A 47831-nucleotide genomic window follows, 5' to 3' on the forward strand; every position below is an offset into this window, starting at 1 on the left:
TCGCAGTCTCAGGGCGCAAACAGTCTCTCCCTGCACCGATCCGAGTGCCCCCGGATCACCAGCCCATCGCTGGTGGGTTGAAGATACAAGGGCGCAATAACCCAAGGGCATTGCGCCGGATATCTTCTGCCGAGGTGGATCTTCGTGGCGACGCAACTCGTCCGGCGCATTAGGCCTGCGGCTAATGCGCCCTACGAATCCCGTCCCCTCGGCCACCACTCATTGCCCGATGCGGTCGCGCGCCTCTCGCTCAGTAGGGAGGAGAGCCAAAAAAAAAGCAGGGGTGGCATTTCGCCCCCCTGCCCCCTGTTTGCGGCCTCCGTGCTGGCACGATTGCGCCCTTGCGTCCTGCGGTCCCGCGCGACGCTTCCGTGGCGCCGCGGCCTCCCTGCTCAGACACTCCAGCAACTACCTGTGCGTCGGCATCCGATGCGTTCCTGCGAGGCGCGTCCTTCGCACCCCGGCCTCCCTGCCCGTACTGCCGGCCCGGCGTCCACGCCCGGCCCCCGCTGGCGTCCTGCCCAAGCGTCCCTGCTGCCACGTCCTTGCGCGGCCTCCGTGCCACGCTTGCGTGCCACCACGCGAGGTGTGCCCAGCTGGCGACAGCCTCGCGCCGTTACGGTCGCGCCGCCCGGCTCCAGCCGGACGGCGCATCGTGCCGGATTGCTTAGTTCAATCCGCTCCGGTCGATCCGCTCAGGTCAATCCGTCCCGATCAGAAGCTCACGGTGAACCGGGCATTCATGCCGTGGTCGCGGGTCTCGTCGGCGAACATGCCGCTGTAGCTGACCTCGAGCAGGCTGGACTGGCCGATGCGCGCACCGAAGCCCGCTTCGACCAGCGTCGAGTCCTGCGCCAGGCTCGCGCCCCGCACGGAGAACACCGTGCCACCGGCAAGTGACATTCCGGTGTCAGAAACCAGGTCGCCGCTGGCGTGGCGACGCGCGATGCCGCCGCGCAGGCTCAGGCGATCCTCGGTCTGCGCACTGCCGCGCAGGTTGAGGTTGAAGCGCAGGCCCAGCGTCGACAGGTTGGCACGGCTGTCGGCATCGTCGCCGACCAGCGCAGCGACGCCGCCCTGCTCGGAAAAGCCGTCGCTGTCGACACGCACGTGCGCAACCTGCGCGTACGGCTCGACCTCCCAGGCGCCCTTGCCGAAGCGGTAGCCGCCTTCGACGAAGGCCTGGCTGCTGCTGGCGTCGTACTGGGCGCGGGTGTGGTCAACCACGCCCGGGAACACGATGTCGCGTTCGACATCGATGTCGTGGCGCGCGTAGTTGAGGCCGCCGCGCACACCGAAGCCACCCCACGCCTGACCGGCGTAGATGCCGAGCTGGCGCGTGTTGACGTCACCCTCGGAGCTGCGCGAAGGCAGCTTGAGATCGCTGCGGCCGGTGCCGCCGAGCGCGCCCAGACGCAGGCCGTTCTCGAAGCGGTAGTCGTAGCCCACCAGCGTGGTGTTGCCGCTGTAGTCGACGCGACCGGCGTTTCCGTCGGCCTGCACCGCACCGCCGTTGCGCAGCACTTCGATCCACGCCGCCGAACCGGCCGCCGCCGGCGCGAACGCGCCATTGCCGGCCTGTGCGCGGGCGAGCGCGGCATCGCGGACGTGACGGCTGCCATCGACCAGCACCGCGCGGGTGCTGGCGTGCAGTTCGCCGCTGAGGCTGTCGAACGTCGACTGCGCCTGCTGCGGGAACAACTGGGTCAGCGCGCGCAGCATCACCGCGTTGTCGGCCATTGCATCGACCGAACTACCCACGGCAGTCTGGTTCCAGGTGCCGCCAGCGGACGCCAGCGCCTGGCCGCGCACCACGTCGACCGACACGCCGTTGGTGGCGTACACCAGGTTGAAGTTGAGGAACGGCGAGAACGCGCTGCGGTCGATCGCGGCGAACTGGCCGTCGAGGCTGGTGGCCGACAGCAGGTTGTAGTGCGCACCGACCCAGTTCTGGTTCGCATCGCCACGCAGGAATGTCAGCGTGCCGCCCTGCAGACTGGCGTGGCCATTGACCTGCAGCAGGTCCGAGCGACCACCGGCGGCGAGTTCGGCCTCGAAGGTCGAGCCCGCGCCCTGGACGTAGTCGCCGGCGATGGTCAGCGTGCCCACGCCGTTGCCGGCGGCCATCGTGCCGAACACCTTGGTGTCGGCCAGCGTGCCGGTGCCGCCGATGCGGCCGTTGGCGCCGACGACGGTGGACGCGCCCGAGACGGTACCGTCGATCACGGCCGTACCGTTGTTGACGGCCAGCGCGGTGTTGACCAGCGAGCCGTTGAGGATCAGGTAGCCGCCTTCGACGGCGACGTTGTCGGTGAGCGTGTTGGTGCCGTCGAGTTCGAGCACGCCCGAACGCACGGTCGCGCCGTTGAAGGAGTTGTCGCCGCTCAGGCGCAGCCAGCCCACGCCGGACTTGGTCATGCGGCCCGGGCCGCTGATGTCGTTGGTCCAGTCGTCCCAGGCCAGGCCTTCCCAGACCTTGGCGCCGCCGGCACGGCTGTTCATCACCACGTCGGTGTCGACGCGCAGTTGGCCCGGACCTTCGATCGCCTTGCGCAGGTTGATCAGGCCCCAACCGTAGAGTTCGTCCACGCCGACCGCACCCAGGTCGGTCGCAGTGGTCAGCAGGATGTCGCGGATCTGCGGGTTGTCGAGGTACGGGAAGCGTTCCATCAGCAGCGCCAGCGCGCCGGTGACGTGCGGGGCCGCCATCGAGGTACCGGTGAGGTCGCCGTAACCGAATTCCGGCTGCCCGTCGGTCACGCCGATGCCGACGAAGTTGCCGTCGGCGTCGTACTGCGGCGTGCCTTCGATGTCACCGCCCACGACGGTCGAGGTGATGTCGGTACCCGGCGCGGTGACGCACCAGTTCATGGTCTGGCCGCAGATGCTCGAGCTACCGTCCAGCACGCCGTCACGGTTGACGTTGACGACGCTGAGCCAGTACTTCTCCAGCTCGGGGTTCCAGCGCGGCAAGGTCGCGTAGATGCCGGCGATGTCGCCGTTGCCGTTGCCCGCTGCCCAGACCTGGATGATGCCGTCGCGCAGCGAGGGGTTGATGTAGGTCGAGAAGTAATCGGCCGCGCCGTCCGAAGCGTAGAGCGCGTCCATCTCGGCCACGGTGCGCGGCTCCTGGGACAGGCCCCAGCTGTGGTTGATCGCGCGCACGCCCTGCGCCGACATCTGCTGGTACATGCTGGCAACGGCTTCGCTGCCCGGGCCGATGGCGTACGACTGGCCGCCGATGCCCAGCAAGGTGTCCAGGTCGGAATAGCTGTCGGAGAACAGGCGTGCGCTGGTCAGGTCGGAGCCGAACGCAACACCGTGCGTGCCATTGCCGTCACGGTTGGCCGCCATCGTGCCGGCGACGTGGGTGCCGTGCGTGACGTACTGGTAGCCGGCGATCGTTTCCAGGTACTCGTCCACCCAGTCGTACAGGTAGCCGATCTCGATCAGGTAGGCGACGAACGCGCGGTCCTCGTCGGTGTAATGGAAGTACTCGACGGCAACCGAGTCGCCGGTCGAGCTGAAGCAGGCATCCGGACCGTTGATGGCGGTGGTGTTGGTGCAGCCCGGATCGGCGATGCCGATGCCGTTGTGGTTGCGGCCGGCGAAGTCGCCATGGCCCAGATTCACACCGCTGTCGAACACGCCCAGACGCACGCCCTTGCCGGTCAGGCCACGCGCGTACGCGTACTCGGCACCGATCGCGCTCAGACCCCAATCGGCCTTGAACTCCTCGGTGCGCCAGCTTGCCGCATCGCCGATGCGACCGGCTTCCTGGTACGTCGGCTGTTGCTGGGCGGCGGCCGGCGCGATGGCGCCGAGCAGCAGCGCGCCGACGATGGCGAGCGACAGCGTGGAACGGACGTGGCCCTTGCGTTGGGTCGACTGCGACGAAGCGATGGCGTTGCCTTGCATGTATCTGAAACTCCCGTGGGTGGAGGCCCGCGCGGCGATCCTGCCGTCGCGATACCGAGGCCGGGTGTTGCGCCCGACCGAATGCCTGTTGCCGGCACAAGATTCGAAACGCGATCGACGCGATGCCTCCCTACCCGTGCCCTACCCCGCTATCGCTACCGAAGCGATCGCGTGCAACGCCCTCGGCGCAGCCGTACGGGCCCCAACGTGGGTCATCGCCCCCAACGACGGCCGTGCGCGCGACCGGGCATCCGGGCGTGTGCCAGGGGCGGGCTATGTCGCAGCAGAACGCGCGCAACGAATCGCGACGCCGTTACGCCGCGGTCGGGCGTTCGCATGGATCGTCGGGGGGACTTACGCCAGGGCGCTCGCGCCGAGATATTCGTGCCGACCTCTTGCCCACGTCGGGGCAGCGGCAGAAAGGCGTCGCGCGGCGTTGGCCGCGACGCGACGCGGCGTCAGAAGCGGTAGGCCGCGCTGAACTGGAAGTAGCGCCCGCGCGGATCGTCGTTGGCGATGTCGTAACCGGCGTTGGCGATGACGTAGTTGACCGGACGACGGTCGGTGAGGTCGCGCACATTCATCCCCAACCGCCAGTTGCGCAGGCCGGTGTACGCGACATCGAGATCGACCGTCGTCGAACCCGGGCTGGAGCAATGCCGAACCGCGAAGTTGCGTTCCGGGCAATCCTCCCCTGGCTCGGACACACGCGATGCACCCAGGTTGCGCAGGTTGAGCGTGGTGGTCCAATCGCGCAGGTTCCAACGCACGCCCACCAGCACCGTGCGATCGGGCGCGCCGTGGCCGGCGTGGTTGCGCGTGGGCGCCCCTTCGTACGCCCGGCGCGAGAGGCGGTCGAGGTGGTGGCCGTTGAAGCGCAACGTGAAATCGCCCAGGCGCTGCGTGGCGAACTGGTACTGCGCCTCGATGTCCCAACCGCGCACGTCGCTGCGCCCGACATTGGCGAAGTAGTCGCGGATGCCGAACAGCTGGCCCTTCTCGTCGCGCTCGCCCGACAACGGAAATGCCTCTGCGTCATCGAGCAGGCTGCCGGGAAGGATCTCGTTGCTGCGCTGGATCCGGAAATGATCGACGCTGAGGCTGAAGTTGCTTGTCGGCGCCCACACCAGTCCGATCGTGTGGCTGCGAGACGTCTCCGGATGCAGTTCCGGGTTCTCGATCGCACTGCGCGCAACCAGGCAGTAGGCGGTGTCGCGATCGAACTCGATCCGGTACAGGCAATCGCCCATCTGCGGCGTCTGCCGCACGAACTCCACGCCTTCGTACAGGCTGGGGCGGCGCTGTTCGTACAGCGACGGTGCGCGATAGCCGGTAGCCACCGTGCCACGCGCCGTCAGCGTGTCGGTCGCGCGCCACTTGATTCCAAGCTTGGGCGAGGTCTTGCTGCCGTAACCTTGGCGCCGGTCCAGGCGCAATGCCAGGTCGGCCTGCAGCGAGGGCAACAGCGGCACGCTGAGCTCGGTGTACAAGGCCGCGCCGTAGCGGTGCTCGTCGATCTGGATCTTCTGCGGGCTGAGCGCGAGATCGTGCTCCTGCATCAGCGCATCTGGACGGTGGAGCAAGGCATCGCGCGAGAGCTCCAGGCCCGCGGCGACGATCGCATCGCCCGCCGGCAGATGGAACCAGGGGCCGTGCATGTCCACCGAAACCTGGTCCAGTGACGCCTTGCCATGGGACTCCACCGGTGGCGACAGCGCCGCCAGCAGCTTGGGATCGTTGGGCGTTCCGTCGAAACGGTACGTGCCGGCGATCATCGCGGCAGTGAATGCGGTGTCGCGCACCAGTCCGTCGATGCGGTTGTCGACCGTGTTGGTGTGATGCGCGAGCGTGACGTCCCATTGCCAGTCGCCGCGCCAGCCCTTGAATCCGGTGGACACGTCCAGGCTGCGCGCCTGGTTGCGGTTGCGCACCGGGCCCACGTCGTAGAACGCATGCACCAGGTAGGTCGAGCCGGGTATGACATCGGGATGGCGCTCGGTCAGCTCGACCAGTCCGTAGAACGGCGCGCCGCGCAGCATCTGGTTCGAATCGCTCAGTCGCACGTCGGCGTGCCACTGGGTCGCATCGCCAATGGGCTGGTGCCCGTGGACGTACAGCGACGCGCGTTCGCTGGCCGGTTGCAGCGTGCCTTCGCGCGTCGGGTCGAACAGGCAGCGCAGCGATTGCGCCCTCGCACTGCCGGGGCAATGCGGCTGGATCATCTCGCGGTTCTTGTTGAGGTAGCCGAGCTGGAACCGCCAGTCGCCGAGCCCGTCGATGCGCCGGTCAAAGCCGCGCCAGCCGCGCTGGTCGCCGTACAGCGCCTCGCGGTTGGAATAATCACCACCGATGAACACGCTGCCGCCGCCGGGCGTGGAAACGCCAAAGCCGAACGCGAGAGATTCCTGCTTGGCGTCCGATCGCGAGGACACGCCGCGGCGCGCGACCACCTCGCCACCGTCGCGCTCCTTGCGCAGGATGATGTTGACCACGCCGGCCATGGCGTCTGCGCCGTAGATCGCCGAGGCGCCGCCACGGATGATCTCGATGCGGTCGACGATGCTCAGCGGGATCGCATCCAGGTCGGTGAGGCCGCCCAGGTCGGCCGAGATCAGGCCGTAGTTGGCGACGCGGTGGCCGTCGACGAGGAACAACGTCGCGCGTGGCCCCAGCGAATTGAGACTGGTGGTGCCGGCGCTGGCGAACGGCTGCTGCGACGTGGAATCGCCATCGGCCGCTACAGCGACCGGATGGTGACCGTGCATGCCGGGCTGGAAACGCAGCAGCTCGAACAGGGTCTGGTGACCGCTGGCCTCGATCTCGGCGCGGCTGATCAGCGTCAGTGGCGCAGCGGTGACGTGTTCCAGGCTGGAACGGGGAATGTGGCTGCCGGTGACCTGCACCGAGCCCAGGTCCACCGGGCCCTGCGGACGGGCACGGGTGGGCTGCGGCGGCGCAGGCCGGACCACCACGACGGGTACGCGCTGCAGCAGGAACGTGTTGGCGTTCACCGCCACCGCCTGCAGGCCACTGTCCTTGAGCAGGCTGGCCAGCGCCTGGACCGGCGACAACTCCGCGCGCAGGCCGGCGCTGCGGCGATCCGCGACCAGTCTCGGGGGATACAGGATCTGCACGCGACCCTGGGTGGCCAGGGCCTTGAGGCTGTCGTCGAGACTGCCCTGGGCGATATCGAAACGGGTCGTGGCCGCCCGTGGCGGCTCCACCGCCAACGCGTGCCCGGTCCGGCCCCACAAGAGCAGCGCGGCACAGATGGCGAAGGTGTAGCGGTACGTCCTGGCCATCTTTCCGGTGGGCGGGACCTGCAAGGCAGGCCACTCTACGGAAGCCCCCACGGGGGTGCAACGAGCCCGGGACGGGTGTCACACCAGGGTCACATCGGCGTGGTGTGGCGGGGGCGCGCGTGGTGCCCATACCCATGCCCATACGCGGCGCCGGGGCCAACGTTGGGCCTGGGCTAGGGCCCGAGCTGAGCCGAGCCGAGCTGGGCTGGGCCGGGTGGCGTCTGAGCTGAGCTGGACTGGCATGGGCCCGCCAGTCGTTGGCCGCCGGACGGATCCAGGCGCGGGGGCAGCGCGCCGCTTCGACGCGCCCGGGTTCAGCTTTCGTCGCGGTGCAGGACGATCTCGCCGTTGCTGCGTTCGGCGCGCAGCGACCAGCCGCGCTCGAGCACCGCGACCAGCGCATCCTGGTCACCGATGTGGAACACGCCACTGACGGTCACCTCGCCCAGCGAGGGATCGGCCAGCCGGAGCTGGGTCCGCGAGTAGCGGTTCATCTCGTCGACGAGGAGGTCGAGGCGGCGATCCTTGAACACCAGATCGCCCAACGGCCAGGCCTTCGCGACGGCGACGTCGAGCGGCTGCTTGTCGGCGATCACGCCCGCCTGCGACACGGTGACCTGCTCGCCGGGGGCCAGCATCGCGCTGGACGCGGCCGCACCCTGTCCGGAGGCCACCACGACGGCACCTTCGATCAGGCCCACGTTGACCTCGGAGCGGGAGCGGCTGACCTGGAACGTGGTGCCGATGTCCCGCACGGTGCTGCTGCCGGCGTGCACCACGAACGGCCGCAGCGGGTCTTTGCCGACCACGAACTGCGCCCGGCCCTGGCGAAGCTCCACGTCGCGGCCGTCGCTGTCGAAACGTGCGGTGAGCTTGGAGTCGGTGTCGAGCAGCACCTGGGTGCCATCGGCCAGGGTGAGCGTGCGCTGCTCGCCCACCGCGGTGGCGTACTCGGCCACGGCCACCTCCGGCGCGCGACCAAACCACAGGACGGTACCGACGGCCACTGCCAGCGTGGCGGCGATGGCAGAGCCGATCGGCAACCAGCGCCGGCTCGCCGGACGGACCGGCGGCATGCGGCGGGCGCTGCGGGCCGCCGCTCGCAGCAGCTCGTCGGACGACAGTTCCGCGACCATCGACTGGATGCGCTCGATTTCGAGGTAGGCCTCGATGTTGGCCGGCGCCTGCGCCAGCCAGTCCTCGAACTCGGCGCGCTCGCCGGCGCTGCAGTCGGGCGCATGCAGGCGTGCCAACCAGGCCTCCGCCTGCCCGCCATCGATCGCATCCGGAGAAATGTTTTCGGGGTTCATGGACGCTCCATCGCCGCCATTCCAGCCTGCTTCAACTTGAGGCGCAGCTGTGCAAGCGCCTTCCCAATGTGTTTTTCGACCGCCTTGACCGAAATGCCGCAGTGGCGGGCAATCTCGCTGTAGCTCATGCCCTCGAGGCGATTGAGCAGGTAGACCTGCCTGCACCGTTCGGGCAACTGCAGGATTGCCGCGCGCACCAGCACCAGCTCCTGCTGGTGGGCCACGCGCTGGTCGTGCGACGCCTCTCCCGAGGGGAGGTTGTCGTAGTCCTCGTCCAGGCTCACGTGCGCCCCGGCCTGGCGGGTCTGCTGACGGCGGCCGCGATCGTTGAGCACGTTCAACGCGATCCGGTACATCAGCAGCTTGAGTTGCTCGGGCGGCTGGGCGCGGTACCGCATCAGCCGGACCATGCTCTCCTGCGCGATGTCCTTGGCGTCTTCCTCGCCGGCGCGACGCGCGAGGAAGCCCACCAGCGCGTCGCGGTGCTCTCGCAGGAAGCGCTCAAAACCATCGTCCACGGCGGCCGTGTTCTCGCTCATCGGCAACCCGCGGGAGAGCGCGGACGCACCCGGCCCGGCCTGTCGGCGGGGGTGTGACGGTCGCGTTGTCGTGATTCCGCTGGATTCATGGCGTGCGACGTTCACTCCGACGGTGGCTTTGCGCAACGGGTCCGTTGGCGGCAGGTGCGGACCGTTGCGACCGGGCTCCGTGCCGTCCGGTGGTGGCATGCGCACAGGCAGCCATGACCGCAGAATGCCGTTGTAGCACGCCCTCCGGGGCGTGCCGTGCCGACGCGCACGGATCCGCGACACCGGCCACCGGATCGGTGTCAGGCGTCGCGTCGGCGCGATGGCGGCAGTTTGCAATCCCATGCGTCTGGAAACGCAGCTCGTAGCTGATACCCCACCTCGGCTAGAATTGCGGGGTTTGCCAAACCAGAGATCTGCCATGTCCCAGCTTGCCTATCGCCGCGTCCTCCTGAAGTTGTCCGGCGAGGCATTGATGGGTGAGGAGGACTACGGCATCGACCCGAAAGTGATCCACCGCCTCGCCCGCGAGGTCATCGAGATCCAGAACGCCGGAGCCGAGGTCGCGCTGGTGATCGGCGGCGGCAACATCTTCCGTGGCGCGGGCCTGGCGGCCGGCGGCATGGACCGGGTCACCGGCGACCAGATGGGCATGCTGGCCACGGTCATCAACGCCCTGGCGATGCAGGACGCCCTCGAGAAGCTCGGCGCCAAGGCCCGCGTGATGAGCGCGATCAAGATCAACGACGTGTGCGAGGACTACATCCGCCGCCGCGCCATCCGCCACCTCGAGAAGGGCCGCCTGGTGATTTTCGCCGCCGGCGTGGGCACCCCGTTCTTCACCACCGACTCGGGCGCCGCGCTGCGCGCGATCGAGATCGGCGCCGACCTGCTGCTCAAGGCCACCAAGGTGGACGGCGTGTACGACAAGGACCCGAAGAAGCACGCCGACGCGATCCGCTACGACAAGCTGACCTACGACGAGGTGATCTCGCGCAACCTGCAGGTCATGGACACGGCGGCGTTTGCGCTGGCGCGCGACAGCGATCTGCCGCTGCGCATCTTCGACATGAGCCAGCCCGGCGAGCTGCTGAAGATCCTGCGCGGCGAGAATATCGGCACGCTCGTTCGCGGCCGCGGCTGAGCCCCTGCCCGGGGCGCCGCACACCGTCTGCCGGCGCAATCCGGCCGGTCTTCCGCGTCGGGCGCTGGCGGTACGTCCGCCCGCCGCGCCACGGCTCACCACTGAAATAGTGTCCCGCCGGCCTGCATGACAGGATGGCGGCATGCACTCGCACGCCCATCATTCGCACAGCCATGGCAGCAGCGCGTTCGCCACGGTGACCCTGGTCAACCTGGCCTATACGCTGCTTGAAGCCGGTTACGGCTTCGCCACCAATTCCCTCGCCCTGCTGTCGGACGCCCTGCACAACTTCGGCGACGTGCTTGGGTTGGCGCTGGCCTGGGCTGCGGCGGTCATCGCCAGGCGCGCGCCCACCGAACGACATACCTATGGGTGGCGCCGTGCCACGCTGCTGTCGCCGCTGGCCAACTCGCTGCTGCTGGTAGCGTTTGCCGGCGCACTGGGCTGGGAGGCCGTGCGCCGGTTCAACGCGCCGCCCGAGATTCCGGCGCTGCCGGTCATCGTGGTCGCCGCGATCGGCATCGCGGTCAATCTCGGCGCGGCCTGGCTGGTGCGCGACGGGCACGTCCACGATCTCAACCGCCGCGCGGCGTTCTTGCACCTGATCGCCGATGCCGCGGTGTCGCTGGCCGCGGTGCTGGCGGGCCTGGGCATGTGGTGGATGGGCTGGTCGTGGCTGGACCCGGCCACGGCGGTGCTGGTCGGCCTGGTGGTGGCGATCGGGGCATTCGGCCTGTTGCGCGAAAGTTTCGACGCCGCCATGGACGCGGTGCCGCGCAGCGTGGACCAGTCCCAGGTACGCGATTTCCTGTCCGGGTTGCCGGGCGTGCAGGCCGTACACCACCTGCACATCTGGTCGCTGGGCGCGGGCGAGATCGCCATGACCGCGCACCTGGTGCGGCCACGCGACGCGGGACGCGATGCGGGGGGACCCGACCACGACGCGTTCATCGACCACATCAACCACGAGCTGGATCACCGCTTCGGCATCAACCATCCGACGCTGCAGGTCGAGCACGGCAAGGCCTGCGAACACGATCGCCACGACCGGGCACCGCACGGGCATTGAGGCCGGTGCACGCGGCTCGGTACCGGGGCGGGCCCGGTTCCGCCGCGTCGAAGGCGGGCCGAGGCACGCGCCGTGCCCCCTGCGCCGCCCGGCCGGCGCAACTTGCGCCAAGGCCATCGGCTGACCCACGGGGTCGTCCGGCAGCCCCCACGGGGTCGACGCCCGCCGTTGCCGGCTATAATCCCGCGATTACCGCTACAGGATCGGAGCCGGCGATGCTCAACGACATCAAGAAAGACGCCCAGACCCGCATGGCCAAGAGTGTCGAGGCATTCCGCCACGACCTCATCAAGGTCCGCACCGGACGCGCATCGACCGCACTGGTCGATCACCTGAAGGTCAACTACTACGGCTCCGACATGCCGTTGAGCCAGGTCGCCAGCGTCGCTGTCGCCGATGCACGCTCGCTCACCATCACACCGTGGGAAAAGCAGCTGGTCAGCGCGGTCGAGAAGGCCATCCTCGCCTCCGACCTCGGCCTGACCCCGAACACCGCCGGCACCGTGATCCGCCTCAATCTGCCGGCACTGACCGAGGAGCGCCGCAAGGAGCTGTCCAAGGTCGTGCATTCCGGTGGCGAGGACGCGAAGGTCGCCATCCGCAACATCCGCCGCGACGCCAACCACCAGGTCAAGGAACTGCTGAAAGACAAGCAGGTCACCGAGGACGAGGCCAGCCGCAGCGAAATCGACATCCAGAAGATCACCGACGACGCGATCAAGAACGTCGACGAAGTGGTCAAGGCCAAGGAACAGGAGCTGATGTCGGTCTGACCGACACCCGACCTGCCGCGCCGCGGAACTTCGCGGCGCCGGCACGGTCAGCCCTCTGCCCCACCCGCGCGCCCTGGCGCGACGCCAGGCCGGCCAGGTATCGCACCGACAGCCGCTCCACCACCCATCGCCCCGGGGGCCACCATCATCGGCGCCATGCCTTCCGACTCCGCCCCCGCCCACGTTCCGCGCCACCTGGCCGTGATCATGGACGGCAACGGCCGCTGGGCCGAACGCCGCCGTCGGCCGCGCATCATCGGCCACCGTGCAGGCGCGCGCGCGGTCAATACCTGCATCGATTTCTGCCTGCAGCACGGCATCCGTGCGCTGACCCTGTTCGCGTTCTCGAGCGAGAACTGGGGCCGTCCGGAGGAAGAGGTCGGCGGCCTGATGAAGTTGTTCCTCAACGCACTCGAACGCGAGGTCGACGAACTCGACCGGCGCGGCGTGCGTGTGCGCTTCATCGGCGAACGCGAGCGCTTCAGCGCCCCCATTACCCGCCAGATGGACGCCGCCGAGGCGCGCACCGCCGGCAACACCCGCCTGGATCTGACCATCGCGGCCAGTTACGGCGGACGCTGGGACATCACCCAGGCGGCACGCTCGCTGGCACGCGATGTCGCCGCCGGCAAACTTCGCCCCGAAGACATCGACGAAAGCGCCATGTCGGCACGCATGACGCTTGCCGACCTTCCGCCGCCGGACCTGTTCATCCGCACCGGTGGCGACACCCGCATCAGCAACTTCCTGCTGTGGCAGCTGGCCTATACCGAGCTGTGGTTCACCGAGGCATTGTGGCCCGAGCTGGATGCCGCGACACTGCGGCGCGCCATCGACGACTTCGCCCGGCGCGAGCGGCGTTTCGGCCTCACCGGCGCGCAAGCCGCGGCCATGCCCAAAGAGACCCACGAATGACCCGAACCCGACTCATCGCCGCGCTGGTCATGGCCCCGCTGGCGATCGCGGCGATCCTGCTGCTGCCGACGCCGTGGATGCTGGTGCTGGCGGCGGTGCTGTTGATGGCCGGCTTGTGGGAATGGTTCGACCTGGCGGAGATCGAGGACACCCTCGGACGCACGGTGTTGCTGGTCGCGCACCTGGCGTTGATCGTCGCCATCGTGTGGGCGTCCCGATCGAATGGCGACTACACCTGGGCGCTGTTCCAACTGGCCACCGTGATCGGCGTGATCTGGTGGCTGCTGGCGCTGGCGTGGCTGGGGCGCTACCAGTTCGCCAGCGATCACGACACCTATGCCCGCATGTTCAAGTTGTGCGCGGCCGCGCTCAGCGTCATTCCCGCGTGGTGCGCACTGGGATGGCTGCACGCCAGCGATCCGTCGCCGACCATGCTGCCGGGCATTCCCAAGGGACACATGTGGTTGCTGACCGCGCTGGCGGTGGTGTGGGCCGCCGACAGCGGCGCCTACTTCGTCGGCCGCCGGTTCGGCAAGCACAAGCTTGCGCCGCGCGTGAGCCCGAACAAGACCATCGAAGGCGTCGTCGGCGGCGTGCTGGCCGGCGTGCTGGCCGGCCTGGGTTTCGCCTGGCTCGCCGGAGCGCAACCCGGGCAACTGCCTGCGGTGGCCCTGGTGGCGTTCATCGCGGTGCTGTTCTCGGTGGTGGGCGATCTGTTCGAAAGTCTGCTCAAGCGCCACGCCGGGGTGAAGGATTCCGGGCACCTGATCCCGGGCCACGGCGGCATTCTCGACCGCGTCGACGGCGTCCTCGCCGCGTTGCCGGTGTTCGCGCTCGGCAAGGCCGTGCTGGGCTTCTGAGCATGAACGGCGAGCAGCGTACGGTCGCCGTAGTCGGCGCTACCGGTTCCATTGGCGCTTCCGCGCTGGACGTGATCGCACGCCACCCGGCGCGCCTGCGCGCCAGTGTGCTGGCGGCCGGCAGCAACGTCGCGGCGCTGCTGCAGTTGTGCGCGATCCATCGCCCGCGGCATGCGGTGATTGCCAGCGAAGCCGCCTACGCGGCGCTGCGCGATGGCCTGCGCGACGCCGGCCTGGACACGCAGGCGCATTGCGGCGACGCCGCGCTCGAGGCGCTGGTGTCGGGTGACGAATGCGACACCGTGGTCGCCGCGATCGTCGGCGCCGCCGGCCTGCCTTCGACGCTCGCCGCGGCGCGCGCCGGCAAGCGCATCCTGCTGGCCAACAAGGAATCGCTGGTGCTCGCCGGCGAGTTGCTGATGGCGGCCGCCCACGCGGGCGGCGCCACCATCGTGCCGGTCGACAGCGAACACAACGCCATCTTCCAGTGCCTGCCCGACGCGCATGCGCACGCCGGGCTCAAGCGCATCATCCTCACCGCCTCGGGTGGGCCGTTCCGCGGCCGCACGCGCGCGTCGCTGGCCGATGTCAGCGTCGAGCAGGCCGTCGCCCATCCGAAGTGGTCGATGGGTCCGAAGATCTCGGTCGATTCGGCCACGCTGATGAACAAGGGCCTGGAGGTCATCGAGGCCCACCACCTGTTTGGTGTCGGCCGCGACCGCCTCGACGTGCTCGTGCACCCGCAAAGCCTGGTGCATTCGCTGGTGGAGTTCGTCGATGGGTCCACCCTCGCCCAGCTCGGCCTGCCGGACATGCGCACCGCGCTGGCAGTGGGCCTGGCGTGGCCGGAACGGATCGCCTCGGGCGTGTCCGGCCTGGACCTGATCGCCCAGGGCGGCCGCCTGGATTTCGAGCCACCCGACCTCGATGCCTTCCCTTGCCTGCGCCTGGCATACGCCGCGCTGGACGCGGGCGGCACGGCGACGGCGGTGCTCAACGCGGCCAACGAAGTCGCGGTTTCAGCGTTTCTTCAGCGCCGGATAGGTTTCCTGGCCATCCCGGCACTGGTCGAGCACACCCTCGCCGCCCTGCCTGCCACCCCGGCCACGTCGCTGGCGGCCCTGTACGAAGCCGACCGCGAGGCACGGCGCATCGCCACGGTGGCGATCGCCGACAAGGCCATCCACGCATGAATACCGTCACGGGCGCCTGCGATGAGTGAGTTGCTCGGTTCGATCTGGTGGTTGCTGGTCAGCATCGGCGTACTGGTCACGATCCACGAATACGGCCACTACTGGGTCGCCCGTCGCTGCGGGGTCAAGGTGCTGCGCTTCTCGATCGGCTTCGGTCCGGCGCTGTGGATGCGCCGCGGTCAGGACGGAACCGAGTACGCGATCGCCGCGATCCCGCTGGGCGGCTACGTGCGCATGCTCGACGAGCGCGAGGGCGATGTCGCCGCCAGCGAGCTGGCGTTCGCGTTCAACCGCCAGTCCGTGTGGAAGCGCATCGCCATCGTGCTGGCCGGCCCGGTGGCCAATCTGCTGCTGTGCGTGGCGTTGTTCTGGGGCATGTTCGTGATCGGCCGGCCCGACTTCGTTCCCGTGGTCGGCCAGGCGAAAGGCCTGGCGGCGGCGGGTGGGCTGCAACCGGGCGACCAGATCCTCGCAGTCGGCGCGCGCGAGACGCCGACCTGGAGCGAGGCCAACATGGCCCTGATCACGGCCGCGCTGGACCGCACCGACGTCCCGCTGCGCATCCGCAGCGCCGGCGGTGTCGAAGGCCAACGCCAACTGCCGCTGTCGCGCCTGCCCGCCACGTTCGACGAGCGCAACGCGATCGCCGTGATCGGCCTCACCCCGCGCCACCGGCTGGTGCCGGCGGTGATCGGCGCGGTGGTTCCCGGCAAGCCGGCCTGGGGCGTGCTTGCCGAAGGCGATCGGGTCACCGCGATCGACGGCACGCCGATTGCCGCCTGGGACGACATTACACCGCTCGTGCAGCGCCTGGGCAATGCCGGCGGCACGGCCATGGTCGAGGTGCAACGCAAGGGCGAGCGGCTGGCGCTCGAGCTGCAGCCCGTCCGCGCCAGAAACGAGGCCGGCACGCCGTATTGGCAGCTGGGCATCGACTACGCGCGGCCGTCCGAGCCCGTCGAGGACACCGTCCGGCGCTACGGCCCGTTGCAGGCGGTGCCCGCCGCGTTGGGCGAATCGGTGCACCAGACGCGCGAGCTGTTCGCGATGATCGGCCGCGCATTTGCCGGCAGGGTCTCGGTTCGCAATACCGTGGCCGGGCCGATCACGATCGGCCGCGCGGCCAACAGCGTCGCCTCGCACGGGCCCGCCTGGTACCTGCAATTGCTGGCGATGCTGTCGCTGAGCCTGGGGATCCTGAACCTGCTTCCGATCCCGATCTTGGACGGCGGTCACCTGCTGTATTACCTTATCGAGCTTGCCAAGGGCAGCCCGGTGAGCGAGCGCGTCATGGCCGCCGGGCAATACGTCGGCCTCGCGCTGATCGCCAGCCTCATGGGGTTGGCGTTCTTCAACGACATCGTGAACAACCTGGTCAACTGACAACCCGGTCCACTGATGCCGTATCCGACTTGCACCACCTGCCCCGCAACAAGCTGCAACCACGCGACGCCGATCCGGCGACGCCGAGCCCTCAACCGGACGTGATGATGACGCGAACTCCTTCCCGCCGCATGCTTGCCCTCGCCCTCGCCGCGGCAATGGCACCGGCGCTTCCTGCAATGGCGCAGGCCGTCACCGATCCGTTCTCCCTGGGAGTCGCGTCGCCAGCTCCCGCACCGGCACCGCTGCCGGGAGCGTTCACCGTCAGCGATATCCGCATCGATGGCCTGCAGCGTATCTCCGCGGGCACCGTATTCACCTACCTGCCGGTCCAGCGCGGCGACGTGCTCGACAGCAACCGCGCAGGCGAAGCGATCCGCGCGCTGTACAAGACCGGCTTCTTCGATGACGTGCGCATCGGCCGCCAGGACAACATCGTCGTCATCACGGTCGTCGAGCGTCCCGCGATCAACAAGCTCACCCTGACCGGCAACAAGGACATCCAGTCCGAGCAGCTGCTCAAGGGCCTGGCAGACATCGGGCTGACCGAAGGCGGCACCTACGACCGCCTTGCCCTGGACCGTGTCACCCAGGAACTCAGCCGCCAGTACAACAACCGCGGCAAGTACAACGTCGAGATCAACCCGACCATCGCCAAGCTCGACCGCAACCGCGTCGACGTGACGATCACCATCAAGGAAGGCAAGGCGGCCAAGATCCGCCACGTCAATCTGGTGGGCAACGACAAGTTCGAACAGAAGGACATCCTGGAAGGCTGGGAATCGCGCGAGAGCAACTGGCTCAGCTGGTACCGCCGCGACGACCAGTACTCGCGCGAGAAGCTTTCGGGTGACCTCGAGAAGCTCAACGCGTACTACCTCGACCGTGGCTACGTCGACTTCAGCATCGACTCGACCCAGGTGTCGATGAGCCCCGACCGCCAGGACATGTACATCTCCGCCGACGTCACCGAAGGCGAGCAGTACAAGGTGTCCAGCGTGCAGGTCAGCGGCGACACCGTGCTGCCGAAGGAAGACATCGAGAAGATGCTGCTGGTCCGGAAGGACCAGATCTTCTCGCGCCGCCTGCTCGAGCTCAGCTCCGATGCCATCACCGCCCGGCTCGGCAACGTCGGCTACGCGTTCGCCCAGGTGAACCCGATTCCCGACGTCGATCGCGCCAACAAGACCGTCGGCATCAACATGCAGGTCGTCCCCGGCCCGCGCGTCAACGTGCGCCGCGTCGTGTTCAAGGGCAACAGCCGCACCGCCGACGAGGTGCTGCGCCGCGAGATGCGCCAGTTCGAAGGCGCGTGGTACTCGCAGGCCGCGATCGACCGTTCCAAGATCCGACTGCAGGGCCTGGGCTTCTTCGAAACGGTCGATGTCGAGACCAAGCCGGTCCCGGGCACCGCCGACCAGGTCGATGTCGAGTACGCCCTCAAGGAGACCACCTCCGGCCAGCTGGTGCTCGGCCTCAGCTTCGCGCAGGTGTCGGGCCTGGGCCTCCAGTTCCAGACGTCGCAAGCCAACTTCCTGGGCACCGGCAACCGCGTGTCGGTCTCGGCGCAGCGCTACGACTACCTGCAGCGCTACGACTTCTCGTTCACCAATCCGTACTTCACCGACAACGGCGTGTCGCTGGGCTACAACCTGTGGTGGCGCGAGTACGACAGCGCAGACCAGAACACCGCCCAGTACTCGACCACCAGCGGCGCCGCGCAGATGGTGCTCGGCGTGCCGATCAGCGAGACCGACGGCTTCTCGGCACTGCTGGGCATCGACAGCAACCAGGTGCAGGTGTTCGGGTCGACCCCGCAGGTCATCCGCGACTACATCGACGCCCTTGGCCACAAGACCTTCCATGCCTGGCGCACCGAGCTGGGCTGGCAGCGCAATACGCTCAATCATGCGCTGACCCCAACCGCCGGCACCTCGCAGCGCCTCAGCGTTGAAGCCACGCTGCCGGGCTCGACGGTCGAGTACTTCAAGCTCAACTACAGCATCTCCAAATACTGGCCGATTTCCCGTCACCTCGTGCTCAACACGCGGGCCGAACTGGGTTACGGCGACAGCTACGGCGATTCGGTCACCCGCGACATCTGCTTCCAGAACCTGCCGGCACCGATCGACGACGACAACAACCCCGCCACGCCCAAAGTCCAGCCGCCGCGCCCGGCGCCGAGCGATCCGTGCATTCCCGGAACCTCGCCGGACTTCCGCAAGACCGTCACCGCCGATGGCCTGCCGTTCTTCGAGAACTTCTACGCCGGCGGCGTGCGCTCGGTGCGTGGTTTCACCGACAACACCCTCGGTCCGCGCAGCAACAACCAGGCCGTCGGTGGTTCGCTTAAGACGGTCGGCACGCTGGAGCTGATCTTCCCGACCTTGCTGGACACTCCCGCAGCGCGCATCTCGGCGTTCGCGGACGTCGGCAACGTGTACGACGGCGTGGACAACTTCGACGCCGGCGAGCTGCGCGCATCCACGGGCGTGTCGCTGATGTGGCGCTCGCCAATGGGCCCGATCTCGATCAGCTACGCGCTGCCGATCCGCAAGGAAGACGACGATCGCCTCGAGCGTCTGCAGTTCACCTTCCAGGGCGGCTACTGACAAACCCGGCGCCAGACCACCGGCGCCCACCGTTTGCACCAAAAGCCTCCGCGGCCTCCTGGCCCCGGAGGCTTTTCTTTTGCGCGCAGTTTCCTTGCGAGCCTGCATTTGCATGCGGCCATGGCCCCGTGCCGCCGCCAATCCAGCGCCGGATATTCCGGTAGCCGACGCACTCCGGGGCTCGCATCCGTCATGCCCGCAACCCAATGCGATTGCGAGTGGCCATGACGCGCCCGAAAGTGCCGGAACGCCTGCGGAAACCATTACCGCCTTCAAATCGCGAAGTCAGTACCAGGCAGTATGTTCTCCTGCTCCGGCATTCAACCTGCGCCTGGTTTGAAAATCCATCAACTGGAATAGACACCGCCACTGGCGCGTGGTTAGAATCGAACCCACCTGAACGAAAAGAAGCATCCCGTTCAGGTGCAAGAGACGCCAGACTTTACAAACGGACGTAAACCTAGGAGATAGCAAATGGACCTGACGTACGATATGCACGCCCTTGAGTCGATGATGGGCACCAACGCCACGATCGCCAACGAGCTGGACTCGCAGCTGCAGGCCGAGTCCCCGATCCGGACCGTGGCCATGTCGAGTGATTGTTGCAGCAGCAACAACTACTGACCGCCCAACTGATCGCACCGGGCTTCAGATAAGCAGGCGTTTCTGCCCCTCCCCCTCCGCGGGGGAGGGGTGTTGTTTCCCAAAGGCGCGCCCATCCGGTTCACGGCAAGCGACCGCCGATATTCCCCAAGGATAATCAGGTGCCTGGCGAGCCGTGGCTCGTCTGCGGTGCAGGTGAGATTTCCGCGGGCGGGCCTGCCTTGCCCGGAATCCGACCCCTCCGACCCGAGACGCATTTACGACATGGGCCTCTCCCAGAAAGCGACGGACAAACCGTTGCCCTGCTCCATTTGCACCGCGATGGAATTGGAACTGGCGCGTTCGGATATTCGCCAGGTGTATGTCATCCCGACCACCCAGATGACGCTGGACGCCATTCCGAAATGGATGGAATCGACAGCCCGACTGGCCGTCGTCGCCCCGTCCGTTGCCGGTGGGCTGACGCCCGAAAAGCTGCTGGAACAACTGAAATCCCCGGACACGGTGCAAACGCCCATTGCCGTCGTGTTTTCCGACCAGTTGGTATCCCCCGTGCATGCCCCGTTGCTGGTCGAGCACCTGGGCACGACGCAGTACCTGCCAGCGCTGGAGGTAGTGGCGCACCTGAATTACGGCCTCGACCTTCGCGTCTGGGTTGGCGATGGTTTTGACATGCCGCCGCCCGAATGTGCACCGGCGGATGTCCTGCGCCTCCTGCTCCGGTACCAAGCCGGTTGCCAGGCGCTTGGCGACCGATGGCTCATGCGGGAGTCCCAGGAAACCCGCTCTCCTGCCAATCGTGTCAACCAGGCGCGCCGTCGCCTGCGGCTGCTGCATTCGCTGGTGATGCACGAATTCCAGGACTCGCCACTTCCGGCCGACTATCGATCGATCGTCAGCAGAATCGGGAGAATGCACAAGCACCTGGTCGATTCGGCGAGGGCGGCCTGACATGCTGCTGCGCTCGATGTTCATCAAGGCGGCCGCGCCAATACGCCGGCTGCGCAGTCAGACCCCGCTGATCGAACGGTACCTCGAACTCCGCCTGGACGAACGGGAAGCCCGATCGATACAGACCGCATCCGACCGCGCGGGGGTTCCGTTCGGAGCGTATTACTACTGGCAATTGCAGAAGACCCTGGTCAACAACCACATCCGGCGATTGAAGAAGCAATCCATCCTGAGAATGGTCGCGGCCCTGGACACTACCGACTACTCCCCCCTCGACCGGCTGCGCGACGACCCCAGGGGGCTGCTTGTTGCCCTGCCCCACCACGGCCATTTCATACTGTCGATCGTCGCCGTGGTGGAGCGCCTGCGCGATGCGCGCGAGGTGTTCATTTTCTTCGGCTCGCCCAAGACGCATGCCGGAAACGAGATTTTCGACGACCTGCACGCCCACTTGTTTGGCCATCTTCCTGGCGTGCATGTCATCCACGACAACCGGTCCGGCCTGGCCCGGGCCCTGAGGGCGTTACCGCAAGGGGCCGCCGTCATCATCATGCCCGACGTCTACCGCAACGAGAACGACACCTTCCTGGTCCCATTCTGCGGCAGGCAGCTCAACGTGCCGCTGGGCACCGCGTCGATCGCCCGGAAGACGCACTCGGTGATTCTGCCGCTGGTTTCCCTACCGACGGAGCGGGCACCGGGATTCCGGAATGTTTTCGGGGACCCCATCGCTCCTTCCGAGGAACACCGGGACAGCGCCGCCGGGAATCTGGACGATGACGACACCGTCCACCTCGATTACGGCGTGACGCTGCGGATGTTCCGGCACTTTGAACAGGTGATGGACCGTTCGATACTGCATTGGCAGTACGTGCGCGGCCATTATCTGCGGGAAGCCCCGTTTCCCGCGCTGACCGCCGAGGCACTGAAGAATCTCGTCGATCCCTTCTTTGCCGATCCACGCACCAACGTGAATCTTGGAAATCCGCTCCGATTGGATTGACCCGCTACTGGTCGCGGTCCGGACATGGAAACCCTGCACGCGATTCCATGCGCTCCCGGATGGTGCCAGGAGAATCCGAAGCCTGTCATCGGTCAATGCGACAGCACGTCGCTGGCCTTTACAATGCGCAGCTCCGGAACACGAGGCGATCCATGCCCAGCCCCCCTGATTTCTCTGCCGCGGAACTGGCAGAACGCTTCGGCCTGCAGTTGCACGGCAATGGCGCCGAGCGCGTCGTTGGCGTCGGCACCCTGGCCGGCGCCGAGCCCGGCCAACTGGCCTTCCTGGCCAATCCCAGGTACCGCTCGCAGTTGGGCCAGACCCGTGCCAGCGTGGTGGTCATGCGCGCCGACGACGCAGTGGACCATTCCGGCACCGCGCTGTTGGCCAGCGATCCGTACACGGCGTTCGCGAAGCTGGCCGCGTTGTTCGCGCAGCTCCCGCAGCGTGAGCCGGGCATCCACCCCTCGGCTGACATCCACCCCAGCACCACGATCGCCGCCGACGCCCACGTCGGCGCGTTCTGCAGCATAGGCGCGCGCAGCCGCATCGAGGCCGGCGCGGTGATCGGCCCGGGCTGCGTGATCGGCGAGGACTGTGTGGTCGGCGCCGGGAGCGAACTGATCGCGCGCGTCACGCTGGTCACCCGCGTGCGCCTGGGCGCACGTTGTCTGCTGCACCCTGGCGCCGTGCTCGGTGCCGACGGGTTCGGCCTGGCGATGGACGGCGGCCACTGGATCAAGGTGCCGCAACTGGGTGGCGTGGTGCTGGGCAACGATTGCGAGATCGGCGCCAACACCACGATCGATCGGGGCGCCATCGAGGACACCGTGCTGGGCGACGACGTGCGCCTGGACAACCAGATCCAGGTTGGCCACAACGCCCGCATCGGCTCGCACACAGCGATGGCCGGGTGTTCGGCGGTCGCCGGCAGCGCGCGGATCGGCAACTACTGCCTGATCGGCGGCGGCGTCGGCGTCCTGGGCCACCTCGAAATCTGCGATCGCGTGGTGATCACGGCGATGAGTCTGGTCACCAGCTCGATCCGCGAACCGGGCGAATACTCCTCCGGAACGCCGTTGATGGACAATCGCAGCTGGCGTCGGAACGCCGCCCGTTTCAAGCAGCTCGACCGCATTGCCAGGCGCTTGCCTGCGATCCGCGACGAGTGACCCGCCCGGCGGGCCGGACAGGGCCCGCGTTCGCTGGAGCCAGGTTGCCATGGCCCCGGCCGACCACCTTCCCGGGCCCCGCGCACAGGCTGTGCACCGACGGGGCCCACTGCATCGGCAAGCAGGCGCATGGACGGCGTTGCCGGTGCGCCGGACGCAATTACCAAGGAATCAATCGATGAGTTTTGAAGTGAAACTGCCGCTGGACGTGACCGCCATCCAGGACCTGCTGCCGCACCGTTACCCGTTCCTGCTGGTCGATCGCGTGATCGAACTGGAACCGCACAAGCGCGTGCTGGCCTGGAAGAACGTCACCGCCAACGAACCGTTCTTCAACGGGCATTTCCCCGGACATCCGGTGATGCCGGGCGTGCTGGTGGTCGAGGCACTGGCGCAGGCCGGCGGCCTGCTCACGCAGCTGTCGCACCGGATCGCCGCCGCCGAAAAGGGCGATCTGCACGAACCGGCTGCCAAGAAGCTCTACTACCTGGTGAAGGTCGATGGTGCGAGGTTCTCGCGCATGGTGGTGCCCGGTGATCGGCTCGAACTCGACGTCACGCTCAAGCGCACGATCCGCAACATGGCGCTGTACAGCGGCATCGCCCGCGTCGACGGCGAGCAGGCCGCCTGCGCCGACATCCTTTGCGCCGAGGTGAAGGCCTGACCATGGACGCTGCGATCATCCATCCCAGTGCCGTGGTCGAGCCCGGCGCCAAGCTCGGTGCCGGGGTCCGGATCGGCGCGCTGTGCTACATCGGTTCCGACGTCGAGATCGGCGACGGCACGGTGTTCGGCCCGCATTGCAGCGTGCACGGCCCCACCACGATCGGCCGCGACAATCACTTCCACGGCCATTGCGCGATCGGTGGCGATCCGCAGGACAAGAAGTACACCGGCGAGCGCGTCGAGTTGGTGATCGGCGACCGCAACACGTTCCGCGAGTTCGTCACGATCAACCGCGGCACCGGGAGCGGTGGCGGCATCACCCGCATCGGCAACGACAACTGGCTGCTGGCCTACACCCATGTCGCCCACGATTGCGTGGTTGGCGATCACTGCGTGTTCTCCAACAACGCCACGCTTGCCGGCCACGTCAGCGTGGGCGACCACGTCATCCTGTCGGGCTTCGCCGGCATCCACCAGTTCTGCCGTATCGGCGCGCACGCGTTCGTCGGAATGGGGGCGTTCGTCAACGGCGACGTTCCGCCGTTCGTGATGGTGGCCCAGGACGGCTACGGCCGGCCGCGTGGCATCAACAGCGAAGGCCTCAAGCGTCGCGGCTTCGACGCCGAACGCATTGCCGCCATCAAGCGCGCGTACCGCGCCCTGTACCTGGGCAGTGCATCGCTGGAGGAAGCACGCGGCAAGCTCGTCGAACTCGCCGACGGCAGCGCCGACGTGCGCGCACTGCTCGAGTTCATCGACGCCGGCGAGCGCCCGCTGCTGCGCTGAGCCGGCCACGACGACGTTACGGGGGTGCGCCAGCACCCCCTGACCTCTGGCGCCCGCATTGCGAGCGCAGCGCATCTCGCCCTTCGCGGACCGCGCCGCATCGCCTGTCCGTCGGCACGCCCCGCATGCCGCACTCGCGGCATCGCTTGCCGGCCCACCTTCCTGCCCGCGCGGATGGCACAGTAGCCGACGCACCGATAAGCTCCCGCGACGTGTCCATGCCCGACTCTCCCCATTCCGCCTCCGCTCCGCTCCGCATCGCCGTATGCGCGGGCGAGGCGTCGGGCGACCTGCTCGGTGCCGGCCTGATCGCCGCGCTGCGCCGTCGCTACCCCACCGCCGAGTTCGCCGGTATTGGTGGCGAGCAGATGCGCGCCGCCGGTTGCGATACGTGGTTCGACGCGCACGAACTGGCAGTGATGGGCCTGGCCGAAGTGCTGCGCCACCTGCCTCGCCTGCTTCGCCTGCGACGCGCGTTCCGCGAGCGATTGCTGGATTGGCAGCCGCAGGTGTACGTCGGCATCGATGCACCCGACTTCAACCTCGGCGTCGAGCGCTGGCTCAAGCAGCGCGGCTTCGCCACCGTCCACTACGTCAGCCCGTCGGTCTGGGCGTGGCGCGAAAAGCGCGCAGAGAAGATCGGACGCAGCGCAGACCGCGTGCTGTGCCTGTTTCCGATGGAACCGCCGATCTACGCGCGACACGCGGTCGATGCGCGCTTCGTTGGCCATCCGTTGGCAGACGACATGCCGTTGCAACCCGATCCCCCCGCCGCGCGTACGGCGCTCGGGCTGGAGCAAGACCGCCCGTTGCTGGCGTTGTTGCCCGGCTCGCGCGTCGGCGAGATCACACGGCTTGGCGCCGATTTCCTTGGCGCGGCCGCGCGCGTGCTGGCCGCCGAGCCGACGCTGCAGGTGGTGGCACCGATGGCGAGCGCCAGGGCACGCGATGCGTTCATGCGCGTGTTGGCCGCGCATCCCGATGCCGATGCGCTGCGCCCGGCATTGCGCATCTGCGACGGCGGCGCGCGCACGCTGATGATCGCCAGCGACGTCATCCTGCTCGCGTCGGGCACTGCCACGCTGGAAGCGATGCTGGCCAAGCAGCCCATGGTGGTGGCGTACAAGGTCGCGCCGCTCACCTACACCATCGTCAAGGGCCTGGGCCTGCTCAAGGTCGACACTTATTCGCTGCCGAACGTGCTGGCCGGCGAGCGCGTCGTTCCCGAATTCATGCAGCACGACTGCACGCCCGACAACCTTGCCAATGCCGTGCTGCAGCGACTGCGCGATCCGTCCGAGTTCCGGCGCGACGTGCGGCCGCGCTTCGAGCGCCTGCACGAGCAGCTGCGTCGTGACGCCTCCGCCACCGCGGCCGATGCGGTCGCCGAACTGCTGTCCGAACGCGCCCGCGATGGCGCAGCACCGGAAGCCGCGCGATGAGCCGCCAACCCGGGCTGTTCGGCGATGACGTCGACGATGCGACGTTGCGGGTGGCCGGTGTCGACGAAGCCGGACGCGGGCCGTTGGCCGGGCCGGTGACGGTGGCGGCGGTGATCCTCGATCCAGCGCGTCCCATCGACGGGCTCAACGATTCCAAGAAGTTGTCCGAACCCCGGCGCGAAGCGTTGTACCCGCTGATCGTCGAGCGCGCGCTGGCCTGGCGGATCGAGTTCGTCGAACCTGCCGAGATCGACGAACTCAACATTCTGCAGGCCACGATGGTGGGCATGCGCCGTGCCGTCGCGGCGCTCGCGCCGGCCGCGCAACTGGCGCGCATCGACGGCAACCGGGTGCCCCAAGGCCTGCCCTGTCGCGGTGAGGCCCTCGTTGGCGGCGACGCCATCGAGCCGGCGATCATGGCCGCATCCATCCTGGCAAAGGTCGCTCGCGATCGCGCGATGCTGGCATTGCATACACAGTTCCCGCTCTACCGCTTCGACCTTCACAAGGGCTATCCGACCGCCGCTCACATGGCCGCGTTGGTCGAGCACGGCCCCTGCGTGCACCACCGCCGCAGCTTCGCGCCCGTGCGGCTGGCTCTGCGGGTCGGCTGAAACCTGCGGAGTTCGGCGGCGACGCGCGCACGCCGTGTTCGCGGGCGACTCGCGCCACCGAACCCTGCGCCATGGCCCTTGCGCTGGCCCGCGCGCGCCCGGCATGCTCGAACGATGATCACGACCGAACGCCTGCGGCTACGCCGCCTTCAACTCGACGACGCGCCCTTCATTCTCGAACAGGTCAACGACCCGTCCTGGCTCGAGCAGATCGGCGACCGCGGCGTGCACAACCTCGACGATGCACGTGGCTTCCTTCGCGATGGTCCGCTCGCGTCGTACTCGCAGCACGGCTTTGGCCTCTATCTGATCGAGCAGGCCGAGGACGGCGCGCCCGTGGGCCTGTGCGGTTTGCTGCAACGGGATTGGCTGGACGACGTCGACGTGGGCTATGCACTGATGCCGGCGTATCGCGGGCGTGGCTATGCGCGTGAAGCCGTGCGCGCGGTGATCGAGCACGCACGCCAGGACCTGGGCCGGCAACGCGTGGCGGCTTTCACTTCGCCCGGCAACGTGGCGTCGATCGGCGTGCTGGAATCGCTCGGCTTTCGGTTCCAGCGCGAAGTTCGCCTACCGGGCAAAGACCAGCAGGAAGACAACCTGGTGAAGCTTTTCGCACTTTCGTGACGCGCATGCGGCCAGATTGCGGCAAGCATGGCGGGCATCGGGCACCACGAGCACACGCCACGCGACCCCGTCCGCAGTCCGACATGCCATCCCCATTCCGCCAACAGGTAACACCCTCGCCGATGCACCGCCTGCTCTCGCTCCTGTGCGTCGCCACACTTGCCTTGGCGCTTGGTGCGTGCGGCCTGCCGACACGTCCGTCCGCGCCGGCCGTCGCACAGGTGCCGCACATCGAGTTTCTCGTCGTGCGCCATGCCGAGAAGGCCAGCGACGACCCGCGTGATCCTTCGCTGAGCGCCGCCGGCGAGCAGCGTGCGCAGGCGTTGGCGAAATTGCTGTGGGAATCGCCGCTCGACGCCGCCTACGCCACCCAGTACCGCCGCACGCAGCAGACCGCGGCGCCCAGCGCGCGCCAGCACGGCGTCGACGTGCAGGCGTACGACGCAGGCGAACCGGCCGCGACGTTCGCCGCACGCCTTCGCAAGTTGCACCGCAGCGGCCGGGTGCTGGTGGTTGCCCACAGCAACACCGCACCGGACATCGCCGCGGCGTTGTGCGGTTGCGAGGTCGCGCCAATCGCCGAAGATCAGTTCGGCCGCCAGATCTGGGTGCGGTTCGATGCATCCGGAACGGCCACGCTCGACGACAACCACCGGTGAGCCCTTCCCCCGCCTCCCCCGGAGACCTGCGATGATCCGTCACCTCACCCTTGCCCTCCTGTGCCTGGCCATGACCACCGCCTGCAGCAGCGCTGGCAGCAACACCGGCAAGACGCCCGGCGACGGCGCCGCCAGCGGCACCGATGCCCCGGGCGTTCGCCAGGTCGTGCCCGGACAGCCGATCGACATGGTCCCCGGCGACCGCGTCGGCCTGCCCGACCATTCCACGCTGCGCTATGTCGAGGTCGAATCCGATTCGCGCTGCCCGCCAGGCGTGCAGTGCATCCAGGCCGGCGAAGCGCGACTGCAGTTCGAACTCACGCGTGCCGGCGCCGCGGCCGAGCGCGCGGTCGTGGTCAGCGGCAAACCGACGCCGACCCGCCTGGGCGCCTGGAACCTGCACCTGCTGGCACTGGATTTCAGCGACGCCCCCAAAGCCACGCTGCGGATCGACGGCGCGCCCTGAATTCGACAGCGCATCCGGGCCGCGCATCCCGGCAATGGAATGCACGGCATCGCAACAGCCCGTTGCACCCCCGCGCCACCGTGGCGGCGCGGGCCATGACAAGCTGGCCTTCCCCGCCCGGAGGCTGCCCATGACCACGATCATCACCCCACGCGTGCACGACCTCGGCGGCTTCCAGGTCCGTCGCGCGGTGCCCAGCGTGCAGGCACGCAGCGTCGGACCGTTCGTGTTCGTCGACCACATGGGACCGGCGCTGTTCGAGCCCGACCACGGCATCGATGTCCGCCCCCATCCGCACATCGGCCTGGCCACGGTGACCTTCCTGTGGGCCGGCACGATCACCCACCGCGACACCCTCGGCAGCGTCCAGGACATCCAACCCGGCGACGTGAACTGGATGACCGCCGGCCGCGGCATCGCCCATTCCGAGCGCACCCCGACCCTGCTGCGCGCGGGTCACCACCCCTTGCATGGCATGCAGACCTGGGTCGCACTGCCGCGTGGCGACGAGGAGATCGCGCCCGAGTTCCACCACCACCCGGCCGCGACGCTGCCGCAGCGGCGCCACGCTGGCAGCTGGCTGCGCGTGGTGGCCGGGCGCGGCTACGGCGAGGAATCGCCGGTGCGGGTGTTCGCCGACACGCTGTTCGTCGCGATCGACCTCGATCCAGACGCCGAGCTGGCCCTGGACGACAGCCACGTGCAGCGCGCGCTCTACCTGCTGGAGGGCGTGGCCCAGCTCGACGGGGCCGACCTGCCCGTGCAGCACCTGGTGGTTCTCGACCCCGGCACCCGACCGCGGCTGCGCGCCCGCACGGCGGTCAAGGCCATGCTGCTGGGGGGCGAACCGCTGGACGGTCATCGCCATCTCTGGTGGAACTTCGTGTCCAGCTCGAAGGAGCGGATCGAACAGGCCAAGCTGGACTGGGAAGCCGACAGCTTCGGCACGATCCCGGGCGAGCACGAGCGGATTCCGCTGCCCGGAACCTGAATCCGCACCGGTTTCGAGATCATTTGTCAATCCCCGAAAACTGTTTTATGGTCGAGCCGGGACTTCTCTCCCAGAACGACCGCTACAGGGGGGCGATCGATGAAAAAGCCAGCATCTTGCACGCACAATGCTCTGCGTTACCTGCCCGTTCTGGGCGCGCTTCTGCTCATCGGGGCAGCCAACGCGCAGGACGCCGGCTCTTGTCCACAGCTTCCGGTCGACTCCACGTTGGCCTGGGAACACCGTGGAACCGGCGATGCCGACTTCTGCCGGGCCTTGCGCGCCGACGGTACTGAGGCATTCGGGATGTACATCTCACCCAAGCCGTCGTTCGAACCCAAGCGAGGCAACAGCAAGGAAACCACGCAGATCGGCGGGCAGCCGGTGACGTGGTACAGCTCCGAGATCGCAGGAAGCGAAACGCTGGTCGCACGCGAAACGCTCCTGCCGCTGCGCGATGGACGTACCGCGCACATCTGGGTGCAGGCGCCGTCGCAGGAAGCTCTCAACGCCACGCTCGGCGAAACGCAGAACCTGCGCTTCGGCCCGGCCTCGGCGGATACCCAGGTGGCGGGTCAGTAATCCCGCGCCAACCGGCACACGGAACCGCCGCATCGGCAGCGCTGCATCAAGGGCGATGAATCAGGAGCGGCACCGCAGGACACGAAAGGCCACGTCGCAGGACGTGGCCTTTCTGCTTTCTGCTCACCGGCAACTCCAGATGGCATGCCCCAACGGCATGCCACCGCTTCAGAAGCGCCCTTCCTGGAAGTCGACGAACGCCTGCATGATCTGCTCACGGGTGTTCATGACGAACGGCCCGTGCCGCGCGATCGGCTCGCGCAGCGGGCGCCCGGCCACGACGATCAACCGCGCACCGGCATCGCCGCCGCGGATGCGCAGCACGTCGCCGCCGCCGAGCACGGCCAGCTCCTGGGCGTCCAGGGGACGCGCTTCGTCGTCGGCACCCAGCACCGCACCGCCCTCGAACACGTAGGCGAACGCGTTGTGCCCCTCGGGCAGCGCAACGTCCCAGGTCGCACCCGCGGCCAGCTCGACGTCCAGGTACATCGGCTCGGTCGCTGCCGATGCGGCGCCGTCGGCATACACCGGGCCAATGGCATCCCCCACGCGCCCGGCAATCAGCTTGACGTGCACGCCCGCGGCGGGATCGAGGCGGGTGATGCGGTCGGGCGCGAACTCCTGGTAGCGCGGCTCGCTCATCTTGTCGCGCGCCGGCAGGTTCACCCACAGCTGGAAGCCCCGCATGCGGCCCTCGTGCTGCTCGGGCATTTCCGAATGAACCAGGCCGCGGCCGGCGGTCATCCACTGCACGCTGCCAGGCACCAGCACGCCTTCGTTGCCGTGGTTGTCCTTGTGCCGCATGCGACCGTCGAGCATGTAGGTGACGGTCTCGAAGCCGCGGTGCGGGTGCTCGGGAAAGCCGGCCAGATAGTCCTCGGGACGATCGGTGCCGAACTCGTCGAGCATCAGGAACGGATCGAGGTCCGGCAGCTGGGGGGTGCCGATCACCCGGGTGAGGCGCACACCGGCGCCGTCGGACGCGGGCATGCCGCGCAGCTTGCGGGCGACGCGGGCGTAATGGACGGTGGTATCGGTGGTGGCCATCGACGTGCTCCGGGCGTTTCGCGTCGGATCGACGCCAGAACAGGATGGCAGCGGCCCCGATTTTATCGAGCCGTCGCGTCGGAAGTGATTGTTCTGTATTTGCGCGTAATCAAGAATTAACTGACTGATTACCAATGAATTCACATCCACCCGCCGGCCCGGCGGAGCGGCTTCGGCCCCGATGGAATCGCCAGCGGACGTAGGATGGGTTGAGCGCAGCGATACCCATCAATCGGGGTTTCAGGCGCGAGCAAAGGCGGCAACCCTGGCAAATGCGAAGCTGGCAGGTCGATCTGCCCCACCCTCGGGATTGCCGTTGGCGCACCAGTCGCGGTGGCGTGCGATGGGTATCGCTACGCTCAACCCATCCTACGCGGCTACGAGGCTGCGCTTGCACCCGGACGATGCGCTTGGGTTGCCCCGAGACAACCCGAGACGGCCGGGGTTGCCAGGCTGCGCAGCGCTAGCGCTGACGGGAATACACGTACACCGTCGCCGGCGGGACGTTGCGCAGGACGCGCTTGCCGCGGCGCACTTCCAGGCCGAGATCGCGTGCCACCACATCGGCAACCGGGCTGGCGGGGCCGTAGGTGAATTGCACGAACACGCCGTCGTCGCGCATGCACGCGAAGGCCGCCGTGAGGATGTCGCGCTGCAGTGCGTGCGGCATCGTCAGCAACCCCAGGCCCGAGACCACGGCGTCCGCCGGACCGTCGTCCAGGTAACCATCCTGCGCGATCAGCTGCGGCAGCGAGCGTGCATCGCCCAGCAGTACCCGCACGTCCGGAAAACTGACATGCAGGTGCGCGTGCAGTTCCTCGTTGAGTTCCAGCACCAGCAACGCGTCGTCTTCGATGCCCGATTCCAGCAGCACGCGGGTGATCGCGCCGGTGCCTCCGCCCAGCTCGATCACGCGGCGTGCGTGCTCGGGCAGCTCGGCGAACATCGCCTCGGCCAGTTCAACGCTGGATGGTGCCACCGCCGCGGTGCGCAACGGGTTTTTCAGCCACTGCAGGAAGAACGCCCAACCACTGGGCTTTTTGTGCTTGCTCATGCGGTAGGACGGCCTTGTTCGAGTCGGCGCAGGCGCCAGCAACGGTGGATGCGCTGGTCGCGGGCGAAATCCGGCGGCACCGTCTGCGCGCTGATCTCCACGCATTCGGCGAAACCCGCGATGGCCGCGTCATCCATGCGGAATCGGCGGAAGTTGTTCGAAAAATACAGCACGCCGTCGCGCGCCAGGCGCGCCACGGCGGCGCGCAGCAGGCGCACGTGTTCGCCTTGCACGTCGAAGTCGTCGGCCCGCTTGGAATTGGAGAACGTCGGCGGATCGCAGAACACCAGGTCGTACTCGCCACGATCCTCCTCGAGCCAGCTCACCGCATCGGCCTGTACCAGCCGATGGCGGGCGCCACCGATGCCGTTCGCCTGCAGGTTGTCCGAACACCATTGCAGGTATGTGGCGGACAGATCGACGGTGGTGGTCTGGCGCGCACGACCGACCGCGGCGTGCACGGTGGCGGCGCCGGTGTAGCCGAACAGGTTGAGGAAGCGCGTGTCCTCGGCTTCGGCGGCGATGCGCAGGCGCATCGGGCGGTGGTCGAGAAAGAGACCGGTGTCGAGATAGTCGAACAGGTTCACGCGCAGGCGCGCGTCGCCTTCGCGCACCACCACGAACTCGCCGCGCTGGTCGAAGCGGCCGTACTTGCTGCCGCCCTTGCCCTTGGCGCGCGTCTTCAACGCGATCTGTTCGCGCGGAACCTCGAACACCTCGCGCGCCGCGGCGATCAGTTCGCCCAGGCGACGGCGCTGCGTCTCCTCGGGAATCTCCGCCGGCGCGGCGTACTCCTGCACGTGCAGGTAGCGGCGCGGCACGGCCTCGTCGGTTTCGTAGACGTCGACCGCCGCGGCGTACTCGGGCAGGTCGGCGTCGTAGGCGCGATAGCAGGCGATGCCCTCGCGCTCACGCCACGACTTGAGCTTGCGCAGGTTCTTGCGCAGGCGATTGGCGACCATCTGCGCGCCTTCGCCAAGCGCCGGCATCGGCTCGTCGCTGCGCTCGCGCTGAGGCGGCGCAATGGGATCGACCACGATCAACGTGCACTCGATCGCGCCGTTGAACAACTGGTACTTCTTGCTTGCGCGCAGGCCGGTGGCGTGCGCGAGTTCGGCATCTCCGCACAGCACGCTCGCCCGCCATCCCGGCGCGATGGCGCGGATCGCGTTGCCCAGCGCTCGGTACAGCGCCGGATCGGCCGCCAGGCGCGCGTCGTAGGGTGGATTGCAGGCCACCAGCCCCCGCGGCGGCAGGTGTTGGCCGCTGTCGTCGGGATTGCCCAGGCCACGGAAGCGCGACGGTGCCGACGCGGCGTCGTCGGGAGTCCCGGCGCTTGCGCCATCGGTGGTGATGAAGTGCTCGGGCAGTGCGCGCACGTCGCGCGCATCAAGGTAGATCGCCTCGCGCACGCCAGCGACGGCGGCGTTCTCGCGCGCGGCACGCACCGCATGGGGATCGAGATCGCTGCCATGGAACACCGGACGCAGGTTGGCGCGGCCCACGGTCTCGCGCTCACGCGCCTGATCGCACAGCGCCTGCCATTGCGCCTGATCGAAACCACGCCAGCGTGTCGGCAGTCGACGACCAAGGCGCAGCAGGCCGGGAGCGACATCGGCGGCCATCAGCGCGCCTTCGATCAGCAGCGTCCCGCTGCCGCACATCGGGTCGAGCAATGCGCCGCCCTCGGCGTACAGCTTGGGCCACTGGCCGCGCAACAGCACGGCAGCGGCCAGGTTCTCCTTGAGCGGTGCCTCGCCCTGGGTTTCGCGCCAGCCACGGCGGTGCAGCGGGCCACCGCCCAGGTCGATCGACACGATGGCCTTGCCCTTGCGCACCACCAGGTTGATGCGCAGGTCCGGCGCTTCGACATCGACGTCCGGCCGCGCGCCGGTGCGCGCGCGCATCACGTCGACCACGCCGTCCTTGACGCGCTGCGCGGCATAGCGCGCATGCGTGATCGCCTCGCCCGAGACGTGCGCGTCGACGGCGATGGTGTGATGGCCCTCGAGGTGCGCCGGCCAGTCGATCGCGGCGACGCCGGCGTACAGCGCGTGCTCGTCGGGGCAGTCGAACTCGCTGATCGGCCACAGCACGCGGCTGGCCAGGCGCGACCACAACACCGCGCGCTGCGCGTCGGCGAGGGTGCCGTCGGCGTTGGCACCGGCCATCGCCGCGGTTGCCTTGGCGCAACCCAGTGCGATCAGCTCGTCGGCAAGCAGGTATTCCAGGCCCTTGCCGCAACTGGCGAAGAACTTCATCGGGCAGCTCCCTGCGAAAGGCCGTCAAGCAGCGCGGCGAACGCATCGACGCTGGCCTGCACGTTGTCGGAAAGGCGGTGGCTGTCGTCGACCAGCAGCACTCGCGCACGGCGTGGGCGCGCCCACTCGACCACGTCCGCGGCCGGGATGAGTTCGTCGTCCCAGCCGTGGACGATGCTGGTCGGCACCGCGGCGGCGTCCAGGCGCGGCGCCGGCCCCATGGCGATGGGAGGCGCCATCAGGAACAGTCCCGCCACCGGCACCTGCAACGACACGCGCGCGCTGATCCAGGCGCCCAGGCTGGAGCCAGCCAACACCAGCGGTCCGCGCGCGGCGGCCTGCGTGGCCAGCCCGAGCAGGCGCTGCAGGCGGGTGGGCACGTCGCCCAGGTCGCTGACCTCGCGACAGGCATCCAGGTCGGTGTAGTCGGGACGTTCGTGGCTCCAACCCAGGCGCTGCGCGACCTCGGCCAGGGCGGTGACCTTGGTGGCGTCGGGGCCGCTCTCGAAGCCATGGGAAAGGATGCAGTGTCCGCGGGTCGTCATCGTTGTCTCGGTCATTCGGTGAAGGCGATCAGTCGGTCACGACGACAAGTGCGTCGCCGCGACGGAACGTGCCGCCTTCGAGGATGCGCGCACACAGGCCACCGTGGCCGCGCATCGCGTTGTAACCACCGGGCCCCAGCGCGGCTTCCATCATCGAGCACGGATCGCAGGGTTCGGTGCCTTCCAGCAGGACCTCGCCGATGCGAAAGCGCCTGCCGTTCAGCGCCACCAGCGGCAGGCCCGATACCACCACGTTGCGGCGCAGCAGCTGCGGCGCCACCGCGTCGAGCCCGGCCAAGGCCGCGATCACCGGCAGGTGCTCGGCCTGGATCAGGGTCACGCCGCGCTTGCCGCTGCCGCCGGCGTAGCGGTCGCCCTGCAGGCCACCGCCGGCAACGGCGATCGCCGCGTCCATCGCTTCGACCACCTGGCCGCGCGCCGGTCTCACGCCGATCCACTCCACCCGGCCGGGTCGCGGCAACGTGGCCATCAGCTTGCCGAGTGCGGAATCGGCGGGGGGCAGTGTCATCGCTGGCTCCGATCCGGGCCCCAAGGGGCGTGAATGCTAGCATCCGGACCATGTTGCCCGACCCGACACTCCCCTCCGTCCGCGTTGAACCGTTGCCCTACGAGACCCGGCTGGAAGCGCGTCCACTGTCGCAGGTCGACCTGGTGGTGATCCACTGCACCGAGTTGCCGGACATGGCCATGGCGCGGCGTTTCGGCGAGGAGGTGCTGTACCCCGCCTCGGGCACCGGCAACTGCGGCCACTTCTACATCGACCGCGACGGCAGCGTGCACCGCTATGTCGCCGTGGAGCGCGTCGCGCACCATACGCGGGGCTACAACCCGCGATCGGTCGGGATCGAGCTGGTCAACCGCGGTCGCTATCCCGACTGGCTGGCGGCCTCCCACCAGACCATGGACGAGCCCTACACCGGCGCCCAGATCGCGGCACTGGAAACCCTGCTGCGCCATCTCCAGGCCACTTTGCCGACGCTGCGCTACATCGCCGGCCACGAGGACCTGGACACCACCGAAGTGGACGCGACCGACGACCCCGGCCAGCGGGTGCGGCGCAAGCGTGACCCGGGGCCCTTGTTTCCGTGGCCGACCGTACTGCAGGCGGTGGCGCTGGAGCGGCTGGGGGCATAACACCGGGCACCGTCGGGCGACTCTGAACGCCTCTCGCGGCCCTCGGCGCGCGGACGTGAACGGCTGGTGCCGCCCGCCCGGCGCTGGCGGCCCCATTCGGCCCCATCGCGGTACACCGCGCGCCTGTCCGGCCCTACCCCGCCGGTATACTCGCCGCCCTCGTCCCATGCGGTGTGCTGCCATGACCTCCCCCGTCTCCGAGCTGATCGACCTGCTTTCGCTCGAACGTCTCGAGGACAACCTGTTCCGTGGTCAGAGCCGCGATATCGGCACCAAGTACGTCTTCGGCGGGCAGGTGCTCGGCCAGGCGTTGTCGGCCGCGCAGGCGACGATGGAAGAGCCGCGCAACGCCCACTCGCTGCACGCCTACTTCCTCAAGGCCGGCGACATCGAGGCGCCAATCGTCTACCAGGTGGACCGCACCCGCGACGGCGGCAGCTTTTCGGTGCGCCGGGTCACGGCGATCCAGCACGGCCAGCCGATCTTTTTCCTGGCCGCCTCGTTCCAGAAGGAAGAGGACGGCGGCGAACACCAGCTGTCGATGCCCGAAGTACCCAAGCCCGAGGACATCGCGCCCGCGCCGGCGGTGCCCGAGGACGTTCTGGCGACGCTGCCGACCAAGGTGCAGCGCTGGCTGACCCGGCAAGGGCCGTTCGAGTTCCGCCACGTCTACCCGCGCGACGAGCTCAACCCGCCCAAGCGGCCGCCGTACCAGCAGGTCTGGTTCCGTCTCAGCGAGCCGGTCGGCGACGCGCCCGAACTTCACCGCGCGCTTCTGGCCTACGCGTCAGACTTCCACCTGTTGGGCACCGCCACGTTCCCGCACGGCATCAGCTACTACCAGCCCAACGTGCAGATGGCCTCGCTCGACCATGCGCTGTGGTTCCACCGCGCATTCCGCGCCGACGACTGGCTGCTGTATTCGATCGACAGCCCGAGTGCGCAGGGCGGCCGTGGTCTGGCCCGGGCACTGGTGTACGACCGTCACGGCCGTCTGGTGGCCAGCACCGCGCAGGAAGGCCTGATCCGCGTGGTCCAGGACGCCGCAGCGGCGGCGCACGTACCGGCGAAGGGTTGATCGATGCGCCAGATATTCACCAGTCCGCGCCTGGAAAACGTCGAGGGTGTCGCCGCGTTGTTGCGCGAGGCCGGCATCGAGGTGCGTGTCACCAACGGCCGTTCGTACCAGGGCGGTCGGCGTCGCGAGTTCAGCTACAGCGACAACGACTCGCCGCAGCCGGCGGTGTGGGTGGTCAAGTCCGATGACCAGCCGCGTGCGCGCGAGCTGCTTCGCGAAGCCGGCCTGATCGACACCACCCGCGGCAGCGCAAACAGCTACGCGCTGCCGTCGTTCCGCAGTGAAGAACCCATTGCCGCCAGCGACCCGGCGAAGCGACGCGCGTTGATGGTCAAGATCGCCCTGCTGGGCGGCATCGCCTCGATCATGGTGATGGCGGTGATGCGTCTGCTGACCTCCGAAACCACGCCGCAACTGGCGTCGCCGCCGTTCGACGGCAAGGTCGCCGCCACGCTGCAGCCGGTTGCACAGGCGGTGTTCGCCAGCGAAATCGGCAGCGCGCGGTTCCCGGTGCTTTGTCTGGCGGTCGATGGCCGACCTGCACCGGCGCGCGTCATCGACGCCCTGTCCAAGGCGGGCGGCCCTGCACTGCTGCCTTCCAGCCACTGCGAGCGTATCGCCGACAGCGAGCGCGGCAGTCGCCATCCGGGCACCGGCCAGGAAGCGATCTTCCTCGAGGTCAGCGGCTTTCGACCGTCTGCGGCGGACGCCGGCGTGATCGAATTCAGCGCCTACCACCACCAGATGTACGGCAGCTACAAGACCCTCGAGGTCAAGCGCATCGGCAACCAGTGGAAAGTCACGCGCGTGATTCGTCACGTGGCGATGCAGGGCTGAGGCGGGAAAAAGCGAAAAACCGGCGCGCCGAAACGCGGCGCGGACGCGGAAAAGGACAGCCCATCGACGCGATGCGCCCGACGTAGCCGATCGCGTTACCGACGGTGCATCCGCGTTGCTTTCGCGGCGGTATGCTCACCGCATGCGCGACGCCCCCCCAGGCAACGACGACGACCTGCGCCTGTTCCACACCGGCGAGCACGCCTGTGGATACTGGCCCGCGCGCGTTGCCCGCGACCTGGTGCTCGATCCACGCGATCCGCGCATGCCGCACTGGTATCCGCTCGCATTGGGCTGGGGCTTCCGCCGCTCCGGCGACATCGTCTACCGCCCGCACTGCAACGGCTGCCACGCCTGCGTGGCCGTGCGCATTCCCGTCGACCGCTTCGTGCCCGACCGCAGCCAGCGCCGTTGCCTGGCACGCAACGCGCAGGTGCAGATGCGCGTGCTGCCGGCGCAGCGCACTGACGAGCAGCTCGCGCTGTATCGCCGGTATCTGGCCGCACGGCACGCTGGCGGTGGCATGGACAACCACGGCGCGGTCGAATTCGACCAGTTCCTGGTCGGGCGATGGAGCGAAGGGCGTTTCCTGGAGCTGCGCGACCACGGTCCCGATGGGCCTGGACCGTTGCTCGCCGTGGCCGTCACCGATCTCATCGCCGATGCGATGTCGGCCGTCTACACCTTCTACGATCCCGACGAGGCCGATCGCGGACTGGGCACGCTGGCGATCCTCAAGCAGATCGAATGGGCGCGTCGCGAATGCCGCCACTTCCTGTACCTGGGCTACTGGATCGACGGCCATCGCAAGATGGACTACAAGCGGCGCTACCGGCCGCTGGAAGGTTTCGACGGGCGCAACTGGGTCGATCTTTAACCCCAACACGCGCCGCGTCACGCCCGCCGCACGCGCTGACGTGACGCGCGGAATTGGCGATGTTGCGCCGTCACCCTGAACAGGCGACACCGGCAACCACCGGAAACCCGTGGCCGATTTGGCATGCTGGTGCCATCGCGCCCCGCGTCCCGCGCCTGTCCGGCACGGATGGCCACTCCATGGAGAATCGATGAACACCGCGCTCGTCCTGTCGACCCTCGTCGCCGCCATTGCACTGGCCGCCTGCAAGCCCACGGACACGTCCGTGGCGTCGCCTGGCGCGGACGAACCTGCCGTCGCCGCGCCGCAGGCCGACGCCGTGTCCACACCGTTGCCGCCGCCCGCGGCGGTGTCGGTACGCGTCGCGCCGGCCCGGCCCGTGGCACCCGCCAAGCCGGTCGAGGTCGATCGCGCCATCGTGGCGCTCAACCAGATCGGCATCGCCGAGTGCGATCACTTCCTGACACGCGTCGCCACCTGCCTGCGCCAGTTGCCGGAAGCCGAGCGCGCCAAGCACGAGCAATCGCTGTTGATCGCGCGCCAGGGTTGGGTGCAGGCCGCCGCAAGCGGCCGCGACCGCATGGGCATTGGCCAGTCGTGCCGGGTCAGGCTCGAACAGGCCCGCGCGACGTACGCCGTGCACGGTTGCACGCTGTAGCCATCACCCCACGCGCCTTCCGCCACCTGCCGATCGCCGTGGCGATGTCATCGCCGTTGCGCGTGCGCGTGCCAGAATCGCCGCATGCAAACTCGTCCTCGATGGCTGTCCATTTCGCTGCCGGCGCTGCTGCTGGCACTGTCGCTCACCGCCTGCCTGCGCATCCAGGTGCACGGTGATCCGAAGGCCTGGACCGAACACGTCGCGGAGACCATGAAAATGACGCCGACGATCCGGGTCGCGACCTACAACACCTCGTTGTACGACGACGCCGACGGCGGCCTGGTACGCCGGCTCGCCGCCGGCGACCAGCACGCGCGCAAGATTGCGGCCGTGCTGCAACGCGTACGCCCGGACGTGGTGCTGCTCAATGAGTTCGACTACGACGCGCAAGGCCGCGCCGCAGACCTGTTCCAGAGGGATTACCTCGAACGCGGCCAAACCGGCGGTGGCGAGGCACTGCACTACGCCTATCGCTACCTCGCGCCGGTCAACACCGGGGTGTCCAGCGGACTCGACCTCGATCGAAATGGCAGTGCCGGCGGCAGCGGCCGCGAACGCGGCAACGACGCCTGGGGCTACGGCCTGCACCCCGGCCAGTACGGGATGCTGGTGCTGTCGCGCCATCCGATCGACGCCGCGGCGGTGCGCAGCTTCCAGCAACTGAAATGGAGTGCGCTGCCCGGCGCACGACAGCCCCGCGACCCCGCCACCGGCGAGGCCTGGTACGGACCGGAGGTCTGGCCGCAGTTGCGGCTGTCGTCCAAATCGCATTGGGACGTCCCGGTGCGCACGCCCTTTGGCACGGTCCATCTGCTGGCCGCGCACCCGACGCCGCCGGTATTCGACGGCGTCGAGAACCGCAACGGCGCGCGCAACTTCGACGAGATCCGGCTGTGGTCGGAGTACCTTTCGGCCGGTGCTTCCGCACCGGCCACCGCGCCGTGGCTGTGCGACGACCAAGGCCGTTGCGGTGGCCTGGCCGCCGATGCGCGCTTCGTGATCGCCGGCGACTACAACGCCGACCCGCACGACGGCGAGGGCCTCCCGGGCGCCATCGCACAGCTCCTCGATCACCCGCGGGTGGATGCCACGCATGTGCCGCGCAGTGTGGGAGCGGTCGAGCGTGCCGCCGACCGCGACCTGCCACGGCGCGGCGACGTCGCCACCCACACCGGCGATTTCGGCCCCAAGGGCGGCACGCTGCGACTGGATTACGTACTGCCCTCGCGGGGCCTGCAGGTGCGCGGCAGCGGCGTGTTCTGGCCCGCCAGTGGCGATGCGGATGCCGCGATCGGCGATGCCAGCGACCACCATCTGGTCTGGCTGGACATCTCGGCGCCAACGCACTGAGGCAACCGCGACCAACGCGCCGCGAAACCCGGGCAAACACCGCAGGTGTCGTGCGACACGGCGCGCTTTGCTTCGACCTTCATGGGCCTGCGGCGATGCAAGGCGATCGCCGCGGAAACGTCGCCCGGGCTAGGGCTTCGCCGGCGCACTGTCCGACGACGGCTCGGCATCCGGCGCCGTCTCGGTCGGCGCGTCGGCGGGCCCGGTGGCGCTTGCCACCGCAACCTTCGCCACCACGCCACGCGGCGCAAAGCCGAACGTGGCCAGATCGCCGCGCGCGGAGACGATCATCCGGACCATCTGCGTGGGAATCATCAGCTCCAACGAGAGCGGCTGCCCCTGCGCGGTCACTCCGTCGATCGTCATCTCGACCAGGGCCCCGCCCGTGTCGATCTCGCGACACAACAGGTGCGGGCCGACGGGGCCCTCGACCAGGTAGGGCTTGACGGCATCGCCCAGTGCTTCGATCGCCTGCGGGAACAGGAATACGGCGTAACCCTGGGTGTCGTTCATGCGCCCTCTCTCCTGGTCCGCACTTAGCGAAGGTCGACCTGCAGCTGGGCCGCGGCGTCGCGCGCGGTCGCGCGTGCCGATTCGGTATCGATGCCCAACGCCAGCGTCACCGCGACGCGCCGATGACCTTCCACGCGCGGCTTGCCGAACAGGCGAAGCTGCGTCCCGGGTTGCGCCAGCGCGTCGGCGACGCCACTGAACACCGGCACGCCATGGCCCTGCGCGAGTACCGCGCACGTCGCCGCCGGCCCCTTGTGCGGGATCGCGCCATCGGCATCGGCGTGGATCGGCAGGCCGAGGATCGCGCGCGCATGCAGCGCGAACTCGCTGAGGTCCTGCGAGGCCAGCGTGACCAGGCCGGTGTCGTGCGGACGCGGCGAGACCTCGCTGAACCACACCTCGTCGCCCTTCACGAACAGCTCGACGCCGAACACGCCCCAGCCACCGAGGTCATCGGTAACGGCCTTGCTGACCTGCTGCGCGCGCTGCAGAGCCAGGGCCGACATCGGCTGCGGCTGCCAGCTTTCACGGTAGTCGCCGTCACGCTGCAGGTGGCCGATCGGCGCGCAGAACGTGGTGCCACCGGCGTGGCGCACGGTCAGCAGAGTGATCTCGTAATCGAAGTCGACGAAGCCTTCGACGATCACGCGCCCGGCGCCTGCACGGCCACCGGTCTGGGCGTACTGCCAGGCCGCGTCGACGTCATCGGCGCGGCGCACCAGCGACTGCCCCTTGCCAGATGAGGACATCACCGGCTTGACCACGCACGGGATGCCGATCGCCGCGATGGCGTCGCGGTAGTCCTCGATGGTGTCGACGAAACGGTACGGTGAGGTCGGCAGGCCCAGCGTTTCGGCGGCGAGTCGGCGGATGCCTTCGCGGTCCATCGTCAGGCGCGCGGCGCGCGCGGTCGGGATCACGCGCGTTTCGGTGCCGCGTTCGGCGAATTCGGCCTCCAGCGCCACGAGGGTCTCGGTATGGATCGCCTCGATCTCCGGAACGATCAGCTGCGGACGTTCGGCCGCGATCAGCGCGCGAATGGCGTTGCCGTCCAGCATGTCCAGCACATGGCTGCGATGGGCAACCTGCATCGCCGGCGCATCGGCATAGCGGTCCGCGGCGATCACCTCGACGCCATAGCGCTGCAGCTCGATCGCGACCTCCTTGCCGAGTTCACCGGAGCCGAGCAGCAGCACCCGGAAGGCGTGGGGGGACAGCGGCGTGCCGAGCGTGGTCATGCGAAGGTCCGATCGAGATGGGCGGTTAGTTTAGCCGCGCACCGCGGCAGCCGATGCCGGAGCGGCGAATCCGCGCAATGGCGACAAGCGCACGACTTTGCCGATCCTGGCCGTGGCCCGCGCCCTGGCGCATGAGCGTGACGGCCGGCGCAGGCGCAGGCCTTGCGTGGTTCAAGCCGCCCTCTGCGCATGCGATCCTTCGATCATGCAACACGCGTGCCCACCACCCCCGTCGACTCGAGCGAAGCCGCGCACGATCGCTGGCAGCGTGCTGGCGTTGGCACTTGCGCTGCTTGCCGGCTGCGGCGCCGACGATGCCGACGAGCCGGGCTCGGACATGGTCGGCCTGATGCTCGACGCGCAGTTGGGCGAAACCAGCGGACTGGCCGCATCGCGCCGCCACCCCGATGTGCTGTGGATGCACGACGACGGCGGCAACCCCGAACGATTGTTCGCCGTCAGCACGCGCGGCCAGCGCCTGGCCACGTACCGCATCGAGGGCGTGACCAAGACCGACTGGGAGGACATCGCCGCGTTCGAATACCGCGGCAAGTCCTACCTGATGCTGGCCGATACCGGCGACAACGGCGGCCTGCGCCGCACGCTGCAGTTACACGTGGTGGAAGAGCCGGCAAAGCTGCAGAACGCACGGCTGAGGCCGGCCTGGTCGATTGCGTTTCGCTGGCCCGATGGCGCGCGCGACTGCGAGGCGATCGCGGTCGACCCCCGGCGCGGCTGGATCCTGCTGATCTCGAAGAAGCGCGTGCCGCCGGAGCTGTTCGCGCTGCCGCTGCGCCCGTCCGGCAGCAAGCTGCTGACCGCGCGACGGATCGGCCTGTTGGCCGGCGTGCCGCAACCCGATGCCGCCGCGCTCAAGCGTTCACCTCGGCGCGCCAGGCTCGACGGGCAGGTGACCGCGGCCGACATCTCGCCCGACGGCCACAGCCTGGCGGTGATGACCTACCGCTACCTGCTGGTGTACCGCCGTGACGGCAACCGGCCCTGGGGCAGCGCCGTGGCGCAGGCGCCCCACGTCGAAGCCCTGCCGTGGCTGCCGCAGGCCGAGGCGCTGGGCTGGTCGTCCGACGGCAACTACCTGTTCGCCAGCGGTGAGTTCATCCCGGCTCCGCTCTACCGCATCCGGCCGTTGGTCGGACGCGCGGCCGCCCCGTTACCGAAGCCAGTTGACTAGATACCATTTTGATATCACATTGCGGGAAATCCAGCCGAGACCCCGCCATGAAAGAGAACCCGACCAGCTCCCTTCCCGGAATCCCTACCCTGCTGTTGCTGCTCGTGGCCGGCCTGGCGGCGGCCTGGATGTTCATCAGCGGCGCGCGCGACGAGTCCATCGCCGACATCGGCATGGCGGTTGCACTGGGCGTGCTCGCGCTGTTCCTGGTCACCGGCCTGTACATGATCGAACCCAACCAGGCGGCGGTGCTCAGCCTGTTTGGCAAGTACGTCGGCACCGTCAAGGACAGCGGCCTGCGCTGGAACAACCCGTTTCTGAGCAAGCGCAAGGTCTCGCTGCGGGTGCGCAACTTCGAGAGCAGCAAGCTCAAGGTCAATGAACTCGACGGTAGCCCGATCGAGATCGCCGCGGTGATCGTCTGGCGCGTCGTGGATTCGGCCGAAGCGGTCTACAACGTCGACGACTACGAGAGCTTCGTCCACATCCAGTCCGAGTCGGCGGTGCGCACGATGGCCACCAGCTATCCGTACGACCAGCACGAGGACGGCCAGCTGGCGTTGCGCAGCCACGCCGCCGAAGTGTCCGCGCACCTCAAGGACGAACTGCAGGAGCGCCTCTCCGACGCCGGCGTGGAAGTGCTGGATGCACGCATCAGCCATCTGGCCTACGCGCCCGAGATTGCCCAGGCAATGCTGCAGCGCCAACAGGCCAACGCGATCATCGCCGCGCGCACGCGCATCGTGGCCGGTGCGGTGGGGATGGTCGAGATGGCGCTGGCGGAACTGCAGAAGAACAACGTCGTCAGCCTCGACGAGGAACGCAAGGCGGCCATGGTCAGCAACCTGCTGGTGGTGCTGTGCGGCGATCGCTCGACCCAGCCGGTCGTCAACGCTGGCAGCCTGTACTGAGGCCGGTGATGGACTGGGCCAGCTTCGTGGTACCCAGCGTGGTCGCGATCACCGGCATGCCGGCCTTCCTGCTGGCCGGGATGCTGCGGCGTGGCAACCTGGGCGCCCTGCCACGCCTGGTTGCGCGCGGTTACGTGCGGCCGGAAGCCTTGGCGCGCAGGCTGTCGTACCTGTTGATGCTGGTTGGCTTCAGCCTGGTCGCCGGTGGCGCGGGACTGCTGTGGGCCGGCAGCGACGAGGCGCGCACGATGGCGGTGGCCGTGCCGTTGGTCGTGCTGGTAAATGCACTGGCAATCGCCATGATCGTTACGGTGATGCGGGCCGGTCGCCACCATGGGACGGGCCGGCAATGAGCGAGAAGAAGGCCTATCCGCTGCGCATCAACGCCGAAGTGCTGGCGGCCGCGCAGCGTTGGGCCGATGACGAGCTGCGTAGCCTCAACGCGCAGATCGAGTACGTGCTGCGCGACGCCCTACGCAAGAGCGGGCGCCTGCCTGGCCATCCACCACCTTCCACGGACGACGACACACCATGAACACCAAGTGGACCTACAAGATTCTCGAGAGCGGCCCGAAAATCTTCGATGCCCCGCATACCGAACGCATGACCGACGAACTCAACCGTCTGGGCGCGCAGGGGTGGGAGCTGGTGTCAGCCGAGTTCGTGCCGCTGAGCGGCAACACGCGCCTGTACCTGAAGAAGCCCGAAGCGGTCTGAGCAACGCGCCGCCATCCGCGGCGCCGATTGCAAGGGGCAAACGGCACCGGCATGCCGACACGCAACGCATCACGCCGGTGACCGGCGGGTCGCGATAGAGACGCCACAGCGGTAGGCTTCGGCCATGCGCGTCTTTTCCCCCTTGCTGATCAACACCCCGGACATCGAGCTGTGGCCCGGCGGCCTGCTGCGCGCGCGCGGCAACCACGATGCCCGTGCCCTGTCCCGCGCACGTCACGTGCTGCGCCGCAAGCGCGACGGCCGCTACCTCGCTGCCGACCTGCCCGAGGGCGTGCTGCCGCTGGTCCACCGGTTGTTCCACGAACCCGGCATCGACGCCGCGCTCGATGCGCTCGACCACGCCGGTCTGCGTCACCACCGTCTGCTGCACGTGGGTGTCGACCGCGTCGGCACGCTGCCTCTGGCGCGTCTGTGCGAACGCCTCGACGCCCTCGGCATCGATGACGACTACGGCCAGCGCAGCGGCCTGGCACTGGTCGCCGAGCCCGACTGGCTCGCGTTCGCCGGCGTCGACCGCTACCGCCGCCCGCTGTGGCTGCACGTCGACGCCGCGCGTGGCTGGACACACCTGCGCGCCGCGGCACTGCGTGACGGCGTGGTGCTCGAGGCGATCTCGGGGTACCGCAGCCACGATTACCAGCTCGGCATCTTCGAGCGGAAGTTCGCCCGTGGCCTCACGCTCGAGGAGATCCTCAACGTCAACGCCGCCCCCGGGTACAGCGAGCACCACTCCGGACTCGCCCTGGACATCGGCGCCCCCGGCGAACCGCCGGCGGAAGAATCGTTCGAGCAGACCCCGGCCTTCGCCTGGCTGCAGTCCAACGCCGGCGGGCACGGCTTCGTGATGAGCTATCCACGCGACAACCCGCACGGCATCGTCTACGAGCCCTGGCACTGGCGATGGCAACCGGCGCGCTGACCCGCGCTGTGGCCGATGTCAGCCCACGGGGCCGGAACGCGTAACCAACGTCACCCTCCCCTGCACGCGCGCTGCCATGCACCCTGCTCTCAAATGGTTTCTCTGGGCGATGGCGTTGCTGGCCGCTGTCGTGATCGTCGACTTCCTCGTCGTCGCCATAGGCCTGACGATTGCCAACGACGGCTCGGTACGCGACGCCGGGCGCGCGCTGGTCGCGTTGCTGTGGCTGTTGGCGGCGATCGGGCTGACCGGGTCCGGCCTGTTCTGGTGGCTGGGGCGCTCGCTGTCCGCCATGCCACGCAGCCTCGGCACGGCGGCATTTCTGCTGGCCCAGGGCGCGATCTGGGCGTTCATGGCGTTCATGGCGCTGATGGGCAGCAACCGCTGACACCACATTCAGGGCGACGCGCGGCAACCGCGCGTTGGCCGTCGTCGCAGGGCGGGGTGTGGCCCCCTTTCCGGAGGAGGCGACCCGTACGAGCGTGTGGTGATGGTGGTGAAGGACGTCGACGGCAGTTCCGCTTCCCGGGCTTCTGGGTCGTGCCCGCACCGGCCGTGGCCGCGTCGGGCCACTGACCACGAACGCCGGCTTATTCCTGCGAGCGCTTGACGGGCGCCTTGGCCTGGACGCCGAAATCGGCGATCCGCCACAGGTACAGGCTGGCGTAGGTGCGATACGGGCCCCAGCGCTCCCCGGTCTCGGCCAGTTCGCGCGGCGTGGGTGCCTGGTCCAGCTTGTCGACCAGCTGCGCGCCCTTGCGCACGCCCAGGTCGTCGATCGGCAACACGTCCGCGCGCCCCAGGCGGAACATCAACATCATCTCCACGGTCCACCGGCCGATGCCGCGCACCGGCACCAGCGCATCGACGATCGCGTCGTTGTCCATCGTGCTCATCCGGCGCAGGTCCGGAATCTCGCCCAGTGCTTCGCGCCGCGCCAGGTCGCGCAACGCCAGCAGCTTGTTGCCCGACACCCCGCAGGCGCGGATGGTCGCGTCATCGCAGCGCGCGAGCGTGTCGCAGTGGAAACGGTCGCTGGCGATGGCCACTTCGACGCGCGCGACGATGGTTCCGGCCGCTTTGCCGCTCAGCTGCTGGTACAGGATCGCCCGTGCCAGTGCATCCACCGGATCAAACGATTTTCGCCAACGCGGGTCAGCCTCGATCGGCCCGATCCTGCGCATCCATGTGGCCAGCTTGCGATCGCGTCGCGCCAGGTGCGCGTGCGCTGCCTCGGTATCGAATCCACGACTGAATCGGGGCATCGCTCAGCGCCTCGCGGCATCGGCTGCGTACACCAGCCAGGCCAGGATCATCAGGCTGCCGCCGAACGGCGCCAGACCCAGCGATACGCCGAACACGTGCGTGGCAACGAGACTGCCGGAGAACATCAGCACGCCGGCAAGCAGCCCGGCCAGCGCCAGTCGCGCGAGGCCGCGCAGCGCGTGCGGCGCCAGTGCGGCGAGCGCGATGCCGTGGCCGAACGCGAACAACGCGGCCGTCTGCAGGTGCGCCCTGACCTCGCCGCCGGCACCGTGCGCGGCATAGGCCGACAGCGCGACCGACAACGCGGCGAGCACGGCGCCGCTGGCGGCGAGCGCGCGCACGGAGGGCGACGACAGCGGCGTCGAAGGCGTCGGCGGTGGTTGGCTTCCAGACATCGGGCGCGGTTCCGTATCGGGGCCACGAACGATAGCAGCGGCAAGACGTGGCGGCGAGGAGCGAAGCGTCAGGGGCGCGAGTCGAGAAGCGAGAAGATCTCGCACATCTCGTAGATACCGTCTTGGCCGTCAACTGCCGGGCAAGTAGTTTGGATCGAACGGCCGGCCGGATTTCACCACGCCAAAGATCAGGTGCAACAGCTTGCGCATGGCGGCGCCGATCTGC

The 47831-nt window shown here is 68.4% G+C and carries 47 protein-coding genes; 34 read left to right on the forward strand and 13 right to left on the reverse strand.

Going from position 1 to position 47831, the window contains the following annotated elements; all coding sequences use genetic code 11:
- Window positions 1–714: 714 nt before the first annotated feature.
- The 4 genes from EER27_RS16410 to EER27_RS16425 form a co-directional block, all read right to left on the reverse strand.
- Window positions 715–3918: an autotransporter domain-containing protein gene (locus tag EER27_RS16410; RefSeq protein ID WP_123089227.1), complete on the reverse strand. Its 3204-nt coding sequence runs from the start codon at window positions 3916–3918 to the stop codon at window positions 715–717.
- Between the two features lie 458 nt (window positions 3919–4376).
- A complete protein-coding gene (locus EER27_RS16415) occupies window positions 4377–7220 on the reverse strand; it encodes a TonB-dependent receptor (protein ID WP_123089228.1) in 2844 nt (947 codons plus the stop codon).
- Window positions 7221–7534: 314 nt separating this feature from the next.
- Window positions 7535–8530 carry a FecR family protein gene (locus EER27_RS16420; RefSeq protein ID WP_123089229.1) on the reverse strand — a complete coding sequence of 332 codons (996 nt, stop codon included), beginning with the start codon at window positions 8528–8530 and terminating at the stop codon, window positions 7535–7537.
- A complete protein-coding gene (locus EER27_RS16425) occupies window positions 8527–9069 on the reverse strand; it encodes an RNA polymerase sigma factor (RefSeq protein WP_123089230.1) in 543 nt (180 codons plus the stop codon). Before EER27_RS16425 ends, EER27_RS16420 begins: the two co-directional genes overlap by 4 nt.
- A gap of 409 nt (window positions 9070–9478) precedes the next feature.
- Between EER27_RS16425 and pyrH the strand changes: the two genes are divergently transcribed.
- The 21 genes from pyrH (at window position 9479) to EER27_RS17205 (ending at window position 29568) form a co-directional block, all read left to right on the forward strand.
- Window positions 9479–10201, forward strand: coding sequence for a UMP kinase (gene pyrH, locus EER27_RS16430; protein ID WP_123089231.1), 723 nt, complete (start codon window positions 9479–9481; stop codon window positions 10199–10201).
- A gap of 142 nt (window positions 10202–10343) precedes the next feature.
- Window positions 10344–11270, forward strand: a complete 927-nt coding sequence (locus tag EER27_RS16435; RefSeq protein ID WP_123089232.1) for a cation diffusion facilitator family transporter — start codon at window positions 10344–10346, stop codon at window positions 11268–11270.
- A 215-nt stretch (window positions 11271–11485) separates the two neighbouring features.
- The gene (frr, locus tag EER27_RS16440; RefSeq protein ID WP_123089233.1) at window positions 11486–12043 is read left to right on the forward strand and encodes a ribosome recycling factor; all 558 of its coding nucleotides are present in this window, start codon (window positions 11486–11488) and stop codon (window positions 12041–12043) included.
- Window positions 12044–12199: 156 nt separating this feature from the next.
- Window positions 12200–12958, forward strand: coding sequence for a polyprenyl diphosphate synthase (gene uppS / locus EER27_RS16445; protein WP_123089234.1), 759 nt, complete (start codon window positions 12200–12202; stop codon window positions 12956–12958).
- Entirely contained in the window at window positions 12955–13818 is an 864-nt protein-coding gene (locus EER27_RS16450) for a phosphatidate cytidylyltransferase (RefSeq protein WP_123089235.1), read from the forward strand. Before uppS ends, EER27_RS16450 begins: the two co-directional genes overlap by 4 nt.
- 2 nt (window positions 13819–13820) lie before the next feature.
- Window positions 13821–15011: a 1-deoxy-D-xylulose-5-phosphate reductoisomerase gene (gene dxr, locus EER27_RS16455; RefSeq protein WP_123089236.1), complete on the forward strand. Its 1191-nt coding sequence runs from the start codon at window positions 13821–13823 to the stop codon at window positions 15009–15011.
- Window positions 15012–15032: 21 nt separating this feature from the next.
- Entirely contained in the window at window positions 15033–16394 is a 1362-nt protein-coding gene (gene rseP, locus EER27_RS16460; protein ID WP_123089237.1) for an RIP metalloprotease RseP, read from the forward strand.
- A gap of 107 nt (window positions 16395–16501) precedes the next feature.
- Window positions 16502–19006, forward strand: coding sequence for an outer membrane protein assembly factor BamA (bamA, locus tag EER27_RS16465; RefSeq protein ID WP_123089269.1), 2505 nt, complete (start codon window positions 16502–16504; stop codon window positions 19004–19006).
- 474 nt (window positions 19007–19480) lie between these two features.
- Window positions 19481–19630 carry a hypothetical protein gene (locus EER27_RS17200; protein ID WP_190285844.1) on the forward strand — a complete coding sequence of 50 codons (150 nt, stop codon included), beginning with the start codon at window positions 19481–19483 and terminating at the stop codon, window positions 19628–19630.
- 243 nt (window positions 19631–19873) lie between these two features.
- Window positions 19874–20560 carry a hypothetical protein gene (locus EER27_RS16470; protein ID WP_148041055.1) on the forward strand — a complete coding sequence of 229 codons (687 nt, stop codon included), beginning with the start codon at window positions 19874–19876 and terminating at the stop codon, window positions 20558–20560.
- Window position 20561: 1 nt separating this feature from the next.
- On the forward strand, window positions 20562–21563 hold the full coding sequence (locus EER27_RS16475; protein ID WP_123089239.1) for an LpxL/LpxP family acyltransferase: 1002 nt from the start codon (window positions 20562–20564) through the stop codon (window positions 21561–21563).
- A 152-nt stretch (window positions 21564–21715) separates the two neighbouring features.
- Window positions 21716–22735 (forward strand): UDP-3-O-(3-hydroxymyristoyl)glucosamine N-acyltransferase, encoded by a 1020-nt coding sequence (lpxD, locus tag EER27_RS16480; protein ID WP_123089240.1) that lies wholly within the window; start codon window positions 21716–21718, stop codon window positions 22733–22735.
- 178 nt (window positions 22736–22913) lie between these two features.
- Complete coding sequence (fabZ, locus tag EER27_RS16485; protein ID WP_123089270.1) at window positions 22914–23399, forward strand: 3-hydroxyacyl-ACP dehydratase FabZ; 486 nt, start codon at window positions 22914–22916, stop codon at window positions 23397–23399.
- Window positions 23400–23401: 2 nt separating this feature from the next.
- Complete coding sequence (lpxA, locus tag EER27_RS16490; RefSeq protein WP_425480860.1) at window positions 23402–24187, forward strand: acyl-ACP--UDP-N-acetylglucosamine O-acyltransferase; 786 nt, start codon at window positions 23402–23404, stop codon at window positions 24185–24187.
- A gap of 125 nt (window positions 24188–24312) precedes the next feature.
- Window positions 24313–25629 (forward strand): lipid-A-disaccharide synthase, encoded by a 1317-nt coding sequence (gene lpxB / locus EER27_RS16495; protein ID WP_425480861.1) that lies wholly within the window; start codon window positions 24313–24315, stop codon window positions 25627–25629.
- Window positions 25626–26243: a ribonuclease HII gene (gene rnhB, locus EER27_RS16500; protein ID WP_123089242.1), complete on the forward strand. Its 618-nt coding sequence runs from the start codon at window positions 25626–25628 to the stop codon at window positions 26241–26243. The genes lpxB and rnhB overlap by 4 nt, the downstream gene beginning before the upstream one ends.
- 114 nt (window positions 26244–26357) lie before the next feature.
- On the forward strand, window positions 26358–26870 hold the full coding sequence (locus EER27_RS16505) for a GNAT family N-acetyltransferase (protein WP_123089243.1): 513 nt from the start codon (window positions 26358–26360) through the stop codon (window positions 26868–26870).
- Window positions 26871–26992: 122 nt separating this feature from the next.
- Window positions 26993–27529 (forward strand): SixA phosphatase family protein, encoded by a 537-nt coding sequence (locus tag EER27_RS16510; protein WP_190285845.1) that lies wholly within the window; start codon window positions 26993–26995, stop codon window positions 27527–27529.
- A gap of 31 nt (window positions 27530–27560) precedes the next feature.
- Complete coding sequence (locus EER27_RS16515; RefSeq protein ID WP_123089245.1) at window positions 27561–27995, forward strand: hypothetical protein; 435 nt, start codon at window positions 27561–27563, stop codon at window positions 27993–27995.
- Between the two features lie 130 nt (window positions 27996–28125).
- On the forward strand, window positions 28126–28986 hold the full coding sequence (locus EER27_RS16520) for a pirin family protein (RefSeq protein WP_123089246.1): 861 nt from the start codon (window positions 28126–28128) through the stop codon (window positions 28984–28986).
- A gap of 306 nt (window positions 28987–29292) precedes the next feature.
- Window positions 29293–29568, forward strand: coding sequence for a hypothetical protein (locus EER27_RS17205; protein ID WP_123089247.1), 276 nt, complete (start codon window positions 29293–29295; stop codon window positions 29566–29568).
- 168 nt (window positions 29569–29736) lie between these two features.
- On the opposite strand, the gene EER27_RS16530 is transcribed toward EER27_RS17205, so the two are convergent.
- From EER27_RS16530 to EER27_RS16550, 5 genes are all read right to left on the reverse strand, one after another.
- Window positions 29737–30615: a pirin family protein gene (locus tag EER27_RS16530; RefSeq protein WP_123089248.1), complete on the reverse strand. Its 879-nt coding sequence runs from the start codon at window positions 30613–30615 to the stop codon at window positions 29737–29739.
- Between the two features lie 463 nt (window positions 30616–31078).
- Window positions 31079–31669 (reverse strand): class I SAM-dependent methyltransferase, encoded by a 591-nt coding sequence (locus tag EER27_RS16535; protein WP_123089249.1) that lies wholly within the window; start codon window positions 31667–31669, stop codon window positions 31079–31081.
- Window positions 31666–33930: a bifunctional 23S rRNA (guanine(2069)-N(7))-methyltransferase RlmK/23S rRNA (guanine(2445)-N(2))-methyltransferase RlmL gene (gene rlmKL, locus EER27_RS16540; RefSeq protein ID WP_123089250.1), complete on the reverse strand. Its 2265-nt coding sequence runs from the start codon at window positions 33928–33930 to the stop codon at window positions 31666–31668. Before rlmKL ends, EER27_RS16535 begins: the two co-directional genes overlap by 4 nt.
- Window positions 33927–34490 (reverse strand): alpha/beta hydrolase, encoded by a 564-nt coding sequence (locus tag EER27_RS16545; RefSeq protein WP_223807381.1) that lies wholly within the window; start codon window positions 34488–34490, stop codon window positions 33927–33929. Before EER27_RS16545 ends, rlmKL begins: the two co-directional genes overlap by 4 nt.
- Window positions 34491–34503: 13 nt before the next feature.
- Window positions 34504–35004 carry an MOSC domain-containing protein gene (locus EER27_RS16550; RefSeq protein WP_123089251.1) on the reverse strand — a complete coding sequence of 167 codons (501 nt, stop codon included), beginning with the start codon at window positions 35002–35004 and terminating at the stop codon, window positions 34504–34506.
- A gap of 53 nt (window positions 35005–35057) precedes the next feature.
- On the opposite strand from EER27_RS16550, the gene EER27_RS16555 reads away from it, so the two are divergent.
- The 6 genes from EER27_RS16555 to EER27_RS16585 all read left to right on the forward strand — a co-directional run bounded on the left by EER27_RS16555 (window position 35058) and on the right by EER27_RS16585 (window position 40433).
- A complete protein-coding gene (locus tag EER27_RS16555) occupies window positions 35058–35630 on the forward strand; it encodes an N-acetylmuramoyl-L-alanine amidase (protein ID WP_425480863.1) in 573 nt (190 codons plus the stop codon).
- 181 nt (window positions 35631–35811) lie between these two features.
- Entirely contained in the window at window positions 35812–36708 is an 897-nt protein-coding gene (gene tesB, locus EER27_RS16560; protein ID WP_425480862.1) for an acyl-CoA thioesterase II, read from the forward strand.
- 3 nt (window positions 36709–36711) lie between these two features.
- Window positions 36712–37545 (forward strand): putative signal transducing protein, encoded by an 834-nt coding sequence (locus tag EER27_RS16565; RefSeq protein ID WP_123089254.1) that lies wholly within the window; start codon window positions 36712–36714, stop codon window positions 37543–37545.
- A gap of 142 nt (window positions 37546–37687) precedes the next feature.
- Window positions 37688–38422 carry an arginyltransferase gene (locus EER27_RS16570; protein WP_123089255.1) on the forward strand — a complete coding sequence of 245 codons (735 nt, stop codon included), beginning with the start codon at window positions 37688–37690 and terminating at the stop codon, window positions 38420–38422.
- Window positions 38423–38612: 190 nt separating this feature from the next.
- A complete protein-coding gene (locus tag EER27_RS17210; protein ID WP_190285846.1) occupies window positions 38613–39080 on the forward strand; it encodes a hypothetical protein in 468 nt (155 codons plus the stop codon).
- An 84-nt stretch (window positions 39081–39164) separates the two neighbouring features.
- On the forward strand, window positions 39165–40433 hold the full coding sequence (locus EER27_RS16585) for an endonuclease/exonuclease/phosphatase family protein (RefSeq protein ID WP_123089257.1): 1269 nt from the start codon (window positions 39165–39167) through the stop codon (window positions 40431–40433).
- 129 nt (window positions 40434–40562) lie between these two features.
- On the opposite strand, the gene EER27_RS16590 is transcribed toward EER27_RS16585, so the two are convergent.
- Both EER27_RS16590 and purT read right to left on the reverse strand, forming a co-directional pair.
- The gene (locus EER27_RS16590) at window positions 40563–40946 is read right to left on the reverse strand and encodes a hypothetical protein (RefSeq protein WP_123089258.1); all 384 of its coding nucleotides are present in this window, start codon (window positions 40944–40946) and stop codon (window positions 40563–40565) included.
- Between the two features lie 23 nt (window positions 40947–40969).
- Window positions 40970–42184, reverse strand: coding sequence for a formate-dependent phosphoribosylglycinamide formyltransferase (gene purT, locus EER27_RS16595; protein WP_123089259.1), 1215 nt, complete (start codon window positions 42182–42184; stop codon window positions 40970–40972).
- A 268-nt stretch (window positions 42185–42452) separates the two neighbouring features.
- Between purT and EER27_RS16600 the strand changes: the two genes are divergently transcribed.
- The 7 genes from EER27_RS16600 to EER27_RS16630 all read left to right on the forward strand — a co-directional run bounded on the left by EER27_RS16600 (window position 42453) and on the right by EER27_RS16630 (window position 46332).
- A complete protein-coding gene (locus tag EER27_RS16600) occupies window positions 42453–43376 on the forward strand; it encodes a hypothetical protein (protein ID WP_123089260.1) in 924 nt (307 codons plus the stop codon).
- Window positions 43377–43423: 47 nt separating this feature from the next.
- Window positions 43424–44287: an SPFH domain-containing protein gene (locus EER27_RS16605; RefSeq protein ID WP_123089261.1), complete on the forward strand. Its 864-nt coding sequence runs from the start codon at window positions 43424–43426 to the stop codon at window positions 44285–44287.
- An 8-nt stretch (window positions 44288–44295) separates the two neighbouring features.
- A complete protein-coding gene (locus tag EER27_RS16610; protein WP_123089262.1) occupies window positions 44296–44640 on the forward strand; it encodes a hypothetical protein in 345 nt (114 codons plus the stop codon).
- Window positions 44637–44822, forward strand: coding sequence for a type II toxin-antitoxin system antitoxin (locus tag EER27_RS16615; protein ID WP_123089263.1), 186 nt, complete (start codon window positions 44637–44639; stop codon window positions 44820–44822). The genes EER27_RS16610 and EER27_RS16615 overlap by 4 nt, the downstream gene beginning before the upstream one ends.
- Window positions 44819–45004: a DUF4177 domain-containing protein gene (locus tag EER27_RS16620; protein WP_123089264.1), complete on the forward strand. Its 186-nt coding sequence runs from the start codon at window positions 44819–44821 to the stop codon at window positions 45002–45004. The genes EER27_RS16615 and EER27_RS16620 overlap by 4 nt, the downstream gene beginning before the upstream one ends.
- A gap of 124 nt (window positions 45005–45128) precedes the next feature.
- A complete protein-coding gene (locus EER27_RS16625; protein ID WP_123089265.1) occupies window positions 45129–45944 on the forward strand; it encodes a M15 family metallopeptidase in 816 nt (271 codons plus the stop codon).
- A gap of 76 nt (window positions 45945–46020) precedes the next feature.
- Entirely contained in the window at window positions 46021–46332 is a 312-nt protein-coding gene (locus EER27_RS16630; RefSeq protein WP_148041058.1) for a hypothetical protein, read from the forward strand.
- 202 nt (window positions 46333–46534) lie between these two features.
- Here the strand turns inward: EER27_RS16630 and EER27_RS16635 are convergent, their stop codons facing one another.
- Both EER27_RS16635 and EER27_RS16640 read right to left on the reverse strand, forming a co-directional pair.
- Window positions 46535–47209 carry a DNA-3-methyladenine glycosylase family protein gene (locus EER27_RS16635; RefSeq protein WP_123089267.1) on the reverse strand — a complete coding sequence of 225 codons (675 nt, stop codon included), beginning with the start codon at window positions 47207–47209 and terminating at the stop codon, window positions 46535–46537.
- A 3-nt stretch (window positions 47210–47212) separates the two neighbouring features.
- A complete protein-coding gene (locus EER27_RS16640; RefSeq protein WP_123089268.1) occupies window positions 47213–47605 on the reverse strand; it encodes a DUF423 domain-containing protein in 393 nt (130 codons plus the stop codon).
- Window positions 47606–47831 lie beyond the last annotated feature (226 nt).

The sequence above is a fragment of the Montanilutibacter psychrotolerans genome, from assembly GCF_003719825.1.
In the GTDB taxonomy this organism is placed as follows: domain Bacteria; phylum Pseudomonadota; class Gammaproteobacteria; order Xanthomonadales; family Xanthomonadaceae; genus Montanilutibacter; species Montanilutibacter psychrotolerans.

Coding starts and splice junctions, on each gene's coding strand:
- EER27_RS16410 (WP_123089227.1), bottom strand. CDS start 3,918: ATGCAAGGCAACGCCATCGCTTCGTCGCAGTCGACCCAACGCAAGGGC.
- EER27_RS16415 (WP_123089228.1), bottom strand. CDS start 7,220: ATGGCCAGGACGTACCGCTACACCTTCGCCATCTGTGCCGCGCTGCTC.
- EER27_RS16420 (WP_123089229.1), bottom strand. CDS start 8,530: ATGAACCCCGAAAACATTTCTCCGGATGCGATCGATGGCGGGCAGGCG.
- EER27_RS16425 (WP_123089230.1), bottom strand. CDS start 9,069: ATGAGCGAGAACACGGCCGCCGTGGACGATGGTTTTGAGCGCTTCCTG.
- pyrH (WP_123089231.1), top strand. CDS start 9,479: ATGTCCCAGCTTGCCTATCGCCGCGTCCTCCTGAAGTTGTCCGGCGAG.
- EER27_RS16435 (WP_123089232.1), top strand. CDS start 10,344: ATGCACTCGCACGCCCATCATTCGCACAGCCATGGCAGCAGCGCGTTC.
- frr (WP_123089233.1), top strand. CDS start 11,486: ATGCTCAACGACATCAAGAAAGACGCCCAGACCCGCATGGCCAAGAGT.
- uppS (WP_123089234.1), top strand. CDS start 12,200: ATGCCTTCCGACTCCGCCCCCGCCCACGTTCCGCGCCACCTGGCCGTG.
- EER27_RS16450 (WP_123089235.1), top strand. CDS start 12,955: ATGACCCGAACCCGACTCATCGCCGCGCTGGTCATGGCCCCGCTGGCG.
- dxr (WP_123089236.1), top strand. CDS start 13,821: ATGAACGGCGAGCAGCGTACGGTCGCCGTAGTCGGCGCTACCGGTTCC.
- rseP (WP_123089237.1), top strand. CDS start 15,033: ATGAGTGAGTTGCTCGGTTCGATCTGGTGGTTGCTGGTCAGCATCGGC.
- bamA (WP_123089269.1), top strand. CDS start 16,502: ATGACGCGAACTCCTTCCCGCCGCATGCTTGCCCTCGCCCTCGCCGCG.
- EER27_RS17200 (WP_190285844.1), top strand. CDS start 19,481: ATGGACCTGACGTACGATATGCACGCCCTTGAGTCGATGATGGGCACC.
- EER27_RS16470 (WP_148041055.1), top strand. CDS start 19,874: ATGGGCCTCTCCCAGAAAGCGACGGACAAACCGTTGCCCTGCTCCATT.
- EER27_RS16475 (WP_123089239.1), top strand. CDS start 20,562: ATGCTGCTGCGCTCGATGTTCATCAAGGCGGCCGCGCCAATACGCCGG.
- lpxD (WP_123089240.1), top strand. CDS start 21,716: ATGCCCAGCCCCCCTGATTTCTCTGCCGCGGAACTGGCAGAACGCTTC.
- fabZ (WP_123089270.1), top strand. CDS start 22,914: ATGAGTTTTGAAGTGAAACTGCCGCTGGACGTGACCGCCATCCAGGAC.
- lpxA (WP_425480860.1), top strand. CDS start 23,402: ATGGACGCTGCGATCATCCATCCCAGTGCCGTGGTCGAGCCCGGCGCC.
- lpxB (WP_425480861.1), top strand. CDS start 24,313: ATGCCGCACTCGCGGCATCGCTTGCCGGCCCACCTTCCTGCCCGCGCG.
- rnhB (WP_123089242.1), top strand. CDS start 25,626: ATGAGCCGCCAACCCGGGCTGTTCGGCGATGACGTCGACGATGCGACG.
- EER27_RS16505 (WP_123089243.1), top strand. CDS start 26,358: ATGATCACGACCGAACGCCTGCGGCTACGCCGCCTTCAACTCGACGAC.
- EER27_RS16510 (WP_190285845.1), top strand. CDS start 26,993: ATGCACCGCCTGCTCTCGCTCCTGTGCGTCGCCACACTTGCCTTGGCG.
- EER27_RS16515 (WP_123089245.1), top strand. CDS start 27,561: ATGATCCGTCACCTCACCCTTGCCCTCCTGTGCCTGGCCATGACCACC.
- EER27_RS16520 (WP_123089246.1), top strand. CDS start 28,126: ATGACCACGATCATCACCCCACGCGTGCACGACCTCGGCGGCTTCCAG.
- EER27_RS17205 (WP_123089247.1), top strand. CDS start 29,293: ATGTACATCTCACCCAAGCCGTCGTTCGAACCCAAGCGAGGCAACAGC.
- EER27_RS16530 (WP_123089248.1), bottom strand. CDS start 30,615: ATGGCCACCACCGATACCACCGTCCATTACGCCCGCGTCGCCCGCAAG.
- EER27_RS16535 (WP_123089249.1), bottom strand. CDS start 31,669: ATGAGCAAGCACAAAAAGCCCAGTGGTTGGGCGTTCTTCCTGCAGTGG.
- rlmKL (WP_123089250.1), bottom strand. CDS start 33,930: ATGAAGTTCTTCGCCAGTTGCGGCAAGGGCCTGGAATACCTGCTTGCC.
- EER27_RS16545 (WP_223807381.1), bottom strand. CDS start 34,490: ATGACCGAGACAACGATGACGACCCGCGGACACTGCATCCTTTCCCAT.
- EER27_RS16550 (WP_123089251.1), bottom strand. CDS start 35,004: ATGACACTGCCCCCCGCCGATTCCGCACTCGGCAAGCTGATGGCCACG.
- tesB (WP_425480862.1), top strand. CDS start 35,812: ATGACCTCCCCCGTCTCCGAGCTGATCGACCTGCTTTCGCTCGAACGT.
- EER27_RS16565 (WP_123089254.1), top strand. CDS start 36,712: ATGCGCCAGATATTCACCAGTCCGCGCCTGGAAAACGTCGAGGGTGTC.
- EER27_RS16570 (WP_123089255.1), top strand. CDS start 37,688: ATGCGCGACGCCCCCCCAGGCAACGACGACGACCTGCGCCTGTTCCAC.
- EER27_RS17210 (WP_190285846.1), top strand. CDS start 38,613: ATGAACACCGCGCTCGTCCTGTCGACCCTCGTCGCCGCCATTGCACTG.
- EER27_RS16585 (WP_123089257.1), top strand. CDS start 39,165: ATGCAAACTCGTCCTCGATGGCTGTCCATTTCGCTGCCGGCGCTGCTG.
- EER27_RS16590 (WP_123089258.1), bottom strand. CDS start 40,946: ATGAACGACACCCAGGGTTACGCCGTATTCCTGTTCCCGCAGGCGATC.
- purT (WP_123089259.1), bottom strand. CDS start 42,184: ATGACCACGCTCGGCACGCCGCTGTCCCCCCACGCCTTCCGGGTGCTG.
- EER27_RS16605 (WP_123089261.1), top strand. CDS start 43,424: ATGAAAGAGAACCCGACCAGCTCCCTTCCCGGAATCCCTACCCTGCTG.
- EER27_RS16610 (WP_123089262.1), top strand. CDS start 44,296: ATGGACTGGGCCAGCTTCGTGGTACCCAGCGTGGTCGCGATCACCGGC.
- EER27_RS16615 (WP_123089263.1), top strand. CDS start 44,637: ATGAGCGAGAAGAAGGCCTATCCGCTGCGCATCAACGCCGAAGTGCTG.
- EER27_RS16620 (WP_123089264.1), top strand. CDS start 44,819: ATGAACACCAAGTGGACCTACAAGATTCTCGAGAGCGGCCCGAAAATC.
- EER27_RS16625 (WP_123089265.1), top strand. CDS start 45,129: ATGCGCGTCTTTTCCCCCTTGCTGATCAACACCCCGGACATCGAGCTG.
- EER27_RS16630 (WP_148041058.1), top strand. CDS start 46,021: ATGCACCCTGCTCTCAAATGGTTTCTCTGGGCGATGGCGTTGCTGGCC.
- EER27_RS16635 (WP_123089267.1), bottom strand. CDS start 47,209: ATGCCCCGATTCAGTCGTGGATTCGATACCGAGGCAGCGCACGCGCAC.
- EER27_RS16640 (WP_123089268.1), bottom strand. CDS start 47,605: ATGTCTGGAAGCCAACCACCGCCGACGCCTTCGACGCCGCTGTCGTCG.